We start from the raw sequence: 56702 nt of genomic DNA, 5'->3' as shown, positions 1-56702 counted from the left end.
CGACGATGCGCGCGAACAGCCGCCGCTTGTACGGCAGGGCCGAGCCGCCGCCATTGCGGGTGACCTTCGGGACCGGGCAGCCGAAGTTCAAGTCCACATGGTCGGCGAGGTCTTCGGCGACGATCATCCGGACGGCCTCGCCGACCGCCTCGGGGTCGACGGTGTACAGCTGCATCGAGCGGGGCCGCTCCTCGGGGCCGAACTCGATCATCCGCATCGCCTTGGGGTTGCGGCTCGTCAACGAGCGCGCCATGACCATCTCGTTGACGTAGAGGCCTCGCGCCTGCCCGGTCAGCTCGGCCTCGAGCTCCCGGCACACGGTCCGGAACGCGAGGTTGGTCACCCCGGCCATCGGCGCGAGCACCACTGGCGAGGAGAGCGAGAACGGCCCGATGCGCAGCGCCGCGCCGGGGGCTTCGCCCGCTTGCGCGGGACGGGCGCCCGAGGGCGGGTTCAGAACAGCGGTCATCGTTCCAGGATACGGAACTTCCCGACGTGGGAAGTCCGCTCAGGTGAGGACGGGCTCGGGGGCGCGGCCGCGCGCGGCAAGACGCTCCGCGCGCTTCGCGCGGCTCTCGTCGATCTGCTGGAGCTTGTCGGTCATCATCCGCATGTACTCCGCGAGGCGGTCGCGCTCCCACTCGCCGTAGCCGCTGAAGTCGTCGCGCTCGAAGATCCGCCACTGCCGCAGCACCGGCAGCACCACGTCCTCCAAGTGCAGCTTGAGGTCGTAGATCCCGCTCTTGGCGATGATGACGGCGTTGCGGCGGAAGTTCTTCATGCCCGCGCCCGGCATCTGGAACATGGTGAGGATGTCCGTGATGGCCTTCATCGTCTGGTTCGGGGCGACCTGCAGCGCCTGCTCGACCAGGTTGCGGTAGAAGATCATGTGCAGGTTCTCGTCGGCGGAGATGCGCTGGAGCAGCTTGTCCGCGATCGGCTCTTTGCAGGCCTTGCCGGTGTTGCGGTGCGAGACGCGGGTAGCGAGCTCCTGGAAGGTCACGTACGAGACAGTGTGCAACAGGTCCTGCGCGGCCATCGGCGGGTTGAACCCGGCGACGGTGCTCGCGACGCGGGCCTGCTCCAGCTCGATCGGGTCGACGGCGCGGGTGGTGAGCAGGTAGTCGCGGATCGCGATGGAGTGCCGGTTCTCCTCGGCGGTCCACCGGCCGACCCACGTGCCCCAGGCGCTGTCCTGCGAGAACGCGTCCGCGATGTCGCGGTGGTACGCGGGGAGGTTGTCCTCGGTGACGAGGTTGGTCAGCATCGCGACGCGCGCGGGCTCGTCCAGCTTGGACTGGCCGACCTCCCAGTCCTCGCCGCTGAGCAGCTTGAAGTTCTTGCCCTCGCTCCACGGGATGTAGTCGTGCGGGTTCCAGTCCTTGGTCATGGCCAAGTGCCGGTGCACGTTCTCCTCTGCCGTCTCGTACAGCTCGTGCAAGAGCTCCTTGTCAGACAGTTCCCGTTGCTTCATGCTCTTCAGTCTCCGCTTTCTTGCGTTGCTTGCGCTCGTTCTCGTTCCCAATGGCGATGCTACGCAGCTCATCGGCCTGTATCAAGATTCCTCGGCGCCGGGGGCGCCCAGCAGTGCGATGAACGGCCATCGTAGCGCATCTGTCCACGACCTACAGGTAAGGGTAGGCTTACTTAATTTCTCTGTCAAGGGCTCATGCCTGCTATTTTCCACCCCGAAAATAACGATTAGGCCTCGCGCAACGCCCGCAGCGCGGTCTCCGAGTCGAACCCCGCCGCCTGGAAGAGGTCGAAAATGGTCGACTCCAACTGCGCGAACACCACCTCCGCGCTCAAGGCCACGCCGGAGAGCATGGTCGGGTCCAGCCTGGCGGCGCAGGCTTCGAGCGCGGCGAGCGCCTCGTCCTTGAGCGCCTGGTCGGGCCACTTGACCAGCCACAGGAGCCGCACCTTCGCCATCGCGTCCGCCGTCGCCCCGATGGCGCCGACCAGCCCCGCCCCCATCTTCCCGCCGCTGTTCACCAGGATCCACGCCCGCCTGGCGAGCACGCGCAGGTCGCGAATGATCCGGTCGACGTGGTCGGCCGAGACGCCGACCTCGTGCACCCGGTCCCGGTACGTCCAGAACAACGGCGAGATCCGGACGATCTCGTCCCCGGCCCGCACGTACGTCTGCAACGCGTCGATCTGCGGCTGGCTCGCCCGAGCGGTGGCCAGGACCTCCTCGAGGCGCGCCGCGTCCCTCGCGGCGAGCCCCTCCGCCACGCCGCGCAGCACCTCCTCGCCCGTGGCCAAGGCGGCGGCCGCCGCCTGATGCGCCCGGAAGAAGGGGTGCGCGGGCAAGAGGGCGGAGATGAGGATCCCGATCACCCCGCCGATGAAGGCGTCCACCAGCCGCGAGGGGCCTGCGATGCTCGCCCCGGCGGCCGAAGCCGGGAACAGGACCACCAGCAACGAGGACGAAGCCGCCTGCATCGGGAAGATCAGCCCCTTGTCGATGAACGTGGCCGCGACCATCGCTGCGGCGACGAAGAACGAGATCTGCCACCAGCCGTGCCCGATGAGCCGCACCAACAGGTCGCCGATGGCGATGCCGAGCATCACCCCGCACACCAGCTCCACCGCGCGCCGCCACCGGCTGCCGAGCGAGACTCCGAGCGAGATCACCGCCGCGATCGGGGCGAAGAACGGGCTCACGTGCCCGACCAGGTTCTTCGCGACGAACCACGCGAGCCCCGCGCCGACGGAGCACTGCAAGATCGGCAGCGCGGTGGACTGCAACCGCCCCAGCCCCGCCACGAACCCCGCGCGCAGGGCGGCGGCACGCCGAACCGCCCAGTTCGGGCCCCGTGCTTCTTCTGCCACAGAAATACTGTATCGGCGCCAGGCCCGAACCGGGCGGTTCGCGACGCGAGCGATGAGCCACATCATTGCCATCGTGTCATGAGAGAAGATGAGAAATCGTCCTTTATAGCTGTTCAGAGCTAGTCTGGCATTTTGCGGCTCTGTCATATACGATACAAACTCATAGCTTTGTTTCTTATGATGTAGACAACACCGATGGAAGGGCTGTTATGACCGACATCTCCGTGAACCCCGACGCGCAGCACGCCTGCCCCGGCCTCGCCGACTCGGACCTGGTCGTCGCCGACGTGAAGGTCGGGAACAACAAGTACCACGCGGGGACCCGGATCCCGGACCGCCCGAACGACGACAGCCTGCGCCCGAAAGACCGCGCCCAGCACACGGTGCCGCCGCACTCCCTGCTGTGGAAGTACATGGGCGACCCGTTCGTCCTCGGCGCGGTGGGGCAGCGCCTGCCCATCATGGAGAACATGTGGCCCCAACTCGGGCAGGGCGTCTCCGACCACTCCGTGCTCGTGGCCAAAGGCGACTTCCGGTCGTTGCGCGAGCGCGCCGCCAACAGCCTGAAGGCGATCAGCGGCGTCGTCTACGCCACCCCCGAGGAGGCCACGACCTACGGGATCCAGGTCCGCAACTTCCACAAGTCCATCAAGGGGGAGATGCCCAACGGCCGCCGTTACCACGCCATCGACGCCGAGACCTTCTACTGGGCGCACGTCACCTTCTTCGAGGCGATCTACCGGGCAGGCGAGCTCGGGGTGATCGACCTCTCCTGGGAGGAGAAGGAGCAGATCTTCGAGGAGAGCAAGTTCTGGTTCTCCCTCTACGGGGTGGACGACCGGGCCCAGCCCAAGACATATGCGGACTTCGAGGCCTACTTCGCCGACGTGAAGGCGAACCAGCTGATCGACATGGGCATCGCCCAGTACACGGCGGGCTCGGCGAAGACCGCCGACTATATGATCCGCGCGGCCCCGCCCAAGGTGCGCAAGTACGTGCGGCTTGCCGCGCCCGCCATCGCGGCCGGGCTGCGGTTGAGCAGCATGGGCCACCTGGAGCCGGAACTGCTGGAGCGGCTGCGGCTGACCGAGTACTGGACGGCCAAGGACCAGCGCCGCTACCGCCGCTTCCTGAAACTCTTGCGAGTCATGCGGACGCTCAGCCAACGGCTGCATCTGCCGCTCCGGTTCCGCTATATGCCGTTCGCCGCGCAGGCCTTCGAGCGCGAGGGCGTCAACCCCGACGACATCACGCTCGAATCGGCCCGCCGCGCCCTGGCCGAGGCCAGGGCCGCCCGGCCCGCCAAGCCCGCCCCCGCGAACAGCGCCGCGCCGCCCGAAGCCATCCCCTCGCAGATCGCCCCGGCGGGCGCGACCTGCGCGAAATGCGAACGCCAGCTGGAGGACTGCGTGGAATGCCAAGCGACCGGCCTGGTCGAGGGCGAGCCCTGCGACGTCTGCGACGGCGCCCAAAAGGGCTGCCCGGTGCACCACGCGCAGTGGCGCACCCCAGCAGTGGCCTGACGCCGCGCCAGGCGCGTGCCCGAGCTAGTACCCGACCGTGAACCGCGCCTTGTGGTGCGCGGGCCGCTCGATCTCGTCCACGAAGGCGATCGCGTAGTCCGCCCCGGAGATCCTGGACTCGCCCGTCTCGTCGACCAACAGCACGTCGTCGCCGAGGCGGAAGGCTCCCGTGCGCTCCCCCGGGGTCCACGACCCGAAGTTCGCGGCCGGGCTCAGGTAGAACCAATCGGCGCCCGTCTGCGCCGCCTGGAGGAAGTCGAGGGCTCGCCCGTGCTCCTCCGCTATCGGCCGCACCTCCTCCGGGAAGTCCCCGTCCAGCAGCGTCGGGCCGCCCGGGGCCACCCGGAGGCTGCCCGCGCCGCCGACCACGCCGAGCCGGGCCCCGCCCTGCTCCGCGGCCTTCAGCAGCACCGCCAACGACTCGGCGAGCTCGGGCCCAGAGCCCGGCGCGGCAGTCGGCAACGCGCTCACGACCACATCGGCCCCGGCGACGGTCTCGGCGACGAACCGCTCGTCCAAGGCGCTGCCCTGCGCCGCCGCGAGCCGGTCCCGGAGTTGGATCTTGTCGACGAGGCGCGCGACGCCCGTGACCTCATGCCCCCGGCCCAAGAGCTCGTCCACAATATGGCCGCCCGCGTAGCCGGTCGCGCCGAACACAACAACTTTTGCCATGGCCTGCTCCTTCTGAAATCCAAATCTCGGCGAGATGTTCGCGTGCATGAGGGAACCTTCGTGCCCGAACAATTATTCCGGAATTCGGATCGCCCCGATCAATGGCTCCCGCCCCAGGGGCCAACACCGACGACCTTCTCCACCTCGATATGAGTGACGAAGCCCGCCTCGGGGCCTGCGTCGGTGAACACCGCGCCCGAGTCGCCAGTGGCGGCCCTGACCGCCTCGTTCACCACATCGGCCGCGCCGCCCTCGGTGATGCGAGCCTTGCCGTGAAGGACGACGTACTCCCGCCAGCCGTCCCGGCTCGTGCCCGGCTCGATCGATAGGGAGACCCGGCCGTCCCTGCGGATATTCCGCACCTTCTGGTGCTCCGCAAGATGGGCGATCAGGATCTCGTTCCCCCGCAGGATCGGATTGACCAGCGAGACTTGCGGGCTGCCGTCCGCATTGAGAGTCACGAGATGGGAGTACGGGGACTTGGCGAGCACCGCTCGGACCGATTCGGGTATATCAAAAGGCATAACTGCTGCAACAGGCGGCGGCGCCCGCATATTCCGTTTTCAGCGGGATGATTCCATCTCCGCGACGACGCTTCACAGACGGACGCCCGCCAGCTCCACCTGGTCGAGAAGCGTTCGCGCCACGAGCGCCGGGTCGTCGGCCATGGGGACGTGGCCGAGCCCCGGGGCCATCGTGACGACGGCATGGGGAAAGACGCTCCGCACCTGCTTCGCCTGGTACCACGGCAGCATGAAATCGCGCCTGCACCACAGCACGCGCACCGGGACGTCCTCGCGCACCGGCTGGGTGAAGGCCATCTCGCCTGCGACCCGGTCCAAGAGCTCGTTGCGCGCGATGCTGCGCACATCCGCCGCAGCCTGAGCGGGCGGCACCCGCCAGGGCTTGGCGTAGAACGCGAAGTTCGCGATCGACCGGATCACGACATTGCCCATGAGCCGGTCCGCGAACGGCTCCAACCGGCGGGCCGCGAACCGCAGCACGCGGAAGGCCGCCAGCGTGCGCCGGATATCCCACTCGCCGACGAAGAAACCGGCGGGGGCGATCCCGACCGCCGAACGCACGGCGCCCCTGGCCGCCATCTCCAAAGCCAGACCGCCGCCCAGCGAGTTGCCCGCGATGTGGACCGCGCCGTCTTCGGGGGCGACCTCACGCACGAAACGCTCGACCTCGTCGGCGAGCCACATGAACACGTTGTCGCCCGTGTCGTCCGGGAGCTGCGGCGAGAGCCCGTGTCCCGGCAGATCCACTGTGACGACCCGGCACGAGCGCGCGAGCTCGTCCACCACGGCGTCCCACGCGTGCTGCTGGTGCACGATCCCATGGACCAGCACAAGCGTTGGGCCGCTGCCTCGAATCGTCCGCGCCAACTCCATAACAGCCATATTAGCCGGAGATCGACAAGGAGTGTGGCCCACATCGCATACGAGGTTGCAGGGCTGGTCGGACTCGAACCGGTGGGGGCCCTGTGCCGTGCGAGAGCGCTGTGCCGTGTGAGAGCGCTGGGCGGACAGGGTTTTTGTGGAGCCAATCGGACTCGAACCGACAACCTTCGCCTTGCAAAAGCGCTGCGCTACCAATTGCGCCATGGCCCCTTGAGCGTGCCCAGCTTAGCAGTCGAACCGACAAACTCCGCCTTGCACAGAGCTTGTCGGCACTCCCAACAGTGCCGTCGCCCCTTGAGACAGCTGATTTTATCAGCAGAAAATGCGTGGGCCTACCTGGACTTGAACCAGGGACCTCTTCGTTATCAGCGAAGCGCTCTAACCACCTGAGCTATAGGCCCGAATGCCGCCTTGGCGACCGTGACACTTTACCGTATCCGCCCGTGTTTCCACAATTCACTTCTGACCAGCGGAAGCGCAGCCCTACTCGGGGTCGGCGAGGGTGATCTCGACGCCGCCGATGAGGTCGACGCAGAGGTTGAAGATGAACGCCGCAACCGTCGCCAACGCGGTGACCAGCACGACGTTGACGACGCCGATCAGCGCGGAGAAGCCGAAGACCATGCCCGCGCTGACGATGTCGGCGCTTTGGTCCGCGCCGCTGGAGAAGTCGCCGAGGCCGGAGTTGATCTTCCCCATCACGCCGATCGCCTCAAGCAGCGCGTAGAGGACCGCGACGCCGATCATCCATGCGACGAACAGCACGACCATGACGGCGCCGGTGACCTTCAGAACCGTCCACGGGTCCACCCAGCGCACCTGCACCTGGGCCCGCAAAGGACCGCTCGGCTGCGTCCGGACCGCGGCAGCCTTCGGCTTCTCGGCGACCGCAGGGGACACGACGGGCTTCGGGGCGCCAGCCGCGGAGCTGGGCCGCCTCGCGTCGGCGAGCCGGGCGGTCACCGCCGACACCGAATCCGCTGCCAGGGAAATCCGTTCCGTCGGTTTGCGCGCCGGAGCGGTGATCTTCGGGAGCGCCGTGGTCGCGGGCTCCGGCGGGTTCGGGTTGCTCATGGAATGTTGACCCTATCAAACAATCTATTCTCCGGCAGCCGCGGAGTCTTCGTCGTTGCGGGCGACCGCGATGAGCCGGTCCCCTTCTGCGAGGTTCATGAGCCGCACGCCCTTGGTCTGGCGGCCGGCCCGGCGCACTTGGCGCGCGTCCGTGCGGATCACGCCGCCGCCCTGGGTGATGGCGTACAGCTCGGTGTCGTCGTCCACGATCACCGCGCCGACCAGCCCGCCGCGCCTGCGGTCGTACTGGACGGTGAGCACGCCCTTGCCGCCTCGGCCCTGGACCGGGTACTCGCCGAGGTCCGTGCGCTTGGCGTACCCGCCCGACGTGGCGACGAGGAGGTACGCCCCGTCGCGGACCACGTTCATCGCGAGCAGCTTGTCGTCCTCGTTGAACCGCATGCCGAGCACGCCGGAGGTCGCGCGGCCCATCGGGCGCAGCTGCTCGTCGTTCGCGTGGAACCGGATCGACTGCCCGTGCTCGGAGACGAGCAGCAGGTCGTCGTCCGCCGAGCAGAGCGCGGCGCCGACGAGCTCGTCGTCGTCCTTGAGGTTGACCGCGACGATGCCGCCGGAGCGGTTGGAGTCGAACTCCGTCAGGCGCGACTTCTTGGTCAAGCCCCGCTTGGTCGCCAGCACGAGGTACGGCGCGTCCTCGTAGGTGCGCAGGTGGATGACCTGGGCGATCTTCTCCTCGGTCTGCAGCGCCAAGAGGTTCGCCACATGCTGGCCGCGAGCCGCGCGGTTCATGTCGGGCAGCTCGTACGCCTTGATCCGGTAGACCCGGCCCCTGGTGGTGAAGAACAGGATCCAGTCGTGCGTGGAGCAGACGAAGAAGTGCGAGACGATGTCGTCCTGCTTGAGCACCGCGCCCTGCACGCCCTTGCCGCCGCGCTTCTGGCTGCGGTACAGCTCGGTCTTGGTGCGCTTGGCGTAGCCGGTCTCGGTGATCGTGACGACCACGTCCTCCTGCGCGATGAGGTCCTCGTCGCGCACGTCGCCCTCGGCGGCGATGATCCGGGTCCGCCGGTCGTCGCCGTGCCGGTCCACGATCTCTTTGAGCTCGTCGTGGACGATGGCGCGCTGGCGCTCGGGCCTCGCGAGGATGTCGCGGTAGTCGGCGATGGCCTCTTCGATCTCGGCGAGCTCGTCGACGATCTTCTGCCGCTCCAGCGCCGCGAGGCGGCGCAGCTGCATGGCGAGGATCGCGTCGGCCTGGATCTCGTCGACGTCGAGGAGCCCCATCAGGCCGCTGCGGGCGACGTCGACGGTCTGCGAGGCCCGGATCAGGGCGATGACCTCGTCGAGCGCGTCGAGCGCCTTGACCAGGCCGCGCAGGATGTGGGCGCGCTCCTCCGCCTTGCGCAGGCGGTACTCGGTGCGCCGGACGATGACTTCGATCTGGTGCGCGATGTAGAGCCGGATGAGCTGGTCCAGGCGCAGCGTGCGCGGCACCCCGTCGACGATGGCGAGCATGTTCGCGCCGAAGTTCGTCTGCAGCTGGGAGTGCTTGTAGAGGTTGTTGAGCACCACGCGGGCGACGGCGTCGCGCTTGAGCGTGACCACGATCCGCATGCCGATGCGGTCGGAGGACTCGTCGTCGATCTGCGAGATGCCCGCGATCTTGCCGTCGCGGACCTGCTCGGCGATCGACAGGATCATGTTGTCCGGGTTGACCTGGTACGGCAGCTCGGTGATGACCAGGATGGTGCGCCCGCCCGAGTCCTCCTCGATCTCCACGACGCCGCGCATGCGGATCGAGCCGCGCCCGGTGGTGTACATGTCGGAGATGCCGTCCGTGCCGACGATGAGGCCCGCGGTCGGGAAGTCCGGGCCCTTGACGATCTCCTTGAGCGCGTCGAGCGTGGTCGCCTCGTCCGCGTCGTGGTGCTCCAACGCCCAGAAGACCGCGTCCGCGACCTCGCGCAGGTTGTGCGGCGGGATGTTGGTGGCCATGCCGACCGCGATGCCGCCGGAGCCGTTGAGCAGCAGGTTCGGGATGCGCGAGGGCAGGACCGAGGGCTCCTCGGTCTTGCCGTCGTAGTTCGGGACGAAGTCGACGGTCTCCTCGTCGATGTCGCGGACCATCTCCATGGCGAGGGGCGCGAGGCGCGCCTCGGTGTACCGCATGGCGGCGGCGCCGTCGTTGCCGCGTGAGCCGAAGTTGCCCTGCCCGTCGATGAGCGGGTAGCGCAGCGACCAGGGCTGGGCCATGCGGACCAACGCGTCGTAGATCGCGGTGTCGCCGTGCGGGTGGTAGTTGCCCATGGCCTCGGCGACCGGGCGTGCGGACTTCACATAGCCTCGGTCGGGGCGGAAGCCCTGGTCCTGCATGGCGTGCAGGATGCGCCGGTGCACGGGCTTGAGGCCGTCGCGCACGTCCGGCAGGGCGCGGCTCACGATGACGCTCATCGCGTAGTCGATGAAGCTGCGTTGCATCTCCTGCTGCAGGTCGACCGGCTCGATGCGGTCGCGCGCAGGCGGGGTGTCGGTTGGTTCGGTCATCGGGTAAAGCTCCTAGGGGAAGTCGGCGAGATCAGACGTCGAGGAAGCGAACGTCTTTGGCGTTGCGCGCGATGAACCCTCTTCGCGCGGGCACGTCCTCGCCCATGAGGATCGAGAAAATCTCGTCGGCGGCAGCCGCGTCGTCCATCGTGACCAGGCGCAAGGTCCGGGTGTCCGGGTCCATGGTGGTCTCCCAGAGCTCTTTGGCGTTCATCTCGCCAAGACCCTTGTAGCGCTGCACGCCGTCGTCTTTGTTGATCTTCTTCCCGCCTGCGAGCCCTGCCTCGATCAGCGCGTCGCGCTCGCGGTCGGAGTAGGCGTACTCCGGCTCCGTGCGCTGCCACTTGAGCTTGTAGAGCGGCGGGGCGGCGAGGTAGACGTGGCCGTGCTCCACGAGCGGGCGCATGAACCGGAAGAGCAGCGTCAGGAGCAGCGTCGAGATGTGCTGGCCGTCCACGTCCGCGTCGGCCATGAGCACGATCTTGTGGTAGCGCAGCTTCGCGAGGTCGAACTCGTCGTGGATGCCCGTGCCGAAGGCGGTGATGATCGACTGGACCTCGGTGTTCTTGAGCACCCGGTCGATCCGCGCCTTCTCGACGTTGATGATCTTGCCCCGGATCGGCAGGATGGCCTGGAACTCCGAGTTGCGCCCGCTCTTGGCCGAGCCGCCCGCGGAGTCGCCCTCCACGATGTAGACCTCGGACTTGCTGGGGTCCTTCGAGCGGCAGTCGGCGAGCTTGCCGGGCAGGCCGCCGATGTCGGTCGCGGTCTTGCGGCGCACCGTCTCACGGGCGCTGCGGGCCGCCTCGCGGGCGAGGTAGGCCTGCTGGGCCTTGGTGACGATGAGCTTCGCCTCGGCCGGGTTGGCCTCGAACCAGTGGGTCAGCTCCTCGTTGCAGACCTTCTGCACGAACGAGCGGATCTCGGTGTTGCCGAGCTTGGTCTTGGTCTGGCCCTCGAACTGCGGCTCGCCGAGCTTGACCGAGATGACCGCCGAGAGGCCCTCGCGCACGTCGCCGCCCTCGAGGTTCTTGTCCTTCTCTTTCAAGAGCTTCTTGTCACGGGCGTATTTGTTGACCGTCGAGGTCAACGAGGACCGGAACCCCTCTTCGTGGGTGCCGCCCTCATGCGTGTTGATCGTGTTCGCGAAGGTGTAGACCGACTCGGTGTAGCCCGAGTTCCACTGCATCGCGATCTCCACCTCGTGGCCCTCGCCCTTGCCCTCGAAGCTGACGATCGAGGTGTGGATCGGGGTCTTGGTGCGGTTGATGTGCGCGACGTAGTCGTGCAGCCCGCCGGGGTAGTGGTACTCGCGGCGCTTGACCGCAGGCTCTTTGGACTGGGCCTCCTCCTCGGAGCGCGCCAGCTCGGCGGTGTCGACGTCCTCGCCGTCCTCCGCCGCGTCGACCACCCCGACGCGCAGGTCGGTGAGGGTGATGATCAGGCCCTTGTTGAGGAAGGCCATCTCCTGCAGCCGCCGGGCGATCGTGTCGAAGTCGTAGCGGGTGGTCTCGAAGATCTTCGGGTCCGCCCAGAACCGGACCGTCGTGCCGGTGCGCTTGACCGGGCTGCCCTTCACCAGAGGCCCGGGCTTGGCGTTGTCGTACGTCTGGGTCCAGTGGTGCCCGTCCACGTCGATCTCGACTTCGAGCTTGTACGAGAGCGCGTTGACGACGGAGATGCCGACGCCGTGCAGGCCGCCGGAGACCGCGTACGAGTCGGAGTCGAACTTGCCGCCCGCGTGCAGCACGGTGAGGACGACCTCCACCGTCGGCGGGCCGGAGGCGTGCGGCGCGACCGGGATGCCCCGGCCGTCGTCGATGACCTCGATCCCGCCGTCGGCCAGCAGGGTGACGTCGACGCGGGTCGCGTACCCGGCCATGGCCTCGTCCACCGAGTTGTCCACGACCTCCTGGACAAGGTGGTGCAGACCGCGCTCGCCGGTGGAGCCGATGTACATGCCCGGACGCTTGCGGACGGCTTCGAGCCCCTCAAGAATGGTGATGGAGCTCGCCCCGTACGAGGACTTGTCGGCGTTCTTCTTCTCGCTCATTATCTCTCTATAGTACCCCTAAGGGCCCCAGAAACCATGCGCACTGCCACCTCGCACCGCCGTGAGTCGCGTAACGGGCCCTCCTTGGAGTCCCGTGGCCGAAAAAGGGTTCTCAGGCCGAACGGCTCGCTAGGCGGCTCGTACGGGGATTTTCCCTGCTCATCAGCCCCTCCCGCACCGCCTCGGCGACATACTGGGCGAGCCGCACCGGGACCGCGTTGCCGATCATCTGCTCGGCGGCCGTCTTGGTCGCCCCGAACCAGAAATCGGCGGGGAAAGTCTGCACCATGGCCCGCTCCGCCGTGGTGAGCGGGCGCAGCTCGGCGGCCACCGGCGCGGTGTCGCCCGGATGGCCGGGGTAGCCCGAGGGCACCGGCCGGTTCACGCCCCGCACCGTCGGCGAGGGCTCGTCGACCGAGAACACCGCCCGACGCGCGTAGCTGCGCGGATGGCGGTAGTAGTGCTCGAAGTCCAGCGCGCTCCCGAAATAGTCGCGCAGCGTCATCGGCTCCGCCGCGAGGCCCTCCGCCAGCGCCCGCATCGCCCGGTCCGTGCCCTCCTGGTCGAGGAAGCCGATGGTGAACAGCCGTTTCCTGGTTTGCGGCACCCCGCAGCGCGACGCGTCGAGGACGACGCGGTCCACCGTGTACCCCCGCGACTCGAAAATCCCCACCGCCCGGCGCAACGCGGCAGACTTCGCCGCGCGCCCGACGTTCTCCATCACGAAGAACCTCGGCATGAACGCGACGACCAGCTCCGCGAACTTCTCGGTGAGATCTGCCCGGTCCGCCTCGACGCGCCGTCCCGCCGACGAGAAGTCCTGGCACGGCGGGCCGCCGACGATCCCGTCCACCCCGCTGGTCCACTCGCTCAGCACTGCCTTGGCGAGCTCCACGTCGCCGAGGTCGAGCTCGATCGCCGGATGCCGGAAATTCCGCCGGTGCACCGCGAGGGCCTCGGGCCAGTTGTCGACGGCGGCCACGACCTCGAAACCCGCCTCCTCGAAGCCGAGCGACAGCCCGCCGCAACCCGCGAAGAGGTCGAGCAGCCGAGGCTTCGGCCCGAAATCGCGCAGAGTCATGCCGGGACAGTAACAGCGCGCGAAGGCAAGATCCGGGATTTCGTCCCCGGGCGCCGTTGGCGGGACGATCTGCTTGTTGCAGCGGGCGCGGCCAGTCAAAGCACAGAGGGCCGCCCGCTTCGCGAGGACGGGCGCCGCGCGCCGCCGCCGGGGCGGGGCGGGGGCGGGGGCGGGGGCGGGGGCGGAAAACCTTCGCCCGACAGTCCGAGGGCTCTCAGATCGATGTGAAGAAAACCCCCGAAGAGTTGCAAGGCGTCCTCGCTGTGCTGGAGGATCGAATCCGCGCGGATCAGAAGGAGCGCGCGCCACGGGTCGACGCGGCCGCGCGATCGGACTAAGGTGAGCCAGCCCGGCGCGCAAACCGGGAACAAGGCGAGCATGTGAGGAGCACCCGGTGGGCGAGACGACCCCGAAGGGGAAGCAGGCCGGGCACGGCGTCCTGGCCCGCCTGTTCCAGGGGTCGCTGGTCCAGGGGCTGCTGCTCCTCGGGACCGCCGCCGTCGCAATCGTCGCAGTGCTCTCGGCGCTGGTCGCCCTGCTGAACTTCAGCGCCAAGGGCTCGGCTGGCGGCGCGAACGTCGTGCTGCTCGGGACCACGGACGCCGGGAAAGACAGCTGGAACACGTTCGTCGCCGAGGCGAAGAAGCAGGGCCTGGACATCACCACGGTCAACTTCACCAACTACCAGCAGCCCAACGACGCGCTCGCCCAAGGGCAGATCAACGCGAACCTCTTCCAGCACCTGCGGTTCCTCGCGGAGTACAACGTGGCGCACAACGCGCACCTGACCCCGGCGGCCGCCACGTTCATCGTCCCGCTCGGCCTGTACTCGCATAAGCACAAGACGCTCGCCGAGATCCCCCGAGGCGGTCAGATCGCGGTGCCGAACGACCCATCCAACCAGGGCCGCGCCCTGTTCGTCCTGCGCGCGGCCGGGCTCGTCAAACTCGTCGGGGACCATCTGACCCCGACCGCGAACGATGTGGACAAGGCCGCCTCCAAAGTCGGCGTGGTCCCCGTCGACCCGGCGCAGACGGCACGCTCGCTCGACTCCGTCGACGGCGCCGTGGTCAACAACAACTACCTCAGCGACTCGGGGATCGACCCGACGACCGCGCTCGCCAAAGACGACCCGAACGACCCGAACTCCGCGCAGTACATCAACGTCATCGTCGCGCGGCCCGAGGACAAGGACAACCCCATCTACCAGAAGCTCGCGGACATCTACCACTCCAAGCCGGTCAACGACGCGTACAACACGGAGTCCAAAGGAACCCAGGTGGCGGTGACCAAGCCCGCCGCCGAGCTGCAGGCGATCCTCGCGCAGATCGAGGCGAAGGTCAGGGCCGGGCAGTGAGCGAAGACCAGAGCGCCCACGCCGAGGCCCGGGGCAGCGGGATCGTCTTCGACAACGTCAGCAAGGTCTTCCGGGTCGGAAACCGCGAGGTCGTCGCCGTCGACGAGGTGAGCCTGGACATCCCCGCCGGGGAAATCTTCGCCATGATCGGCTATTCCGGCGCGGGGAAGTCCACGCTGGTGCGGATGATCAACGGGCTTGAGAAGCCCAGCTCGGGGCGGGTGCTGGTGCACGGGGTCGAAGTCTCGTCATTGCCGGAGCGCGGGCTGCGCGCCGTGCGCGCCGACGTCGGCATGGTCTTCCAGCAGTTCAACCTGTTCCGGTCGCGGACCGTGGCGGGGAACGTCGCCTATCCGCTCAAAGTCGCGGGGTGGCCCGCCGCGAAACGCAAGGCCCGCGTCGCCGAACTGCTGGACTTCGTCGGGCTCGCCGCCAAGGCCAAGCACTACCCCGACCAGCTCTCCGGCGGCCAGAAACAGCGCGTCGGCATCGCGCGGGCCCTCGCCAGCGGCCCCTCGGTCCTGCTCGCCGACGAGGCGACGAGCGCGCTGGACCCGGAGACGACCGAGGACGTGCTGCGCCTGTTGCGCTCGGTCAACACGGAGCTCGGGGTGACCATCGTGGCGATCACCCACTCGATGTCCGTCGTGCGGGCCATCGCCGACCGCGTCGCCGTGCTGGCGCACGGCAAAGTGGTGGAGGCGGGGACCGTCTTCGACATCTTCGCGAACCCGCAGAGCGAGATCAGCCGCAATTTCGTCGGCGCAGTGCTCCGGCACGCCCCGGCGGACCAGGACCTCGCCCGGCTCGCCGGGCGGCATCCGGGGACGATCGTCTCTGTCGACATCCGGGACGACGTGCGCATCGGCCCGCTGCTCGCCGAGGCGGCCAAGGACGGGGTCCTGTTCGAGTTCGTCCACGGCGGGGTCTCCAGCCTGCAATCACAAACTTTCGGAAATATCAGTCTCGAATTAAACGGGCCTGCGGACAAGGTTTCCGGGCTCGTCGACCGGTTCAAAACCGTCACAAAGGCCACCGTGGTGAAGGAGGCCTCGTCGTGATCGACCACCTCATCGGCTGGTTCGGAGCCGACGCGAGCTGGCACCGGCTCGGCCCCCAGCTCGGCGAAGCCTTCGGCGACACGTTGTGGATGGTGCTCGTCACCGTCGTCTTCGGCGGCGCACTCGGGCTGATCCTCGGCGTCGTCCTCTACAGCTCCCGGCCCGGCGGGCTGGTCGCGAACCGCTTCGCCCACGTCGTGCTCAACGTGGCCGTCAACCTCGTCCGGCCGATCCCCTTCGTGCTCCTCGTCGCCGCGCTCGGCCCGGTCACCCTGGCCGCCATCCACAAGACCATCGGCATCCAGGCCGCCATCTTCGTCATGGTGGTGTCCGCCTCCTTCGCCATCGCCAGGATTGTGGAGCAAAACCTCGTCACCATCGACCCCGGCGTCATCGAGGCGGCCCGCGCCGTCGGCGCGGGCCCGCTGCGGATCATCACGACCCTGCTGATCCCCGAGGCCCTCGGCCCGCTCATCCTCGGGTACACCTTCGTGCTGGTCGGGATCGTGGACATGTCCGCGATGGCGGGCGTGGTCGGCGGCGGCGGGGTCGGCGACTTCGCCATCACGTACGGCTACAACCGCTTCCGCTGGGACGTCACCCTCGTGTCCGTGCTGCTGATCATCCTCTTCGTGCAGCTGGCCCAATTCCTGGGGAACTACCTGGCCCGCAAGGCCCTGCGGCGGTAGGAATTGGGCTCGCCCGCAGCAGCGAGCCACGAGGAGCCGCCCATGAGCACCGCCTGGGGAACTACCTGGCCCGCAAGGCCCTGCGGCGGTAGCCTGGCCCCACGCGGCATAGTGATAGCATGTGTCCTCCAGCGAAATTGCGATTGGAGTCACATGGGAAAGGCCGCACGCCCTCGGACCGCCGGAGCCCCGCACGGAAGGGGCCGACGGCTCGCGGGCCTCGGCTTGGCGGGCGGCCTCGTCGCGGCCAGCATGCTCGTCACGACGCGGCCTGTCGCCGAGGCGGCCCCCGGGACCGCCACAGGCCCGGCCCACATGAACCCGACGTCGTGGAACCCCACCGACGACAACGAGCCCTTCGAGTCCAGCGGCCCGTTCGCCTTCGACTCCCGCCTGCCCGAGGCTTCGCGCACCGGGCCCTCCTCCATGCGCAGCGGGATCGGCAGCATCGCGGAAGCCTGCCGCCGCGTGCTGAACACCTGGGGCCCCATCGAGCCCGCGTACCTCACCTGGCGGGTGAAGGTCGAGAGCACTGACGACTACTTCGCCGCCGAGCCCGAGGTCGACAAGCTCTCCTTCTACCTCAACGTGGCGCACGGCGCGGTGACCAGGGGGCTCGCCGAAGTCCCCGGCTACGCGGCAGGGGCCGACCCGCTGCGGAAATACGACATGCACGTCGTGATCCTGCACGAGATGATCGACACCGGCGGCGGCATCGCGCCGCTCTTCCCCGACGTCGGCATCCCATGGGAGCGCTGGGACGCCGCCTGGGACAACCTGTCCCAAGCCCACGACGAGCTCCTCAGGGTCTGCCCCTACAGCTAGAGGGCTGATTTCGGGGCGGCCATGCCACAAGCGGCTCCCCGGACATTCACAACCGATTCACAGACTTCTTTCACCCAACTCCCTGGCTCGTCGCAGAGAATAAGCAGTATGACTGCAACGTTGGCATCCAACTCGGCGACCCGGACTTCGTCCATCCTCATTGTCGACGACGAGCCGAACATCGCCTACCTGCTCCGCGAATGCCTCTTGGCCCAAGGCTTCAACGTCAAAGAGGCGCACAACCCGACCGACGCGTTGGCGGTGGTGACCAAGGAGCCGCCAGACGCGATGATCCTCGATGTCATGCTGCCCGGCATGGACGGCTACACCCTCCTCCGCCGCGTGCGGGAGATGGGCACGGAATGCCCCGTCCTCTTCCTCACCGCCAGGGACTCGCTGGAGGACAAGCTGACCGGGCTGACGATCGGCGGCGACGACTACGTCACGAAGCCGTTCAGCCTCGAAGAGGTCGTCGCCCGGCTGCGCGTGATCCTGCGCCGGGCGGGCAAGAGCGACGGCGCGCGGGAATCCCCCACGCTCGTGTTCGAGGACATCGAGCTCAACGAGGAGACCCACGAGGTCTGGAAGTCGGGCAAGCTCGTCTCCCTGTCCCCCACCGAGTTCACCCTGCTGCGCTATTTCATGGTGAACGCGAGGATCGTGCTGTCCAAGCGCCAGATCCTCGAGCACGTGTGGCATTACGACTTCGGCGGCGACATGAACGTGGTCGAGTCCTACGTGTCGTACCTGCGGCGCAAGGTCGACACCGGCGAGAAGAAGATGCTCCAGACGCTCCGGGGCGTCGGATACGTGCTGCGCGAGCCACGGTGAGCGAGGCTCCGGCCGACTCTCTGGGCGACCTGGCGGACGAGCCCCCCGCAAGCAGGAGCCGCCGTCTGGGCGGCGGGCAGCGCAGAGTGCCGTTGTGGCTGCTCCTGGTCTCGCTGATGCTGGTCCTCGTGGGGACCGGGGTGCTGGTGAGCGACGCGATCGTCACCGTCAGCTTCCAACGCTCGGTGATGAACCGCATCGACCAGGACATCACCGGCGTCGCCCAACGGATCGCGGAGCGGCCGGTGAAACCGCCGATCCCGCCGGGGAAGCCCATCCCGTCGTTCGGCTATCCGAGCGCCCCCGCCGACGCTTCCGCCGACCCCTCTGCCGACTCTCCCGCAGGCCCCAGCCCCAGCCAGGCCGCGCCGCCGACGCTGCGCACCGCCGTGCCCCAGGAGCCGCCGCACCCGAACAGCCAGCAGTCCACGGACGGCGCCCCCGAGCCCTCCGTCGCGCCCATCACCTTGGAGGGCGCGTCGACGTCGCGGTACTACATCCGCGTGGGCGACCGAGTGTTCGGACGCTTCCGCGGCGCGGACGGCGCGGTCGTCTCGCCGAAGATCCCGAACGACCTGTGGGAGCTGCGCACGCCGCAGACGGTGCCCTCCGGGGAGAACCCGCAGGTGCATTGGCGCGCGGTGTGGATCCCCAGCCTGCACGGCGACATCGTCGTGGCCACCGAGCTCAGCGACGTCGACGGCAACCTCTCCTCGCTCCTGACGTTGCAGCTCGCCATCGGCACCGGCGTCCTGCTCGTCCTCGGGCTCGCCGGATACTTCCTCGTGCGCTGGAGCCTGCGCCCGCTCGTCGAGGTCGAGCGCACCGCCAATGAGATCGCCGCAGGCGACTTGGAGCGCCGCGTCCCCGACTACGGGGAGCGCACCGAGGTCGGCAGGCTCTCCAAAGCCCTGAACTCCATGCTGGCGCAGATCCAGCAGGCGTTCGCCACGACGCAAGCCTCCGAGGAGAAAGCCAAGAGCTCCGAGCGCAGGATGCGCCAGTTCGTCGCCGACGCGAGCCACGAGCTGCGCACCCCGCTCACCGCGATCAGGGGGTTCGCGGAGCTGCACCGCAAAGGCATCGGGGCCTCCACCACGATCGCTATGTCCCGGATCGAGAGCGAGGCGATCCGGATGGGCAAACTCGTGGAGGACCTGCTCTCCCTCGCCCGCACCGACGCCGACGCGCAGCGCCAGGTCGAGCCTGTTCCGGTGGACATGTTCCAGCTGATGACCGACGCGGTGCACGACGCGAAGGCCATCGCGCCCGAGCGGGCCGTCGAGTTCCAGTTCCAGCCCTCCGGCGGGCCCCCCGTCGTGCTCGGCGACGAGTCGTCGCTGCGCCAAGTGCTCTCGAACCTCATGGGCAACGCCCTTTTGCACACCAGCGAGGACGCGACCGTCACGCTCTGGCTCGGCGGGGACGCGCAAGACGTGCTCCTCGAAGTGCGCGACACCGGGCCCGGCCTGTCCCCCGAGGACGCGGAGCGCATCTTCGAGCGGTTCTACCGCGTCGACCCCTCGCGGGCGCGCTCGAGCGGCGGCTCCGGGCTGGGCCTCGCCATCGTCGACGCCATCGTCCGCGCCCATGACGGCCAGGCCTCGGTCACCAGCGAGCTTGGCAGAGGCACGACGCTGCGCGTCCGGCTGCCCCGGCTGACCGCCGACCCCGACGAGGACGAGCTCTACCTCGCGGAGGAGTGACCGCACGCCCGACGATCACCGCCCGTCGGCGGCCTCTTCCGCCTCTCGGGAGACATGGGGCCGCAGATCCTCCCGCTGCACGGGGTCTCCGTCGATCGTCAAGACGCTGCTGTTGCTCCCATGGTCCGCCGGATCGTTGGCGCCGCCGGTGCCCGCAGAGCCCGCGTTGTCGGCGGCGAAGGCGTGCGCCGAGACGGCCCCCGCGACCCACACGCCCGCCGCTTGGAGCAGGGCGAACATCACTGCAGAGATAAGCGTCGGTTTGCGCATGCCGCCTCTTCTCGTCGTTGGCATTTCTATAAGGATGGATCATCCAACATATGTGTTGTCCGATTTATTCCACGTGATTTGTTCCATGCGCGGCGAACGGCCCGCCGAGGTCAGCCCAGCTGCGGCACGACCCGCTCCGCGACGAGCGCCAAGTGGTCGAGGTCGGCCAAATCGAGAGTCTGCAGGTAAAAGCGGTCGCTCCCGAGCTCTGCGACTTTGCCGAGCTTGTCGACGACCTCGTCGACGACGCCCGCGAGCGGGCTGTTCGCGCGCAGCTCCTCGACCTCCCGGCCGATCGCGGCCGCGCGGCGGGCCACCTCCGCCTCGTCCCGGCCCACACAGATCACGAACGCGTTGGAGAACACCATCGAGGCCGGGTCCCGGCCGATCGCCTCGCACGCGGCCCGAACCCGGCCGATCTGGACGCGCGTCTGGTCCGCCGAGGCGAACGGCACGTTGAACTCGCACGCGTGCCGCGCGGCCAGCTGGGGCGTGCGCTTGGCCCCCGTGCCGCCGATCACGATCGGCGGGTGCGGCGACTGCGCGGGCTTGGGCAGGGCGGGCGAGTCGACAAAAGTGTAATGCTCGCCCCGGTGCTCGAACCGCTCCCCGACCGGGGTCTTCCACAGCCCGGTGATCGCCTCCAACTGCTCGGCGAAACGGTCGAACCGCTCCTTCGTCTCCGGGAACGGGACGCCGTACGCGGCGTGCTCCTCGGCGTACCAGCCCGCGCCGAGCCCGAACTCCACCCGTCCGCCGCTCATCTGGTCCACTTGCGCGACCGTGACCGCGAGCGCGCCGGGATGGCGGAACGTCGCCGAGGTCACCAGCGTGCCCAGCCTGATCCGCGAGGTCTCGCGGGCGAGGCCCGCCAGCGTGATCCACGCGTCCGTCGGGCCGGGCAGGCCCTCTTTATTCATCGCGAGATAGTGGTCGGACCGGAAAAACGCGTTGTAGCCGAAGTCCTCGGCGGCCTTGGCCACGCGGAGCAAGTCGTCATAGTCGGCGCCCTGCTGGGGCTCGACGAACACGCGGAAGTCCATGCCGCGAGTCTATCGCGGCACGGCGGCGAAACGGTCCGGCTCCGGGGCGGGCGAGCGCCGGGAGACCCTCAGGCGGGCCTCCCGGTTCGGCCTCGTCGCGATCCCTTTGGTCACAGCCCACAGTCCTCCGCGGAAGCGGGGCGGCCCGATGTCCACATGGGCGAGCACGACGCCGAGCGCGACGAGAAGCTCGTAACTCGCGAACGAGGCCCCTGGGCATCGGCGGTTCCCGCCTCCGAAGGGGGCGAAGGCGAAATGGCTCGGGTGCGCCCCGATGAAGCGTTCGGGCTGGAAGCGACCGGGCTGGGGCCAGGAAGCCGGGTCGGCGTGCAGCGCTGGCAGCGCCACGCCGATCAGCGCGCCCTCGGGCAACGCCTGTCCGAAGAACTGGGCAGGGGCGCTGAGCCGCCGCAAGACGAGCGGCACGCTCGGATGCAGGCGCAGCGTCTCCTGGCAGACAGCGTTGAGATACGGGAGGCGGGCGAAATCGTCCGGTTCCGCCGCAGGGCCGAGCTGGGAGAGCTCGGCAGAGAGCTTTGTCCGGACCCGTTCGTCGCGGGCGAGCTCGATCAAGGCCCACGACAAGGCCGCCGCCGTGGTCTCGTGCCCGGCCACGACCATCGTGCGCAGCTCGTCCAACAGATCCTCGTGCCGCAACGGGGAGCCGTCCTCGTAGGTGGCGCGCAGCAGGAGGCCCAGGATGTCCGAGCCCTCCCCGCCGTCCTCGGCTTGGCGACGGCGCTCGATCCGTTCCTCAAGGAGGCGGTCGAACTCCGCCTTGGCGGCGAGGAAGCGCCGCCAAGGGGGGAACAGCCCGCGCCGCAAGGCCGGGCTCAGCATGAGCGGCGCGGTATAGCTCAACAGCAGCTCCCGCATCGCGTCGGCCAAGCCGTCTCCCCCGCTCCCGCCGAACACAGCTTGCTCGATGACGCGCGTGGTAACCGCGAAGGAGAAGGCGTTGGCCTTGAGCGTGGCCGCCGAGCCGTGCGGGCCTTCCAGCTCTGCCACAACCGCGTCGCGGACGCCCTGCTCGTAGGCGCGCATCCGACTGCCGTGCAATGCGGGCATGACAGCCCGGCGCTCCTTGCGGTGCCGCTCCCCGGACAGCATGAGGAGCGAGCCTTGGCCGATCAGGGGGGCGATGAGTTCGGGCTGCGGGCTCTCCAAGAGGCCTGGCGGCGCCTGAAGCACTTCGCGCGCCCCGGATTCGACTCCGGTGAAGAGCACGCTGCCGATTTGGGGAAACCAGACGGCGAACGGCTCCGAGCCGCGCGCTCGCCAGCGCAGATAGCCAAGCGGATGGACGCCTGCGAACATCAAGTGCGCAGGCGAGAGAACACGGGCGAGGAAGGCCGACTGCCGCACGCTCGCCAAGCATAGACATGTTTCAGTGTTTCGTCCTGCCGGAATGCGGGCCGTTCGGCACCGCCCCTCTCGGGCGCGAGCCGAGACCGCGCCAGCCCTCCCCTCGGCTTCGAGCCGCGCGGGCCCCTCACTCGTTGTGCTCCCTCTCGGGCTCGAACCGAGGACCTGCGGATTAAAAGTCCGTAGCTCTACCGACTGAGCTAAAGGAGCAGGTGCGCCTGAGCGCGAGGAAACAGAATACCGCATAAGCCCGGGCCCGCGCCAGCGGCTTCCCGCCGGTTTCGCCCAGGGGGAGCCGAAGCCGTGGACGGCAGCAGCGCCTAGGAGGCTTCGTCCGACGAGGCCGTCTCCGACTGTTCCGCCTCCGGCTGGCCCGTGCCTGCCCGGCCTCCGCCCACCAGGCGCGTGCCCGACTGCGCGGGCGCGCGGGCAGCCGCCTTGTCGATATGGCAGTCCCACGCGGGCGCCCCCGCATGGGCCTTCGCGTCGGCGATGGCCTCCTCCTCCGTGGCGCCTTCGCCGTCGCTCGTGTAGGTCTCGAAGCCCAGCGCCCGGCCGTCCGGGCCGAAATGGTCGACATCCCAAATGCAGTACGCGTGCACCGTTCCGTCCGCGGACGCGGGCGCCGCGCCGACCAAGCCCAACCCTGCCGCGCCAGCCGCCAACGCCACGCATCCCGCCGTCAACCTCATGGGAGTCCCTCCTTCTCGACCCGCGCCGCCGAGCCGCCGCGCAGTGACGCACATCCTAACGCACATCCATGGTCCGAGATGTCTCTGTCCCGCACCCGTCCAACCAGCGGGCTTCGCCACGTGTTCATCTCAAGATGGGCGGCACGCTATGTCGCGGCAGCGAAGGGGACACCTGCTCACAGGAAAATAGAGCTATGGCTGAGGAGCAGAAGTCTCCCCCCGACGAGGGGAGCGCACCCCGCTCGACGGAGCTCGTCGTCTCGCTGTCCGGCATCCGCGACGCCACGCTCGACCAGGTGCGCGCCCTCGCCGAGCGGCTCGACGCGCAAGGAGTCCCGCTGTCGCTGCTCGTCGCGCCGAAGCTGCCGGGGAAGTACAAGCTCGCCAAAGACCTCGCAACGGCGGACTGGCTGCGCGAGCGCCGCAGCCACGGCGACGCGATCGTGCTGCACGGCTACGACCAGGCGGCCACAAAACGGCGCAAGGCCGAGTTCGCGGCCCTGCCCGAGTACGAGGCCCGGCTGCGGCTCACCGCCGCCGACCGGATGATGGACCACCTCGGGCTCCGCACCAGGCTCTTCGCCCCTCCCGAGTGGGCCGCCTCCCCAGGGGCGCAGGCCGTGCTGCCCGGCTTGGGCTTCTCCCAGCTCATCCGCGCCGACTCGGTGCTGGACATCGCGACCCACACCGTCCGGCCCGCCCGGCTTTTCGCGCCAAGGCCCCGATACGAGTCCTGGCAGCGCCGCATGGTCGCCTTCTGGGCGTGGCGCAGCGACCGCCGGGGCGAGCTCGCCCAGCTCGCGATCTCCGGGAAGCACCTGGACTCCGACAGCGTGCGGGGGCTGTTCTTCGAAGCGCTCGACCTGGCGCTGGAGCGCAGCCTCCGGCCAGTGCGCTACGGGGCTTCCCCCGGCGAGCCGTCTCGGCTGACCTCGCTGATCACCGGCGCCGCCTGAGCGGGCTTCGCGAGAGCGAATTACCGTTTCGTGGAACAGATCACATCCTCGACGCTCTATGCTCATCGTATGCGACACATTTGGACTCGATTAGACCTAGTGAAGCAGAGCGGCTCCACTCCTCGAGAAACCGAATTCACTGTTCTTGACATCGAAACGACAGCATTCTCGCCACCAGGCCGCGTCATTGAGGTAGGCGCGGTACGCCTGCGTGGAGACGGACATGTTGTCGGCGAATTTTCTACCCTCGTCCACCCTGGGCATGGAGTGGATCTCGGAGCAACATGGGTGCATAAGATCTTCCCACAACATATCCAGGGAGCCCCGGTGATGCGTGAAGTCATCGGCGATTTGCTTGCTTTCATGGACGGTAGCGTTCTCGTCGCCCACAACGCCAACTTCGAAGAACGCTTTCTCCGCCATGAATTCGATCTGCTTGGAGTGTCCGTCCAAGGACAGTACTCACTATGCACTTTAGAGCTATCGCGCATGTATTTCCCGCAGTTACCCAACCACAAGCTCCCTACTGTCGCCGAATCGTTCCGCCTGCCGAACAAACCAGACCACAGCGCCCTAGAAGACGCTCGCGTTTGCGCTCAACTGCTGGCCACTTTCCTGAGCCACCCTTATTCTCTGACACTTTCCAAAGCCCCCCGGATTGCCGCACTACCCACCAGGCCAACTGCTTTGCGCCCTCTTCAGCCCCGCGTAAGCGGGCTTAGCAAAGGAAACGAGGGCTGGCTTTCCTCGCTTATGCGCCGACTCCCCATGAGCACTCCCGGGACAGTGCTACCCGATGTGGCGCAGCGTTACTCCGAACTTCTGTCCGATGCCCTCGCCGATGGACGGATTGTAGGCGACGAGGCGAAACAGCTTGGCCAGTTCGCTAGCCAATCCGGTATGTCACGAGCCGACGTTCAAACCGTCCATATCTCCATACTTGATGGAATGCGTACCATCGCGGAAGCGGACAATTTCATCGACGAGTCTGAGCACCACCAACTGGTCCACACTGCAAAACTTCTGGGCTTTCCAGATCACTTCAATGACCTCGCGAACCGGTCCTCGCCGCCAGAACTCGTCAACGACAAAGAGAAACCCCTACCGGTAGGACGGAAAGGCAACACTCGCCAAGGCCCCTGGGGAGACCGCAGAGTACTTTTTCTCACCGTCGGCGAGAGAACCGTCCTGCTCCAAGAAATGCTCGTAGAACGCGGGGCACAAATCGCCAAGATTCTGACGGACACTGTGACGCATATCGTGGCTGACTCGTCCAGCACGGACTCCCGAATCGACCGGGCACACCAGCGCGGCCTCCCTGTGCTCACTCTTCTAGAACTGCAAGGCTGGTTCCTTGAAACCACGCTAGCAACGGAAAATCCTCCACCCCCTACCAAGTCTGTCCAACAGTCTTCTCCGCCTCAGAAGACATCGACCGCTGCCAGCATCCCCTCGCCTCTGACAGCGCCCGTGACGCCGGCAGAGCACACCCCGCCGCCCGCCATCGAATACTGGCCGTCTCCTGCGGTTCCGCACATTCACGAGATCTGGCATTATCCGCAGCCAGCCAAGCGGGCTCCTGAGGTAACCGCACATCGCGCCTCTCGCATGCCTTGGGTCTGGTCCATTCTCGCAGCGTTCCCTCTTCTCCTCGGCGGATTCTGCTGTCTGGGCGGATTCGGAGCCTTCCTCAAGCACGACACAACTGGAGCGATCGTTGTAACGATCCTTGGGACCTTGTTCATCGCACTTGCCGTCGCACTGGTTTTTCTCGCGATCCGAAGTGCCCGCGGCAAGACGCAACCACCGCACCGCCCGTAATATGTCGTCCGTGCGCGCGGACTCGATGCTAGGCCCCCTCCGCTGAGCCCCCTCGTGCGCGAGTGCTGCGCCCTGCTGCTGTTGCTCGCGATGCTGGCTTTCGCGCTGTGGCCGGTGCGCAACCGCGTGCTCGCCGTCGCAGGACCGGTCGCGCTCGGCGGCGCGGCGGCGGGCCTGATCCCCGCCCACGCCACGCTGGACCAGGCGCGCGAGATCCTGCCGGTCCTGCTCTTCCTCGCCACTGTTCTGGCGCTGGCCTGGCTCTGCGAGGTCGAAGGCCTCTTCGCCGCAGCAGGCTCGCTGCTGGCCCGAAAGAGCTCGAATGGTTCCACGCTGCTCGCCATGGTGTTCCTGCTCGCGTCCGCGACCACAGCCGTCCTCAGCCTCGACGCGACCGTCGTCCTGTTGACCCCCGTGGTGTTCGCCGCGGCCACGCAGCTGAGGACCCGCGCCGAGCCGTCCCTCTACGCCTGCGCCCATCTGTCCAACACCGCGTCGCTGCTGCTGCCGGTCGCGAATCTCACCAACCTGCTGGCGTTCGCCGCGCTCGGGCTCTCGTTCACGACGTTCACGCTCGTCATGGCCGTCCCATGCGTCCTCGCCGTCCTCGTCGAGCTCCTCGTGTTCCGCTGGTTCTTCTCGTCGGAGCTCCACGAGGCCCACGAGCCCCCGGGGCCGCCCGAGCCGCAGAAACCCGCCCCCCTGTTCACGCTCGTGGTCCTCGGCGCGACATTGGCCGGGTTCGCGGTCGCAGGGCTGGTCGGGGCGAGCCCCGCCTGGGCTTCGCTCGCGGGCGTCGTCGTCCTCGGCGCACGGGCGCTGCGCCGGGGCGAGACCACCGTCGCCGTCGTGCTGCGTTCGGCGCAGCCGCAATTCCTCGTGTTCGTCCTCGCGCTCGCAGTGGTGGTCCGCGCCGTCGTCGACAACGGCCTCGGCGCGATCGTGACGAGGCTCCTGCCGACCGGTTCGAGCCTGCCCGCCCTGCTGGCTTTCGCGTTCGTGGGCGCGGCGCTGTCGAATCTGGTGAACAACCTCCCCGCGCTCCTCATCTTGCTGCCCGCCGTCCACAGCCAGCCGCCCGCCGTCGTCTTCGCGGTGCTCATCGGGGTCAATCTCGGCCCGAACCTCACCTATGTCGGCTCGCTCGCGACACTGCTGTGGCGCGGGGTGCTGCTCGACCGGGGCGTGCGCCCGCAGCTCGGCCGCTACACCCGGCTCGGCCTGGCCACCACCCCGGCGACCCTGCTCGTCGCGGTCGTCGCGCTGTGGCTGGAGTCGAGGTGGTTCGCCGGATTGCGGCTCGCCGGATGAGGGGGACCGCTATGCCCGCTGCTCGTGCAGGAGGAGGTCCTCGAAGGTGAGCGACCCCGTCGGGGAGTCGCCCCGGCCAAGGAGGTAGAGCCGCTTGACGGCGACCAAGATTCCCTCCGCGATGATGTCCCGACCGCTCGGCTCGGAGAGGAAAGCCCGGTCGGCGGGGTTGCTGAGGTAGCCGATGTTGATCTGCACGCACGGCATTTTGGTGGTGCGCAGGATCGGCCAGGTCCGTCCGTGGGTGCGGCAGTCCCGCAGCGGCGTCCGCGCGACGAGCTCGCGTTGGATCAGTTCGGCGAGCTGGCGCCCGACCGCCGAGTCGTAGCCGAGCGCGTTGCCGAAGTGGAAGCACGCGACGCCGTTCGCGACCGGGCTCTCATGCGTGGCGCACCGCAAGGCGAGCACGATGTCCGCCGCGTACGAGTTCGCGGTCTGCGCGCGCTCCTCGTCGCTCGGGCTGTGCGCGTGGGACCGCGAGAAACCGGCCTCCATCCCCGTCGCCACCATACGGCCCTCCAGCCGGGTCGCCAGGTCCCACAGCACGTCCGCCTCGCTGATCGGGCCGTGCGAGCCCATGACCACCAATCCTGGCCCGTCAGCCCCGCAGCCGGGGTCGATGACGATGCGCTTGCCCTCCAGCCTCGGCCCGGACATCCGCATCATTTCGCGTTGATGCAGCTCGTGCGCGGAACCGCCGGTCACCCGCGAGCCGAGGAAGTTCAAGGAACGCAGCGTCGCGGGCCCGCAGATCCCGTCCGGCGTGAGGCCGAACTCGCGCTGGTAGCTCATCAGCCCGTTGTGGGTCTTCGGCCCGAAGTACCCGTCCACGAGGCCCATGTAGAAGCCCAGATCGTGCAGGCGGGCCTGCAGGTCCGCCACGTCGTCGCCGACCATCGGGGCGCTGGGCTGGTAGCTGGTGACCCGCGCGCCGAGCCGGAAGGACGCCTCGCGAAGGCACTGCGAGGTCGCAGGCCCGACGATCCCGTCCACCAACATGCCGCGATGCTGCTGGAACGCGCGGACCGCGAGGTCGAGCTCCGCGTCGAACAGCGCCTCGACCTTGGCCTCCTGCGCCGCGTTGCCCGAAGCGACGGCGCCGAACTCCGTCTGCGCCGAGCTCGCGGAGGCGGGGCTCGCATTGGCAGAGCCGTTCTTGCTCTGCAGGAAGCCCAGCTCCTCGAGGACGGCGCGCACAGCGACCACCTCGGGGCCGATGTCGCCGCGGCGGAGGAACACCATACTCGTCAGGAGCCTTTCGGGTCGAGCGTCTACTGCACAACTGTAAGCATAGGCCCATCGGCATTGCTCAACGAATCCGCTGATCCGCCGGACCGCGACGAAGAAGGTCCTCGGCTGTGATCGATGCGCAACTATCTCATTCGAGTCACCCGAAGGTCAAATGAGCGCCTATCTGCCCGAACCCCCAGGACCGGGGTCCCAGGAGTCCAGGCGGATGGGATGCAAGGCGCACCGAGCCGACGGGTACGGAGGCGGTGTGGGGTACACGAGGCGAGGAGTAACGCCGCAGACCGCCGTCTGGGCCCTGGGAACTAGAGGCCGAGCTCGCGAAGTATGGCGGCCTTCGGCTTGGCCCCGACGATCTGCTTGACCGGCTCGCCGTTCTTGAACAGGATCAGGTTCGGGATCGAGCTGATGTCGTACTTCGTGCTCGTCTTGGGGTTCGCGTCCACGTCGAGCTTGGCCACCACGAGCTTGCCCGACTGCTCTTTCGCGATCTCCTCAAGAACCGGCGCGACCATGCGGCACGGCCCGCACCACGTGGCCCAGAAGTCCACCAGCACCGGCTGCTCGCTCGCCAGGACGTCTTCGGCGAAGGTGCTGTCGGTGACGGTCAGCGTTGCGGATTGGGAATCGGCCATGGTCAGCCGCCTTTCTTGTCGATGGTTGGTCGTCTTGGTCAAACTTGCGCGGAGAGCGCGGGCTCGGAAGCAGGTTCGTGCTCTGCGAGCCACCGCTCCGCGTCGATGGCGGCGACGCAGCCCGAGCCCGCCGCCGTGATGGCTTGGCGGTAATGCCGGTCCACGAGGTCGCCGGCGGCGAACACGCCCGGGAGCGACGTCTTCGAGGAGGGCGCTTCGACTTTGACGTAGCCCGCCTCGTCCTGCTCGACCTGGCCGACGACCAGCTCCGCCCTCGGGTCGTGCCCGATGGCGACGAAGAGGCCGGTCACCGGCAGCTCGGAAGTCTCGCCCGTCGCGGCGTCCACCAGCTCGACCCCGGCGACGGAGTTCGAGCCGAGCACCCGGCCCACCCCGGCGCCGAGCACGAACTTGATCTTCGGGTTCGCTTTGGCGCGCTCCAGCATGATCCGAGAGGCGCGGAACTCGTCGCGCCGGTGCACGACGGTCACCGACTTCGCGAAGCGGGTGAGGAAGGTCGCCTCCTCCATCGCCGAGTCGCCGCCGCCGACGACCGCGATGTCCTGGTCCTTGAAGAAGAATCCGTCGCACGTCGCGCACGAGCTCACGCCCCGGCCGAGCAGCTCCTGCTCCCCCGGCGCGCCGAGGTAGCGCGGCGCCGCGCCCATGGCGAGGATCACCGCGCGGGCGGCATAGATCTCGCCGTCCACGTGCACGAGCTTGCGATCCCCGTCGAGCTCGACCCGCTCGACATCCTTCGTCTCCAGCCGGGCACCGAACCGCTCCGCCTGCGCGCGCATCTCCATCATGAGGTCGGGCCCTTGGATGCCCTCCTGGAAGCCGGGGAAGTTCTCGACCTCGGTCGTGGTCATCAACGACCCGCCGAACTGCGTCCCCTCGAAGACCAGCGGATTCAGCTGCGCCCGAGCCGCGTAGACAGCGGCGGTGTACCCGGCAGGGCCGGACCCGACGATGATGAGGTTCTCGAGCGTCTCTGGCATGCAGCCTCCAACATAGCGCGGACAGGGGTTATTCCCGTCCAGTCTAGTGGAGCGCCGACCATGGCGAAGCCCCCGTCGATCCAGATGGACACATCGCAAGGCGACCGCCTCGAAATCCCCGCCGATCCATCGGGATGGGATGCAAGGCGCACCGCGACGACGTGTGCGTAAATAGCGAGGAACGCGCGCCTGGCGCACGAGGAGCGGTGGGGCACCTCCCGCTTGCGGGGGAGCATGAGCGGCCGACAACGCGGCGAGGCGCCATTTGGGCAGCGGGATCAGTTACGGCTGAGGATTTGTTTCGACAGGGTCGCGGGCACGCCTGCGCTGCATTCGGCTCCGACGACGAGGACCGTCATCTCCGGCGCCCCGCCGCGCGCGGACGGCGTCGGGATCATCATGAAGATGCCCTCCCGGTCGCCCCGCCTGATCCGGCCAACCGCCGCGATCTGCTGGTTCGCCGGGAACCCGTTCGCCGCGAGGCAGCCGCCTCGGACCACGTCGTCGGACAGCGGCCCGAGGTCTCGGATGGAGCTGCGCGAGCCCATCAACGCGCTGAAGTCCTTCCGCTCGATTTTGAAGCGGTTGTCGACGACCGTCGGCTGGATCTCGCCCGTCGGGCCGCTCGAGCCCTGCGTCGCGGGCGCGGGCTCGGCCTGCGACGAGGGCCGCTGCTCGTTCTGCCCCGGCCTCGGCCACGCGACATAGGTGACCAGCGAGAGCACCGCTGCCGCGGCGGCGACGCTCCCGACGCTCGCGGCGGTCGACCACCGGCGGCGGTGCCCGTCTGCCACGCCGCTCAATTTCGCCAGCTCGCGGTCCATCCGGCGCGCCACGAACTCCGGCATCGGCTCCGACGGCGCGGACGACTGGTCGAGTTTGCGCAACTGCTCGCACACCCTGTCGAGCCCGGCCAAGACCGCCTGCGCCGCAGGGTCGGCCGCCGCTCCGGCGCGCACCCGGTCGCGCTCGGCCCCCTCCAACGCGTCCGCGTGCAACAAGGCCAGCGCCTCGAGCGAGAACGGGGAGAGCGGGGAGTCGCTGCTTGAAGAGTGAACGAACGGGCCGTCCTGCCGTCGCTCGGCGTCGAAGCTTCCCGACGGGCGCCCAGCCTCCCACACGCGGTCGTCAGGGCCATCCCCTGGCAAATCGCTTGTCGGCATAGTTCACCTCTTCCTTACCTCAAGGACCGTGCGGTCCATCAACCACACCAGCCCGTCTCCGGACCGGCCGTGTCTTGCGTCGTTGCCTGACACCCGAGGTCAGAGCGCCATTTGGTCCACTCCAGACGGTGTCGCCGAACCGGCTGCCGTCTCGTCGCGGCCATGGCCTCTCCAAGCCTTCAATGGATTAGACGTTTCGAGAGTCTTATTGGTTCCCTTCATTTCGAAGGAATCCGAGCTGCTTCGCAAGTTTGGCCCGAGCCCTGGCGCATCTGCTTTTCACAGTGCCTTGCGGGATGTCGAGCATCCGAGCGACTTCTTCCACAGAATACCCTTCCACGTCCACCGCGACGAGCACCACGCGATGCTCGTAGGGCAGTGTCGCCAACGCGTCCCTGACCGCGAGCGAGAGCGCGGTGTCGCTCGTCGGGTGCTGCCGCAAGGCGCTCCGGTCGAGCTCGTCCTCCTCGGGAAGAGGGATCGCGCTCAGCCTGCTGCGCTGCCTCCGCGCCCGGTCCAGGCAGGCGTTCACCACGATCCGGTGCAACCAGGTGCTCACCGCCGCGTCGCCTCGGAACGACGGCGCGGCCTGATGCGCGGAGAGCATGGCGTCTTGGATGGCCTCGGCGGCCTCCTCCGCGTTGAAGCAGGTCCGCAGCGCCACCGCCCACATCCGGTTGTAGTGCCGCTGGAAAAGCTTCGCGAACGCCCGCTTGTCCCCCGCGACATGCGCTTGGAGGAGCTCCTTGTCGCTCGGCCCTTCGACGCCCTGCGCGGCGGACTGGCTCGACGTCATCGCTCGCTCCCGGACCCGGCCCTCTTCGGCCTTACGCCTGGGAACCGCTGAAGGCCACCTCGTTGATCCGGCTGCGGTACTGCGAGCCGCTCGGGGAGAGGGAAGTCAGCCAAACCAGGACGACGGTCGAGGGCTGCAACTGCGCCGTGTTGCACGTTATGGTCGTGCTCTGCCCGTTGACCTGCCCCGACCCGATCTTCACCAGGTCGTCGAGCTTCTTCACGTCGCCCGCTTTCGTGTTCGGCGATTTGGCCGCGTACACCTCGACCGCCGTGCCGTTCGAGGGGGACGAGATCGTCACCTGCTGGAGCTTCACCGCTTTCTCCAACGTGACGAGCAGGCCGATCCCCGGCTTGAACACCATCTTGGGCCCGTCGTTGTACAGGTCGGTCTGCCAATAGGTGGAGTCGCTGCCGTCGACGGCGTTCTTCGCCTCGCGCGGGTCGTCGAGGCCGGACGGGTCGCCCTTGAAGTCCACGACCTGGGCGTCGGACGCCTTCACCGGGGCCGCAGGGCCTCCCGTTGCGGCTGCGTTGGGCTGGCCGGGGACGAGCGGGCGGCCGCTCGACCCTCCCCCGTTGACGCTGTCCACCAGCGAGTACGCCCCGTATCCCAGCAAAAGCACAATGGCGGCGACCAAAGCGCCCCCGATGATGAGCGTCTTGCGCGAACGGCCCTCGGACCCGAGGGACCCGAGCAGCCGCTCCCGGAGCGACTGCTCGCCGTCCGGCTTGGCCTCCGCGCTCCGGGCCGAGGCGAACGCGGGCGCCGGGCTCGCGGCGGCGGGCGCGGAGGACCGGAGCCCCAAGTCGAGCTGCAGTCCGCTGTCCGAGGCAAGACCGGCCTCCTCGGCCTCGTCCTCCTCCGACAAGGCCCGCTCAAGCAGGTCGCGGAACTGCTCCGCGCTCACCTTGGAGCCAAGGGCGGCGTCTGCCGCGTCCGAAACCGAGGCGGGGACGGCCGGGTTGAGCTCGCGGGCCGGGGACAGCGCGCCGTCGGGGCCCTGTTTCGCCAGCGGCAGGCCGCCTTCGGCGCTCCCGCCGCCCGCGTTCTCCGGCCACTGCCCCGTGAGCAGCGCGTACAGCGTCCCGCCGAGCGCGCGCACGTCGTCCGCCCTGGTCTGGGTCGCGGAGACCGAAGGATAGGCGAGGACCGCCTCGCCGTCGTTGCTGATGCGCACCCGGATCGGGTCGTCGACGCCGAGGAGGGCGCCGTTCTCGTGCGCGGCGGCCGCCGCGTCCGCCAACGCGGTGAGCGCGTTCGCCGAGCCGAGGGCGGAAGGACGGCTGAGGGCCACCTCCCGAAGCGGCGCGCCCGCGACCCACTCGGTGATCACCACGAGATCGCCCTGGTCGTTGGTGATGTCGAAGATCCGGGCGAGTCCCGGGGAAGACAGCTTCGCGAGCACCATCGCGGCCCGCAGCGCCTCGGGCGCCGCGTTGCTCGTGAAGGTGAGCGCCACATGCCGGTTGAGATGGGAGTCCATCGCCTGCCAGAACGTGTGCGCGCCCAACGACCCGCACCGGACCAGCAACCGGTAACGGCCGGAAAGCACCATGGCTCCGGGGATCCGGGTCGGCGGAGCTTGCTCTTGTGACAAGGCTTGCTCTTGGGTCAACAGGACTCCTTGTGGCGTACGTGGTTGTTGAGGCCTGCACACGCCTCAACAGTTCTGTAGGCACACTAGCAGAAACGCTGTGCCAGCAGCGAACCGCGCATATGGCTCCTCGCCTGCTGAGAAGCCCCTTCTGCGCCCTCAGCCCGCTCGGCGCCGCACGGCCTCGACCAAGGTTCGGATCTCGGGGGCGCGCAGCGCGAAAAGCGCCGCGTAAATGACGACGAGCCCCGCCGTCCCGAGGACGGCGAGCAGGGCGAAACTGCCCAAAGAGCCGTGCGCCGCCGCGAACCGGGCGGCAGGCCCGGAGAAGGCCGCGAGCGCGAAGAGCGCCGCGCCGCACGCGCTGACGAGGACCGCGACCACGAGGCTCCGATAGAAAGGCGCGAGGCCGAGCGGGCCGAGCGAGCGCCGAAGCAGCACGAACCCGATCGCCGCGCCGAAAAGATAGCCGAGCCCGTTCGCGACGCCGAGCAGCTCCTGCACTCGGGCCGGGTCGCTGCTGACCGCCGGGGCCAGATACGAGCCCGCGACTTTGACGGCGGTGATCCCGACGACGATCCACGTCGGGGTCCACACCTGCTGCCGCGCGTAGAACACCCGCAGCTGCACCAGCACCACCGCGTACGGGAGGATCGCGAACGCGGACCAGCTGAGCACCGAGCCGAGGGTGTGGGCGTGCGCTTGGTCGAACTTGCCGTAGCCGAAGAGGCTGACCCCGATGAGCGGTCCTGCGGCGGCCATGAGCGCGACGACCGGCACGAGCGCCGCCATCGTGAACCGGTTCGCGCGGGCGAGGTCGGCGACCACCTGCTGGTCGTCGCCCGCCGCGGCGGCCCTGGAGAGCTGCGGGGTCATCATGGTGATGATCGTCACGCCGAACACCCCGTACGGCAGCTGGATCAAGAGCCACGCGTTCTGATAGATCGACGGCCCGCCCTCGTCGACCCGGCCCGCCACCTGGTACGCGACCAGAAGGCCGATCTGGCTGATCACGACGTAGCAGACCATCGCCGCGACCGTGCCGCCGAACTGTTTGAGCCGGGCGTCCACCCCCCACTTCGGGCGCAGCCGCACCCCCGCCCGGCGCAGCGACGGGAGCAACATGGCCGCTTGCACCACCACGCCCGCCGTCGCCCCGAGGCCGAGGACCAGGATCTGCGCCACGGTCAGCGCGTTCGGCTCGCCGGACTCCGGCAGGAAGAGGAAAACCCCGAGGGCGGCGATCACGACGAGGTTGTTGACGACCGGGGCCCAGGCTCCGGGCTGGAAACGGTCCCGCTGGTTCAGCACCGCGCTGCCGAGCGAGAACAGCCCGTAGAAGAAGATCTGCGGCAGGAGCAGCAACAGCAACTGCGCGACGAGGCGGCCGGGGACCTTGCCCCCGCCGTGGTCGAGGAACCTCGGCAAGAGCGCGGGCACGAGCACGAAGCTCGCCGCCGTCGCCACCACGAGCACGGCCAGGGTCAGCCCGATCATGCGCTGGGTGAACGCCGCGCCCCCGTCCTCGTCGGTCGCGGCGGCGCGCACCAGCACGGGGACGAACGCCTGGGTGACCACCGCGCCGAGCACGAGCTCGGTGACCATGTTGGGGATCTGGTTGGCGATGTTGAAGGCGCTGGAGACCGCGGGCGTCAAGATCACGAGCACCAGCACCGCTTTCGCGAAACCCGTGATCCGCGAGAGCAGGGTCGCGAGCGCGACGAGCCCGCCGGTGGCGACCGCCCGGCGCGTGGAGGGCTTGGCGGGCCGGTCCTGGGCGGCGGCCTCGTCGGGACCGGGCGCTCCCGGCTCTGTCTTCGTCGGTTCTGTCATCGGAGTCTGCGTCATTGTCGGTGTCGTCATCTGTCTCTGGATCGGATTCGTCGGGTGCTCAGTCATCGTCGGGCGGCAATGCCGCGTGCCTGCTCTCGACCAGCGCGCGCTCCTTGAACCCGAGCCCGGCCATCTTGCGGTCGTGCTCGTCCGGCTTCAACCGCTCCCCCGGCCTGCCTTTGCCGGTGATCCGCCGCCACAGCCGCAGCGCCACAAGGGCGAGCAGCAATCCGCCAATCAGAGCGGTGATGACCGCGAGCAGCCTGGTGTACTGGCCGGATTGGACCGAGACGGTCACCGGATTGCCCAGTTGCAGCCCGCCGACCGTTTGCAGCTCGATCTCGACCGGCGAGAGCTTGGGCGCCCGCACCCGCACGGGCAGCGACAGCACCCTGCTGCCATGCGCTGGCACGGCTTCGGGGGCGGCGGCGGACACTTCGACGCCCGAGGGGGCTCGGACCACGAATTGGACGCGCAACGCCACCGGCAGCCCGTTGCGGACCACGACGGGCAGCGAGCCCTGCTCGGTGAACAGCGTGTAGGGCTTGCCGGGGTCGACCAGTCGGACCGATCTCGCCGCAGAGCCCAGCGCCGCCTGGAGCTCGTCCATCCGGTTCTGCGCGCCCGCCGCGCTCGGGCCGCCCGCGAGCGCTCGGAGCACTTGCTCGTCCCACCCTTTCGCGTACCGTTCGGCGGTCATCGGGTCTTCCGGCTGGTTCACCACGCCTTTGACGAGATCCCCGATCATCCCGAGCGCCTGGCTCGCGTCGTCGACGAGGCTGCCCGGCATGGGCCTGACCAACGTTTTCGGCTCGGCGACGACAGCCCGCTGTCCCGAGTCGAGCCCTGTCGTCGTGCCGAACGAGCGCGGTCCCTGGGCGGGGCTCCACGAGATCGGCTTCGCGATCCCCGCCTGCAACGCGATCGAAGCCGCGAACACCAAGGCGTCGAAGTCGGCCTGGCTCGGGCTCCATACCACGGGGGGCACGAGCATCTCCAAGCCGCCCGTCGTGGGCAGTTGGCCCGGGTTCGACGACTGCAAAGCGGGCCACAGCACGGCGGCGACCGCGCTCTGGCGCTGCGCCACCGGATCCTCCGGAGGCAGGCCAGGGCCTGGCTTGTTGCCCAGTTCGCCGAGCAGCGCGCTGATCGCGCTGTCGAAATGCACGGCGACGAGGTCGGTGCCGAGGGCCTTGCGCTCCTGCGGGTGCTCGGAGGAACGCGGGGTCAAAACAGTGTGGACCCCCTTCGCGATCAGCATGTCGACCGCCAGTTTGTTGATCCGCGTGTTCGCGGCGACCACCAGGTCGCGGACAGACGCGACGGAAAGGACGCTGTCCACGTAATCCGCCGCCTGGTCGAACGCGGCTTTCTGCAGCTGCGCGTCGTCGGTCTGGGCGAGCGCCGCCAAGTCCGCGTGCGCGAACGGCAGCGCCGTGACGCATTGCGCGGCGAGGACGGACCGCAGCTTGGCCAGCCAGTCCCGCGCGGCCGCAGAGCCCTTGCCGAGCACGAGCGCGCCGCCTGGACCCGGCACCAGATAGTCGCCGGTCATCGCGCTCACCGTGCGCAGCAGGTCGGGGTCGACGGCGACGCACACGGCCTGGCGGAGCGTCCGGCCCGCCGACTCGGCCGAATGGCTCAGCGTGTCCAGCCCCGAGAGCAGCACCCCCAGCCGCCCGTCGGGCAAGAGCTCGCCCGCCAGCTCGTCGTCGGTCAGCCGCACCAGCCCGTCCCCCTCCACCGAGCCGGGGGCCCATCGGGGGTGGTCGGCGAGCGGAAGCACCATGCCCAACCGCGTCGGATGGTCGATTTTCGCGGGCTGCGCGGGCGCGCCGTTCGCAGCGGGCAGGCCGAGCACCGGGAGCAGGAACCGCAAGTCGTCGAGCCTCGCGCGCACGCCCGAGTCCGGCGTCCCGTTCACATTCACCAACATCGGGTAGATCCCCGGGTTGGCGATCTGCAGCGAGTCCCCCGGCCCGCGCAGCGGGAGGGACAGCCGGAACCGGGCTTTGCCGTGCGCGGGGATCCGCTCCGCGACCGGTTGGAACGGCCCTTGCGTGTCGTAGGTCTCCTCCGGCTCGGCGAGGCTGGTCCCGAGCTGCGTCGAGTCGAGGACCGCCGGGGCGCGTTGCAGGCGCGCCTCGACGTCGGCGACCGGCTTGTCGCTGAAATTCTCGATCTCCCCGGACACGGCCACGGCGTTGTCCGCGCTGGTGGTCACCATGCTGAGGCTGGCCGGGTCGAGGGATATGCGCAGGAAGCTCGGGGCCCTGTCCCTGGTCTGCGGCTCCGCTGCCGCCGGAAGGATCGTCCAGACCAGGCACAGCAGCGCGGTCAGGACGTGGACAAGGCCCCGGAATGTCACGAGGAGGGACTCCCGTCGCTGCTCGCCCGCATCCCTTCGATCAAGTTGTTCGCGATCGCCGCGAGTTTTCGCTCGTCCGCGTACGAGAGGCGGGTGGGCAGTTCGGAGAGCGGCACCCAAGCGACCTCGGTGACCTCGACGTCCTCGTCGGAGAGCTCGCCCGACTGGAAGCGCATGAGGTAGTGGTGCACCGTCTTCAACACCCGTTTCCCCTGCCCGTGCAGCCAATAGTCGATGCTGCCGAGCGAGGCGAGGACGGCGCCGTCGATGCCTGTCTCCTCTTTCACCTCGCGCACCGCGGCCTGCTCGGCGGTCTCGCCGGGCTCGATATGCCCCTTTGGCATCGACCAGCGCATCCGTCCGGCCTTGTCCAGCCTGCCGATGAGCGCCGCGCGGAATTCTTCCGGCGGCCCGTCCAGGCCCGCGACCACCAGGCCGCCCGCCGAGGTCTCCCTGTCATGGCGGCGGGGGCGTTGGCTTCGAGGCTTGTGCTTGCGCCGCCGTCGAGGGCGTCCATCGGGCCGGTCGCCGTGCGGCGACTCCTCCGACCCGGCGCTGTCGGTGCTTGTCATAGTGGACGATGGTAGCCGCCAACACCGCTTTCTACAGCCGATACGCCCGCCTTTATGCTCAAATGGTGGCAACAATGAGCTCAGACGACCTGGATCAAGGCGCCGTGCGCCGTGCGCGGCTGCTCGCCCAGGCGCACACCGCGCTGCGCGTGCAGGACGCGCTCTTCGGTGCGCTCGCCGCCCGGTTCGTCGCGGCAGGGCACCAGTTGTACCTGGTCGGCGGCAGTGTGCGGGACGCTGTGCTCGGCAGGCTTGGCGACGACCTCGACTTCACGACGGACGCGCGGCCGGAGCAGACCCAGAAGCTGCTGCGCGGCTGGGCCGAGGACATGTGGGACACCGGGATCGCCTTCGGGACGGTCGGCGCCCTCAAGGACGGCCACAAGCTGGAGATCACCACCTTCCGCACGGACTCCTACGACCAGCGCTCGCGCAACCCGGTCGTGGACTTCGGCACGAGCCTGGACGTCGACCTGGCCCGGCGGGACTTCCGGATGAACGCGATGGCGGTGTCGTTGACGGCGCAGGGCTGCGGCGAGTTCGTCGACCCCCTCGGCGGGTTGGACGACGTCCTCGCCGGGAGGATCGACACCCCGGACAGCCCCGAGATCTCGTTCGGCGACGACCCGTTGCGGATGCTCCGCGCCGCGCGGTTCGCGGCCCAGCTCGGCTTCACCTGGGCGCCCCGCGTCGTCGTCGCGGTCGAGCAGATGGCCGGGGAGATCGCCCGGATCACGCCCGAGCGCATCGGGGCGGAACTGGAGAAGCTCCTTCTCGGGGAGCATGCCGTCGAGGGGGTGGAGCATCTGGTGGACAGCGGCCTCGCCGAACACGTCTTGCCGGAAGTCCCCCAGCTCCAGCTCGCGATCGACACCGCCCACCAGCATAAAGACGTGTACCGCCACTCCTTGGCGGTGCTCGGCAACGCGATGGCGCTCGAACCAGGCGACCCGGACCCGGTGCTGCGGTGGGCTGCGCTCCTGCACGACATCGGCAAGCCCGCCACCCGGCGTTTCGAGAAGGGCGGAGCGGTCAGCTTCCACCACCACGAGGTCGTCGGCGCGAAGCTCGCCCGCAAACGCCTGCGCGCTTTGACCTTCTCCAAGCACATGGTCGAGGACATCGGCAAGCTCGTGTACCTGCACATGCGGTTCTACGGATACGGCGACCAAGCCTGGACGGACTCCGCCGTGCGCCGGTACGCGGTGGACGCGGGCGAGCTGCTGCCCAAGCTGAACCTGCTCGTGCGCGCGGACTGCACGACCCGCAACCAGCGCCGCTCGCGCCAGCTCGCCTCGGCGTACGACCGGTTCGAGCAGCGCATCGCGAAAATCTCCGAGGCCGAGGACCTCGCGAAGGTCCGCCCGGACCTCGACGGCAACGCGATCATGGAGATTCTGGGCATCGGGCCGGGCCGCGAGGTCGGCGAGGCCTGGAGCTTCTTGAAGGAGCTCCGCCTGGAACAGGGCCCGCTCGACCCCGAGGACGCGGAACGCGCGTTGCTCGACTGGTGGTCGAAGCGCTGAAGGCTTCCCCCGTGGTGTCATGATAAAGGGGTGTCCCTTCCCCTGTCGGCGCAGATCGAGTCGGTCCGCGCCGGATCGTTGCTCCTCGCGTCCACCGAGCTGCGCGGAGACCTCTTCCAGCGCACGGTGGTCTACATCCTCGAGCACGACGACCGGGGGACGTTCGGTCTGGTGGTGAACCGCCCGACCAAGGTCCCGGTGTCGGTCGCCGCGGCCGACTGGGAGGACTTCGTCGCGGGCCCGCCGGTCGTCTTCAACGGCGGGCCGGTGCGCAAGGACGGCCTGCTCTGCCTCGGGCTGCCGCGCGAGGGAGCCGTCGAGGCCGAGAACAGCGGCTTCTCCGTGGTCGCCCCGAGCATCGCCGTGGTCAACCTGGAATCCGACGCGCAACTGACCGCCTCGGCCCTCGAACATGTGCGGATCTTCGCGGGCTACTCGGGCTGGGCGGGCGGCCAGCTCGCGAACGAGATCTCGCGAGGGTCCTGGTATGTCGCGCAAGGCCTGCCGCAGGACGTCTTCGCCAGCCCGGACGTCGACCTCTGGGCCGCCGTGATCCGCAGGCACGGGGCCCGCGCGGGCGTGCTCGCCACGCATCCCATCGACACCGAGGTCAACTAGCCTCCTGCCATAGCCGCAGGTCAAGTATTTGAGTTGGCGTCTGCGGCGAAGATGTCCTACGATAGATCGGCTCCCAACGGCAAGCCCCTTTCGTTCAGTGGCCTAGGACTCCGCCCTTTCACGGCGGCAACGCGGGTTCGAATCCCGTAGGGGGTACAACCATCTGATAAGATGGACAATCTCGCTAGCGAGAACATAAGGCCTTGTGGCGCAGTTGGTTAGCGCGCCGCCCTGTCACGGCGGAGGTCGCGGGTTCGAGTCCCGTCAAGGTCGCAAGTATTTGCGGTTATTCTATCGATTTCTAAACGCCTGGCCCCTGGCCAGGCGTTTATTCGTCCGCGGGGCAGGTCGTGCCGGGGGCGGGGAGCTTTCCCGCAACGAGGTAGTCCTCCACCGCCGTGTTCAGGCAGCCGTCGGCCTTCTCCTGGTTGAGGTATTGCGCGTGGCCGGGGTGCTCGGTGGAGAGCAAGAATCCCGTGCGCAGCGCAGTGGTGAAAGGGCCCGCCAGACGGTGCGCGGTGTTCGGGTCGTGCAAGCCCGACACCACGAGGATCGGGGGCGATCCCGTCGCGTCCATCATGCCGGGAGTCGCGGGGTGGGCAGGCTCCGGCCACCCGGCGCACTCCAGCAGCGCCGGTTGGTTCCAGTTCAGCACGTTCGTCCCGAGCAGCGGGTAGCGTTCGGGCCATGCTTCGGCGAACTCCGCAGCCTTCCCCTCGTCCAGACGGGATCCTGGCGCTTGGTCGTCGCAGCCGATGACATGGCGAGACTCCCCGACGACATCCGGCTCATACCACTGCGCGGGCTGTGGGTCTGTCGTTTGGCCGAGCAGATCGCGCAGGTCTTTCACGAGCTGCGGCCAATGCGAGCGGAGATTCAGCTTGTCGTAGAAAGCAGGGACTCGCAGACCGAGCCGCGCCCCCCGGTCTGCCAGATCGGCCAATCGCGTTCGGGCGTCGACAGGCAGTCCGAGCTCTTTGCGCTGTCCCGCCCAGTCCAGGAACTCCGAGAAACCCTCGTCCCGCGCACGCGCCGTCTCCTCCCAGAACTCGGTCATCGGGCGGGTGTTGTCGATCGGGGAGTCGAGCACGGCCGCGCGTAGCGAACGGGGGTGCAGATGCGCGTAGACCGCGCCGAGGAACGCGCCGTAGGAGTAGCCGAGATACGTGATCCGCTCCGCGCCCAAAGCGACCCGGATGGACTCCATGTCCTGCGCTGCCTCGTACGTGGAGTAATGGCCCAGCCGCGCGCCAAGCTGGCGCGCGCACCTCTCGTTGACCGCCCGCCACACCTTCGCCGCCTCGCCAACGGCGCCTGGCTCCCGTAGATCGGCAGGCAGGTCGATCCGCCGTTGCGCGCCCCGCTCCCAACAGCTGACCTGCCCGGAGCATCCGACGCCACGTTGGTCGAAACCGATGTAGTCGAACCGCTCCGAGACTTGTTCCGGAGCTGCCCACGCCGCAAACCCGGCTTCCCACAGCCCGGAGTCTCCCGGGCCGCCGGGACTGATCAGCAGCGGGCCGAGCGAGTCATGCGCTTTCCGCGAACGCACGCGCACGAGGGTGAGGCCGATCTTCTCCCCCTCCGGGCGGTCGTAGTCCACCGGGACTCGCACCACTGAGAATGCGATCGTGAACCGCCGATGGAAATCCTCTCTGCCTTTTTCCGTCGCGGACCACGCTGAACCAAGCTCCCCGTCGAACGACAAGTTCCCGTCGCAAGCGCCCCATGACACCGGCTGCGGGTGGAAGACCGGTTTCTGCGGCAGAGACTGCCGGTCGCATCCCGACACGCACAACGCAACGACGAGGATGCCGACGCACCACTTCCAAGCAAGCCCCATAAGCGGATAGTACTGGAAAGCCGACGAGTACTCAGAAGTCGCAGACTGCGCCGCCGCGAGCCTCTGGCCGCCAGAGCTCTAGCCGTACGTGTCGCGCGGGCCCCTGCCCCGCACGTGGCGCTCGCCTTTGCGCCAACTCGGGGCTTTCGGGCCGGTGATCTTCAGGCCCCGGACGACATTTTTGCCGACATGGTGGGAAAATTTTTCCAGGAGCTGGCTCTGCATCAACCGCAATTGCGTCGCCCACGCCGTCGACTCCGCCTGCACATGGAGCAATCCCTCGCTCAGCTGCACCGGCGTGGCATGCGAGGCGATCTGCTCGCCGACGATCGTCGGCCACGCCGCGAAAATTTTGCCCTGGGCGAGCTTGGCCGACCAGGTCTCTTTTTTCTGCAACTGCCCGCAGAGGTCCGAGAACGTCTGCGGGTCGCGCACGTCCGGGCCGGGACCGCTCCACCGGAAACGCTCCGGCTTGCGTTCGGGCTTCGGCGCCTTCGAGACCCGGGAGCCGAACTCCGCCTGCTTGCTGAACTCGCCGATAAGCCTGCGGGCGAGCTCTTCGGCGGAACGGCCCGCCTCGTCCTCATCCATCGCCGTCCACCTCCTTTGTCTCTGCCGCTCCCGCGATCCGCGAGGATTTCGTCCCCGACGACTCGCCGAGCCGCACCGGGACGACCTGCGCGATCAACCCTTCGGGCACGGTTGCCGGATCTGCCGCCGTGATCAGGGTCTGCTCCGCCCGACGCACCAATCCTGCCACGACCTCGCGGCGCGGGCCGTCCAATTCCGCGAACACGTCGTCGAGGATCAGCACGGGATCGTGCCCCTCGTCGCGCAGCAGCTCGAACGCCGCCACGCGCAGCGCCAACGCGTACGACCAAGCCTCGCCGTGGCTCACGAACGCCCTCGCCAAGCCTCCCGCGATCCTCAGCTCGAGGTCGTCGCGGTGCGGGCCGACCAGGCACTGCCCCCTTCGCAGCTCTTCTTCCCGCATGCCTGCCAACCGCTCGACGATCGATTCCGCGACTTCCTGCTCCGAGATCCCGGCTGCGGGCTCGTCCCCGGACAGCGGCTCGTCCGACTCTTCCGCGCTTCTGCGGTACCGCAGCTCGACATCGTCCGAATTCGGGTCGATCGCCGCATAGCACCGCCCCACAATCGGGCTCAGGACGCGGACCAGGTCCATCCTCGCCACGGTCAGCGCGGCCGCACGGCTCGCGAACTGCTCGTCCCACGCTTCCAGCGTGGCTCGCGCCTCGTCGCTGCGCGAAGCCCCCGGACGGCCTCCATTCAGCGATTTCAACAATGTCGCCCGTTGCCGCAGCACCCGCTCGAAGTCCGCTTTGACCCCGGCCATCCTCGGCTGGCGGACCACCAACGTCTCGTCGAGGAACCGGCGCCGCTCCCCCGGCTCGCCCCGGACCAAGGCCAAATCCTCGGGCGAGAAGAACACCGTCCGCAAAATGCCCGCCACCTCCCGGGTGGGCCGGTTCACCCCGTTCAGCTGCGCCTTGGTCGCCTTGCCTGGCGTGAGCCGCAGCCCAACCGTCAGCTTTCGCCCCTCGTTGAGGACGTCCGCCGAGATCGCTGCCTCCGGGGCGCCGCGCCGCACCATCGCGGCGATCTGCGCCCCCCGATGGCTGGACAAGCTGGAGAGCACGCCGAGCGCTTCGACCAGATTCGTCTTGCCGTACCCGTTGCGGCCGAGGAACAACGTGCTCCCCTCGCCGAGCCGCACCTGCGCGTGCTCCCAGGAGCGGAAGTCTCGGATCTCGAAAGAAGAGACGCGCACGGCTTCAGCCCTGCAACCGCACCGGCATCAACACGTAGACGTGGTCGACGGCTCCGGCGCTGTAGCCCTCCGAGGTCTCCTCCGGCTCTGCTCCGTCCCCCGAGACCAACGCGACCGCGCGGTTCGCCCCGGTGAAGCCGAACTGCGCATGCTCGGCCCGGAACGTGGACAGCCCATCGAGCAAATACCCCGGGTTGAAGACCACCGAGATCGACTCGCCCCAGTGGCTCGCAGGCAGCTCCTCTTCTGCGAAGCCTGCCTCTTCCCCGCCAGCGGAAAGCCGCAGGACGCCCTCCGAGCCCGTGTTCTCGAAGTCCAGCCGGATCTGCGAGCGCCGCGCGGACACGAGCGAGACCCGTCGCACAGCCTCGACCAGCGGGCCGAGCTCCACCCTCGCCACCGCCGTGTAGCGCTTCGGGATCAGCTGCGACACATCCGGCAGCTGCGCGTCGAGGAGCCGTGTGGTGATCCGGAAAGGACCGGTCTGCACCCCGAGCAGGCTCGGCGAGCCAGCGCTCTGGTCCAAGGCGAACTCGACCGGCGCATCGTCGGAGGGGAGCTGGGTCCGGGCGAACTCGCTGAGAATCGCCGCAGGCACGAGCGTGGTGACCGGCTCCTCGCCGAAGCCCTTGCCGTCCCAGGGCAATGTGCGCACGCTGAGCCGGAACCGGTCGGTCGCCGCGAGCTCGATCTCTTTCCCCGTGAACACCAGCCGCAGCCCGGTGAGCGCGGGCAACGTGTCGTCGCGGCTCGCGGCCACGCCGACCTGGCTGATCGCGGCGAAAAGGTCTTTCGCCGTCGCCGTGCCGATCGGCGCGGGGTGTTCGGCGAGGCTTGGGAACTCCTCCACCGGCATCGAGGGGAGGGTGAATTTCGCCGTGCCGCTGCGCACATGCACTTTCGAGCCCTCCGTGGCGATCTTCACCGAAGGAGAGGGCAGGGCTTTGGCGATGTCCGCGAGCAGCCTGCCCGAGACCAGGACCCGGCCCGGACCGCTGATCTGGGCGGGGAGGTGCGCCTGCGCGGTGAGGTCGTAATCCGTCCCGCCGAGGGAGAGCTCCCCGGTCTCGTCGGCGGACAACAACAGTCCTGCGAGCAACGGCATCGCCGGGCGGGCGGGAAGACGGCGGGTGACCCAGGAGACGGAGTCGGCGAAGAGATCTCGGGGCACTTCGAAAGCGAAATCTTCGTCAGACACTCTGCCGTCCTTCAGTCGTGGTGGTGGAAGTCAGCGAGGCTCGGGTCTGGAACGACACCCCGAAAACCTCAGTGATTGCAGCCTACGACGCCCGTCAAGCCAGGAGTGGTTGTGGTTCTGAGCCGATCGTCCTCCGGGCCCTAACACTGTGGGTTTTTATTCTAGAAATTTCTAGTAGCAGTAATAGGCGCTGTGGAAATTGTGGATAAACCGGGCGTCCGCTGTTCAACTGGTGTTTGCATTTGGGGACAGCGGGCGGGCGCCTCGTCGGGTCTGGGCAGAGCTCTGGGGATCGACAGCCCGCTTGTGGATATTTGCTCAGACGTTGTCCACAGCCCTCGAAGGTTATGCACAGGGTAATCCACAGATGTGGAAGACGCCGATATCTGATGCGTCATGAGGTGTGACAAGACTGTTGTGATTACTGATGACTGGTTTCGCCGCGATACTGAGCGAAGCAATGTGCCGCAAATCACGTCTCTACGCGGCGGCGGCGGCCCTCTGGCCGTGACAGAACGCTGGCTGGAGGACGAGGAATACGAGAGATCGAAGGCGCAGAGGAGGGCTGGCCGACGGGTCAGGAGGTTTTGGCCCGCTGTCGGACCCGTGCGGTGAGCTCGTGCACCTGGTCGTACACCTGCCTGCGCTCGGCGAGCTCCTTGCGGACCTTCTTCTCCGCGTACATCACGGTCGTGTGGTCCCTGCCGAAGGCTTGGCCGATCTTCGGCAGCGAGAGGTCGGTGAGCTCCCGGCACAGATACATGGCGATCTGCCTGGCTTGGGCGAGCGGACGGGTCTTCGCCGGGCCGCAGAGCTCCTCGATCGTCGTGTTGAAGTACTCGGCGGTCGCCCCGAGGATCACCGAGACGCTGATCTCCAACGTCGGGCTGTCCGGGACGAGGTCGCGCAAGACCATCTCGGCGAGGGCCGCCGTGAGTTTCTGATGGTTGAGGGAGGCGAAGGCGGTCACCCGGATGAGTGCGCCTTCGAGCTCTCGGATGTTCCGCTCGATTCGGGAGGCGATGAGCTCGGCGACGTCGTCGGGCACCTCCAAGCCGTCGATGTTGGCCTTCTTGCGCAGAATCGCGATCCGGGTCTCCAGCTCGGGCGGCTGAACGTCGGTGATCAGGCCCCACTCGAAGCGGGTGCGCAGCCGGTCTTCGAGGGCGGCGAGCTTCTTCGGGGGCCGGTCCGAGGTGATGACGATCTGCTTGTTCGAGTTGTGCAAGGTGTTGAAGGTGTGGAAGAACTCTTCCTGGATGCCTTCTTTGCCCGCGATGAACTGGATGTCGTCGACCAGGAGCAAGTCCACGTCGCGGTAGCGCTGCTTGAAGGCCACCCTGCGGTCGTCTCGGAGACTGTTGATGAAGTCGTTCGTGAACTCTTCGGTGGAGACGTATTTCACCCGGAAGCCGGAGAAGAGCCGTTGCGTGTAATGGCCGGCCGCGTGCAGCAGGTGGGTTTTGCCCAGCCCGGAGTCGCCCCAGATGAACAAGGGGTTGTAGGCCCTGGCGGGCGCCTCGGACACGGCGAATGTCGCGGCGTGGGCGAAACGGTTGGAAGCGCCGATCACGAAGGTGTCGAAGGTGTACCTGGCGTTGAGGCTCGTGGTGGTGTCGGTCGCAGGAGTGGCGGGGGCGGCGAGCTTGGGCGCCGACTGGTCCGGCGGGACCAGGCCGTTCGTCTCCGCGACCAATGCGGCGGACTCCACCGGCTCGGAGCCTTCCGGATTTTGACTTGCGATGCGCAGATTCAGTTCGATATCCCTGCCGAGGATGTGGCGGAGCGCGGCGGCGATCGGCGCGCGGAGCCCCCGGTCGAAGGCGTCTGCGGCGAAGCTCGACGGCACGGAGATCAGGGCGAAGCCCTCGCCGAGGCTGACCGGTTTCGCGAGGGGGAGCCAAGCGCGCTGCTGTTTCGTGAGCGGGGGGTACCCGAAGGCGTCGGCCGCAGCCTCGGCGGAGAGTTGGGCGAGCACTTCTTCCCAGATAGCGTCGAAATGAGACGTTTCTGTGGACAACTGGATCCTCTTAAGCTTTGGCCGGTGCTGGGTGTCGAACGGAACTGGGCAGGTCAAAGTCGTGCTCGACGGTTTGCAGGCCCTTGACGAGACAGTTACGCACAGACTTATCCCCAGTTGTGAACACAGCAATATAGCGGTCCGCGGCAGGGCTGGCAAGTCGCTGCCGAATCTCCTGTCGTGGCGCCCGCGCCTCCGGCGGCCGATGTGATGCTAACACCTTTAGCGCCCTTCGTATGTTGTAGGTCACTGTACAAGGAATGCTTTTCGATCTGGCAACGGCGTTGTGGTCGAGGCTCGAAAAAGGTTTCCCGGCACAGTAGCAAGCAATCGCGAAGACCGCCACCCTTCGCTAGAATACCTAGGTCACAACTATTTTTCCGGTGGTCTTGGCTTTTGCGGCGGAGGCGGGCCAGAGGGCAAGGCGCGGAAGATTTCCCATCCGGAGCCAGAGCGGGTATCGTTGTCTCGATGTTCATCGAGGGCTTGCCGGGACTGGTCTGACCAATCGTCGCGGCCGCGGCCAAGTTTCTCCGTGACGCGAGCCCTCGTCGACGACCTAGCGCGGTTTTTGCAGACTCTGCTCTGACGACTCAGCGCAGTCCCGCCGGGGGAGCCCATGACTTGACGAACAGGCCCGGTGTGACCAGGCCCGAAGCGAATGCGAGGAATAAGAGATGGCGAAAGGGAAAAGGACTTTCCAGCCGAACAACCGCCGCCGTGCGAAGGTGAGCGGTTTCCGTGTGCGCATGCGGACCCGTGCGGGTCGCGCCGTGCTCGCCGCGCGCCGCTTGAAGGGCCGGGAGCGCCTTTCCGCCTGACCCCGTCCCTCCAGGCTCGGCCGAGAGGCCGGAGCAAATCGATGAGGTTCTGCGATGTTGCCGCCCCAAAACCGCATGCGCAGCCGGCTTGATTTCACTGAGACGGTGCGTACTGGCCGACGCGCGGGCCGCAGCCATGTCGTGGTCCACCTCCTCGCAGGCGGATGCGGCACAGCCAAGCGACGTGCGGTGGCCGAGCCTGTCTCGCCGATAGTCGGTTTGATTGTCGGGAAACAGGTCGGCGGCTCGGTCGTGCGCAAACGAGTGAGCAGGCGGCTGCGGGCGGCGATGGCGCCGGTCTTGCAGGAGTGCCCGCCGAGCGCCCGTCTGGTCGTCCGGGCTCTGCCCAGCTCGGCCACGGCGGAGGTCTCGGAGTTCGAGAGGCAACTGCGGTCGGCTGTTTTCAAACTTGTCCCCCCAGCCCCGGCGCCGCTGGAGAAGTCGGACCCGCTAGAAAAGGGAAAGCGATAGTGACGACGTCTCTCGGCCGCCGCTTCGAAGCCAGCTGTCGCGCAATGGCAGGCCTGCTTGTCCGAATGATCGGCTGGTACCGGTCGTATATCTCCCCCGCTCGTCCCCCGGCCTGCAGGTTCGCCCCCACCTGCAGCGAATACGCGATAGAGGCGTTGACGGACCGGGGAATTGTCGTAGGCCTCGGCCTCACGGCGTGGCGTCTGCTGCGCTGCGGTCCGTGGAGCGCGGGAGGTTGGGACCCGGTCCCGCCGCGCGCCGTCCACCCGTCACATGTTTATGAAGGAGCGCCTCGCTGATGCTGGACTTCGTCTACTACCCCGTCTCCGGAGTGCTCTGGCTCTGGCACTGGCTCTTCAGCAAAATCCTGGGGCCTGAGTCCGGATTCGGCTGGGCGCTGTCGGTCGTCGCGCTGGTCTGCACCCTGCGAGCCTTGTTGTACGCGCCCGCAATCCGGCAGATCCGATTCATGCGGAAGATGCAAGAGCTGCAGCCGCAGATGAAGGCGATCCAGACCAAGTACGCGAAAGACCGCCAGAGGCAAGCCCTTGAGATGCAGAAACTGCAGCAAGAGCATGGGTTCAACCCGCTTTTGGGCTGTTTGCCGATGTTGCTGCAGATTCCTGTCTTCATCGGCCTCTACCACGTGCTCTCCAGCTTCAACCGCACAGCGGGCGCCTTCTTCTCCGGCGGCGGCAGCATGACCCCGGAGCAGAACCGCAACACCAGCAACTACGTCTTCTCCCCCCACGACGTGCAGAGCTTCCTTGAGTCCAGGTTCTTCGGGGTGCCGCTGTCGAGCTACATCACCGAGCCGGTGGCGAGCTTCAACGCCTTCGTCAAAGCCGGTTCCGCTGTCGAGTTCCAGCGGTGGCAGATCGCCGCGGTGGCGATCCCGTTGATGGTCATCGCCTCGATCGCGACCCACATGAACTCCCGAGCCTCCCTCTCCCGCCAGCCGGTCGAGGTGTCCGAGCAGCCGCAAGCGGCGATGATGCGGATCATGTCGCTGTGGATCTTCCCGCTCGGCGTTCTTATCTTCGGATGGGCGAGCCCGATCGCGCTCCTCCTATACTGGGTGAGCAACAACGCCTGGACCTATGGCCAGCAGCATCTCGTCTTCCGCAAGATCGACCGCGAGGACGAGGAGAAAAAACGGCAGGTCGTCGAGCGGCGGGCCGCAAACGCTCCGAAGCCTGGAGCGAAGCCCCTGCGGAAAAAGTCGGACGACCGAGCGTTGAAGGAAGCCGAGGGCGAGTGATCGCGGCCTTGGCCATCACGCACAGACGCATATTCTTCAAGAAAGGTGGAATGAACATATGACCGATACAGAGCTCGAAATCACCCAGAACGTGCCGGAGACGCCGGAGGAGGAGCCGGACGCGGAAAACCTGCTCGTCGAAGAGGGCGAGATCGCCGGAGACTACCTCGAGCAATTGCTCGACGTGCTCGACTACGACGGGGACCTCGACCTCGACGTGGTCGGCGGACGCGCGGCGGTCAGCTTGGAGGGGGGCAAGGACCTCCAGAAGCTGGTCGGCAAGCAGGGCGAAGTGCTCGACGCGCTGCAGACCCTGACCCGTCTGGCTGTCCAGCAGCAGACGGGCCAGCGCAGCTGGCTCATGCTCGACGTCGCGAAATGGCGCGCGCAGCGGAAAGACGACCTCCACGAAGTGGGCCTCAAGGCGGCGGCAGACGCGGTGAGCAGCGGCCAGCGAGTGGCGCTCACGCCGATGTCGCCCTTCGAGCGCAAGATCGTCCACGACGCGGTGACGACTGTTCCGGGCGCGAAGAGCGAGAGCGAAGGCGAAGAGCCGAACCGCTATGTCGTCGTGCTGCCCGACTCCGCCCCCGCGACGAGCTGATTCCGGGTCGGCAAGGGACCAGGCCCCTATGACATCGTGCCCTGCTCACGGCGCCGCCCGACCGGGACGGTACCGTGAGCAGGTTGGCGTTGAAGCGAGGTGACGATGACGGATCTTCCTTCCGAGGAGACGTTGGCAGCGGTCTTTGGCGATCGCGCGCACTTGGCTGTGGCGTACGCGGAATGGCTCGCGGACACCGGAGTCGCGGCAGGGCTGATCGGCCCGAGGGAGGCGGAGCGGCTCTGGGAGCGGCATATCTTGAACTCCGCCGCTGTCGCCGAATTGATTCCGAACGGCTCGCATGCGGCGGACCTCGGGAGCGGAGCGGGCTTGCCGGGGATCCCGGTCGTGATCGCGCGTCCCGATATCCGGATGACGTTGATCGAGCCGTTGGCGAGACGGGTGGACCCGGTGCAGAAATTTTTGGAGGACGTCGGCCTCGACGTCGGAGTGGTGCGAGCTCGCGCGGAGAGCTCGGAGGCGCGGGAGCTGCTGGCCCCGATCCCGGTGGTGCTCTCGCGCGCGGTGGCCGCATTGGATACACTCGCACGGTGGTCGAATCCACTTCTCCCGGTAGGCGGCCAACTGCTGGCGGTCAAAGGACGGACCGCGCAAGACGAGCTGTCCAGGACCGCTCGGGCATTGCGGAACGAGGGGTTCGGCGAGGGCGAGATCAAAATCTGCGGCATGGGCCAAGGGGGCGGCGGCCCCAGAATCGAGGCGACTGTGGTGGTCTTGCGGAAGCTGTCCGGCCCAGCCGGGGCGGGCGGACGGAGGCGCTCGCGTGACTGAGCCAGAGGTTTCTCCCCCGCTCGCAGGGCTCGCGGGCGGCGTCCCCACTCCGCCGGACGTTTCACGTGAAACATTGGCTGTAGGCGACCCGGCGGGAGGCGCCCCCGGTGAAACATCGTTCGAGGACTGGGCGGACACGCCGTTGGCCGCCGCTTCGAGGCAGGCGGCTTCCTTGCGGCATGCGACAGCGCCGCCCCTCCCCCGCCCGCCCAACGGCTGCCGGGTCATCGCGGTGGCGAACCAGAAGGGCGGGGTCGGCAAGACCACAACGACGGTGAACGTCGCGGCCGCGCTCGCGATGCAGGGCTTGTCCGTGCTGGTGGTCGATCTCGATCCGCAGGGCAATGCGAGCACCGCGCTCGGCGTCGACCATCAAGCAGGGACGCCGTCGAGCTACCAGCTGCTCCTCGGGGAAATGGCGCTCGACCAAGTCGTTGTCCAAAGCAGGAACCATCAGGGGCTCTCCGTGGTGCCCGCGACTATCGATCTGGCCGGAGCGGAGATCGAATTGGTCTCGCTGACTTCCCGCGAGCATCGTCTCGCACAGGAGATCCGAGGCAAGTTCGCGCAATACGACTACGTGTTCGTCGATTGCCCACCTTCGTTGGGACTGCTCACGGTCAACGCGCTGGTGGCAGCGCGGGAAGTGCTCATCCCGATCCAGTGCGAGTACTACGCCCTTGAGGGGTTGGCGCAGTTGCTCGGCAATATCGAGCTCATCCGCTCCGGCTTGAATCCCGAGCTTCTTGTGAGCACGGTCCTGCTCACGATGTACGACAAACGCACGAGGCTCGCGGACGACGTGTCCACCGAAGTCCGGGCCCATTTCGGGGATTCGGTGCTTGAGACGGTGATCCCCCGCAACGTCAAGGTGGCCGAGGCTCCGGGCTACGGGCAGTCGGTGCTCGATTACGACCCGGGGTCGCAAGGCGCCCAGTGCTATTTCGAGGCCGCCAGGGAAATCGCGCTTCGAGCGCATCGCGAGGAGAGGTGACATGGCGAATCAGCGAAAAGGCGGATTGGGCAAGGGACTGGCGGCGCTGATCCCCGCCGGGCCAGGCTCTGGCCCTCGGCTCGGGGACTCTGCCGCGGACGTGTTGATCCCGCCAGGGCGTGGCGCAGGTGCTGGCGACGGCAGGCTGGCCTCGTACCAGGAGATCCCGGTCGAGCTGATCGAGCCGAATCCGCAGCAGCCCCGCCATGTGTTCGACGAGGAGGCGCTCAGCGAGCTGACGCATTCGATTCGGGAGTTCGGGCTGCTCCAACCGGTGGTTGTCCGCCCTGTCGTTGGCGGCACCTTCCAGCTTGTGGTCGGTGAGCGCAGGTTGCGTGCGACGAAGGCGGCGGGCCTGGGCAAGATTCCTGCGATCATCAAGCACACCGCCGACGACGTGCTGCTGCGTGACGCGCTTTTGGAGAACATCCACCGGGCGCAGCTGAACCCGCTGGAAGAAGCAGCTGCGTACCAGCAGCTGCTGGAGGATTTCGGCGCGACGCATGAGCAATTGGCGGAGCGGCTCGGCCGGTCCCGTTCCCTCGTCTCCAACACGTTGCGTCTTCTGCGGCTCCCGGTCGGCGTGCAACGCAAGGTTGCGGCGGGTGTGCTGTCGGCAGGCCACGCGAGGGCGTTGCTCGGCTTGGACGGCCACACGGAAGAGCAAGAGGACTTGGCTTCCCGGATCATCGCGGAAGGACTGTCGGTGCGCGCGGCGGAAGAGGCCGTCACGTTGTCGAGCCATAAGACTCGGTCGAAGCCGAAAGGGCGGTCGAAGCCAGCTCAGCCCGCTGAGCTCGAGGAGGTCGCCGACCGGCTCGCGCTCGCGCTGGACACGACGGTCCATGTCGGCTTGACCGCGAAGAAGGGCCGTATTGTGATCGAGTTCGGCTCGGTCTCGGACCTCGAACGTCTCGCGGACCAGATCGCGCCCGTGTCCTCCCCCGGTCGCTCTGCCAGGGAGCGCTGAATGAGCCGAGAGCTGTACGAACAGCAGATCCGGATCGTGCCTCTGACCCTGGAACGTTCGTCCCTTTTGCCGAAGCACGCGCAACAGTGCCTGTTCTGGGAGTTCGATTCGCAGATCGGCAGCCAGATCGGCGGCGGCCCCGACGCGCGCTTCGAGAAGGAGGCGTGGCTCTCCTCGGTGCTTCTGCAGTGGGGCACCTGTGGCCAGCTTGCCATTGCGGGAGAGGACGAGGGAGCGCGCGGTGTGGGCCAGATCTGCTACGCCCCCCCGAGCATGGTCTCGCGCGCGGGGGAGTTTCCGACGGCTCCGGTGAGCCCCGACGCTGTTTTGGTCACGTACGCGGGTGTGGACGACGGGCACGACTTCGAGGACGTGGCGCAGCGGCTCTTGCTCGCGAGCATCGCGGACCTCGCCCGACGCGGCGTGCGAGCCGTCGAAGCGTTTGGCCGGGAAGAGGCGGCGGACGCGGATGGGGCGACCAGGCGATGTGTGAATCAGACCGATTTCTTTAAAAACGCCGGTTTCACCGTTGCCGCAGAGCACCACCATTATCCGCGATTGCGCCTCGAACTTGGCGGGACGGGCTTGCTTTGGCGTGCGAGCGTCGAAGAAGCCCTCGCGAAACTTGTGGAGGATGCCCGCATGAGGCCGCTTTTGGTGGGCTCGCCGAGCTGATCCGAGCGGGACGCTCTGTCACGGGACGTTCCTCCCCTGCTCGCAGGGCTCGTGGCCGGCGCCCCACCCCGCCGGACGTTTCTCCCCCGCCGGACGTTTCACGTGAAACATTGGCTATAGGTCGCCCGGCGGGAGGTGCCCCAGTGAAACATTGGCTAGAGGTCGCCCGGCGGGAGGCGCCCCCAGTGAAACATTTGCTACAGGTGGCCCGGCGGGAGGCGTCCCCAGCGAGACATGGCACCAGGGTTTCGCAGCGGGAGGCGCCTGCTTTGAGATCGGTGGGCTAACCGCTAGGCTGGACAGCAGTTATCGTGAAGTGGAGGACGAGGATGACGTACCCGCCATCTCCCTATGGGGGCTATCCCGGCCAGAACGAACCGGGGCAATTCGGCCAACCGCAACAGCAACCATACGGCCAACCGCAGCAGCCGTATGGCCAGCCACAGCAGTACATAGCGCCGCAGCAGCAGTACTACAACGCGGAGGCGCAGCAGTACTACGGCCCGCAGGGGCAGTGGCCGCCCATGGAGCCTCCGCGCAAGAAGTCGAAACGGTCGTTGGTGATTGTCTTGGCGGTGGTCCTGGTGGTCCTCGTCGCCAGCGGGGTTTCCGCTTGGGCGTTTTGGCCGGAGTCGGGGAGGGGCGTCCAGCAGGGCCCGTCCGGGGCTGCGGGCGGCGGCCAGTCGCGGCCGAAGGCGAGCCTGCACGGGCGGAGCAAGGAAGACCTCCTCAAGGCCTTGCCGGGATTGCAGGATATGCCCACAGGATGGCGGGAGGAGCCGCAAGGCAGCGGCGCGGTCGGCGACATCGCCCCCGAGGAATGCGTGAGGGTGCTGCCGAAAGGCGCGCTGAAGAATCTCATCAACCGGTACTACGCGAACCCGGACGACCACTACAAGTCGGGGATCGAGGCCTATCTTTTCGAATGGACCGCTGAGCCCCAGCTCGACAAGATGAAAGACTACGTCAGCCGGTGCGCGAACTACACCAGGACGGTCAGCGGCGGGGGGAGCGCCCCAGACACGGTGTACAACCTCAGCGTGACCGAGGTGGGCGCGCCGAAGGTTCCCGCCGACGCGACGTTCGCTTATGAAGAAGGGGGCACGCTCACCCCTGTCGAAGACGGGCAGGATCCGGCATTGTCCCCGGACCGCTACTACTTGGCGAGCCTGCGGGGAGTGAACTTGATCGTCTTCTGCCGCAACAGCGCCGTGACGAAGGACAAATGCGAAGAGGTCTTCGTGCGCACCACGACCCAGCTCGCCAACATCGATTGACGTAGGAGCGAGAGCGACGCTCTCATGAGGGTCGGGCACGCGAGGGTCGGGCGCAGGAAGATCGGACACAGGAAGATCGAACACAGGGCCATGACGGCTCGCGGGGGCTCTCTCGGGCGTGTTTCGGGGGTATGCCGATGCCTCGGCGGCCATTTTCGTCGCTCTCCGGCGATTTGAGAGCGTTTTCGCTGGTCAGAGAGGTGGGTTTGGCGCCGCTGGCGAACAGGGCCGACGAATAGGGCTGGCGGACACAATAGTGGCACGACGAAGTGGCGAGACGAGCCCTAAACCATTCGTTCGTATGGGTCAGCTTCCTCGGTAGGTGCTATAGCCGTACGGGGACAGGAGCAGCGGCACATGGTAATGCCGATCGTCTGTCACGCTGAACTCGACGGAGACCTTGGGATAAAACCCGGCCTGGCCCTGGGACCGGAAATATTCGGCGGTGTGGAAGACGGCGGTGTACGTCCCGGGGACGAGGGCTGTGTCCCAGTCCTTGATCCGGCCGTCCTCGTCGGTCGCCGCCTCGGCCACAATGAGGCCCCGCGCGTCGCGAAGCTCGACCCTCACCCCTGACGCGGGGGTTCCTGTCGAGGTGTCGAGGACGTGGGTGGACAGGGTCGGCATTCGCTCAGACCGAAGCAGGGGCCTTGGAGAGCGTGAGGATCTCCTCGTCGACAAGGCGGGTCAACCGCAGACGGTTGATCTTCGCGAGCTCGTCGACCATGATGGCGCGCTCGGCTTCCGGGGTGTGCGTGAGCCGCCCTTTGAGCACGTCCAGCAGTTCCGCAGCAGACCGGCCCTCGGCCGCGACAAGGAAGAGGTAGCCGAACTGGTCCTCGTATTGCTGGTTGAGCTCCGCGAACTCTGCGAACGTCGAGTCGTCGATGGTGTCGGCGAAGCGCGATTGTTCCCTGGCGGAGCGCGGCCCGGCGTTCTTCGCGCCGATTCGGGGATGGTTGATCACAGACTCGTCGAGCTCGATCTCGGAGACGTCTTTGAGGAAGTAGTCGGAGGAGGCCAAGAGGGCGCCGAGGTCCGCGTAGGGGCGATGGTCGGTGATGTCGTTGCGCCACTTCGGCGATTGGCAGACATCCATCAAAATACGGAGCAGGGCTGGTTTGTTCAGCTCGTTGAATCGGGTAAGACCTGCGTCTGCGGTCATCGCATGCTCCTTTGTGCTTTGAGTGGCTTCAGCCGTCACTCGCTCTTTCTCCCAATAGTTTCTCATCTCTGCCCGCAGAAGTTAACTCGGAGTAGCTAGAGCGGAGCAGATCAAATCAGACCGTGACATTCGGGTTGACAAAGGTCAGGGCGTTGTACAATTCTCTGGGCAAAGGTTGGGAGCTTGGTTTTCGGCGGGGCGGAGCGGCGCGCTAGACGGCGGCGGCGGCGTCGAGCTGTTGGTGCTTTGGTTGTTGTTGGGGGATGGTGATGGTGAGGCGGGCGCCGCCTTGGGGGCTGGTGGTGAGTTTGGCGTGGCCGTGGTGGATGGCTGCTTGTTGGGCGATGAGGGCCATGCCGAGGCCTGAGCCGGGTCCTTTGGCG

The 56702-nt window shown here is 67.7% G+C and carries 52 protein-coding genes and 5 tRNA genes (1 of these 57 running past the window's edge); 24 read left to right on the top strand and 33 right to left on the bottom strand.

The window, feature by feature from the left end; translation table 11 throughout:
• The 3 genes from dusB to ACRC20_RS11235 form a co-directional block, all read right to left on the bottom strand.
• Positions 1 to 469 carry the start of a tRNA dihydrouridine synthase DusB gene (gene dusB / locus ACRC20_RS11245; RefSeq protein ID WP_438686466.1) on the bottom strand. 734 nt of this gene lie to the left of the window's left edge, so only the first 469 of its 1203 coding nucleotides appear in the window; the start codon lies at positions 467 to 469; the stop codon falls past the left edge of the window.
• Positions 470 to 508: 39 nt separating this feature from the next.
• Complete coding sequence (locus ACRC20_RS11240; protein WP_438686465.1) at positions 509 to 1474, bottom strand: acyl-ACP desaturase; 966 nt, start codon at positions 1472 to 1474, stop codon at positions 509 to 511.
• Positions 1475 to 1701: 227 nt separating this feature from the next.
• A complete protein-coding gene (locus tag ACRC20_RS11235; protein ID WP_438686464.1) occupies positions 1702 to 2838 on the bottom strand; it encodes an FUSC family protein in 1137 nt (378 codons plus the stop codon).
• A 209-nt stretch (positions 2839 to 3047) separates the two neighbouring features.
• Between ACRC20_RS11235 and ACRC20_RS11230 the strand changes: the two genes are divergently transcribed.
• Complete coding sequence (locus ACRC20_RS11230) at positions 3048 to 4361, top strand: oxygenase MpaB family protein (RefSeq protein WP_438686463.1); 1314 nt, start codon at positions 3048 to 3050, stop codon at positions 4359 to 4361.
• 24 nt (positions 4362 to 4385) lie between these two features.
• On the opposite strand, the gene ACRC20_RS11225 is transcribed toward ACRC20_RS11230, so the two are convergent.
• The 9 genes from ACRC20_RS11225 to ACRC20_RS11185 all read right to left on the bottom strand — a co-directional run bounded on the left by ACRC20_RS11225 (position 4386) and on the right by ACRC20_RS11185 (position 13152).
• The gene (locus ACRC20_RS11225) at positions 4386 to 5033 is read right to left on the bottom strand and encodes an NAD(P)-dependent oxidoreductase (RefSeq protein ID WP_438686462.1); all 648 of its coding nucleotides are present in this window, start codon (positions 5031 to 5033) and stop codon (positions 4386 to 4388) included.
• Positions 5034 to 5131: 98 nt separating this feature from the next.
• Complete coding sequence (locus tag ACRC20_RS11220; RefSeq protein WP_438686461.1) at positions 5132 to 5557, bottom strand: PPOX class F420-dependent oxidoreductase; 426 nt, start codon at positions 5555 to 5557, stop codon at positions 5132 to 5134.
• Positions 5558 to 5629: 72 nt separating this feature from the next.
• A complete protein-coding gene (locus tag ACRC20_RS11215; RefSeq protein ID WP_438686460.1) occupies positions 5630 to 6430 on the bottom strand; it encodes an alpha/beta fold hydrolase in 801 nt (266 codons plus the stop codon).
• Between the two features lie 146 nt (positions 6431 to 6576).
• Positions 6577 to 6649: transfer RNA gene (locus ACRC20_RS11210), tRNA-Ala, on the bottom strand.
• Between the two features lie 117 nt (positions 6650 to 6766).
• Positions 6767 to 6840: transfer RNA gene (locus ACRC20_RS11205), tRNA-Ile, on the bottom strand.
• A gap of 82 nt (positions 6841 to 6922) precedes the next feature.
• Positions 6923 to 7513, bottom strand: a complete 591-nt coding sequence (locus tag ACRC20_RS11200) for a DUF3566 domain-containing protein (protein ID WP_438686459.1) — start codon at positions 7511 to 7513, stop codon at positions 6923 to 6925.
• Between the two features lie 24 nt (positions 7514 to 7537).
• Positions 7538 to 10018: a DNA gyrase subunit A gene (gyrA, locus tag ACRC20_RS11195; RefSeq protein ID WP_438686458.1), complete on the bottom strand. Its 2481-nt coding sequence runs from the start codon at positions 10016 to 10018 to the stop codon at positions 7538 to 7540.
• 31 nt (positions 10019 to 10049) lie between these two features.
• On the bottom strand, positions 10050 to 12071 hold the full coding sequence (gene gyrB, locus ACRC20_RS11190; protein WP_438686457.1) for a DNA topoisomerase (ATP-hydrolyzing) subunit B: 2022 nt from the start codon (positions 12069 to 12071) through the stop codon (positions 10050 to 10052).
• Between the two features lie 112 nt (positions 12072 to 12183).
• On the bottom strand, positions 12184 to 13152 hold the full coding sequence (locus ACRC20_RS11185; RefSeq protein ID WP_438686456.1) for a DNA cytosine methyltransferase: 969 nt from the start codon (positions 13150 to 13152) through the stop codon (positions 12184 to 12186).
• Positions 13153 to 13630: 478 nt separating this feature from the next.
• On the opposite strand from ACRC20_RS11185, the gene ACRC20_RS11180 reads away from it, so the two are divergent.
• The 6 genes from ACRC20_RS11180 to ACRC20_RS11155 all read left to right on the top strand — a co-directional run bounded on the left by ACRC20_RS11180 (position 13631) and on the right by ACRC20_RS11155 (position 19621).
• A complete protein-coding gene (locus ACRC20_RS11180) occupies positions 13631 to 14509 on the top strand; it encodes a MetQ/NlpA family ABC transporter substrate-binding protein (RefSeq protein WP_438686476.1) in 879 nt (292 codons plus the stop codon).
• A complete protein-coding gene (locus ACRC20_RS11175; RefSeq protein ID WP_438686455.1) occupies positions 14506 to 15570 on the top strand; it encodes a methionine ABC transporter ATP-binding protein in 1065 nt (354 codons plus the stop codon). The genes ACRC20_RS11180 and ACRC20_RS11175 overlap by 4 nt, the downstream gene beginning before the upstream one ends.
• A complete protein-coding gene (locus ACRC20_RS11170; protein ID WP_438686454.1) occupies positions 15567 to 16259 on the top strand; it encodes a methionine ABC transporter permease in 693 nt (230 codons plus the stop codon). The genes ACRC20_RS11175 and ACRC20_RS11170 overlap by 4 nt, the downstream gene beginning before the upstream one ends.
• Before the next feature lie 153 nt (positions 16260 to 16412).
• Entirely contained in the window at positions 16413 to 17084 is a 672-nt protein-coding gene (locus ACRC20_RS11165; RefSeq protein WP_438686453.1) for a hypothetical protein, read from the top strand.
• Positions 17085 to 17192: 108 nt separating this feature from the next.
• The gene (locus ACRC20_RS11160; RefSeq protein ID WP_438686452.1) at positions 17193 to 17915 is read left to right on the top strand and encodes a response regulator transcription factor; all 723 of its coding nucleotides are present in this window, start codon (positions 17193 to 17195) and stop codon (positions 17913 to 17915) included.
• Positions 17912 to 19621 carry a sensor histidine kinase gene (locus tag ACRC20_RS11155; protein WP_438686451.1) on the top strand — a complete coding sequence of 570 codons (1710 nt, stop codon included), beginning with the start codon at positions 17912 to 17914 and terminating at the stop codon, positions 19619 to 19621. The genes ACRC20_RS11160 and ACRC20_RS11155 overlap by 4 nt, the downstream gene beginning before the upstream one ends.
• Before the next feature lie 15 nt (positions 19622 to 19636).
• On the opposite strand, the gene ACRC20_RS11150 is transcribed toward ACRC20_RS11155, so the two are convergent.
• From ACRC20_RS11150 to ACRC20_RS11130, 5 genes are all read right to left on the bottom strand, one after another.
• Positions 19637 to 19891, bottom strand: a complete 255-nt coding sequence (locus ACRC20_RS11150; RefSeq protein ID WP_438686450.1) for a hypothetical protein — start codon at positions 19889 to 19891, stop codon at positions 19637 to 19639.
• Positions 19892 to 20001: 110 nt separating this feature from the next.
• Positions 20002 to 20934, bottom strand: a complete 933-nt coding sequence (locus ACRC20_RS11145) for an LLM class F420-dependent oxidoreductase (protein WP_438686449.1) — start codon at positions 20932 to 20934, stop codon at positions 20002 to 20004.
• 9 nt (positions 20935 to 20943) lie between these two features.
• Positions 20944 to 22299 (bottom strand): cytochrome P450, encoded by a 1356-nt coding sequence (locus ACRC20_RS11140; RefSeq protein ID WP_438686448.1) that lies wholly within the window; start codon positions 22297 to 22299, stop codon positions 20944 to 20946.
• A gap of 137 nt (positions 22300 to 22436) precedes the next feature.
• Positions 22437 to 22509: transfer RNA gene (locus ACRC20_RS11135), tRNA-Lys, on the bottom strand.
• Positions 22510 to 22619: 110 nt separating this feature from the next.
• Positions 22620 to 22991 carry a hypothetical protein gene (locus ACRC20_RS11130; protein ID WP_438686447.1) on the bottom strand — a complete coding sequence of 124 codons (372 nt, stop codon included), beginning with the start codon at positions 22989 to 22991 and terminating at the stop codon, positions 22620 to 22622.
• A gap of 194 nt (positions 22992 to 23185) precedes the next feature.
• On the opposite strand from ACRC20_RS11130, the gene ACRC20_RS11125 reads away from it, so the two are divergent.
• The 3 genes from ACRC20_RS11125 (at position 23186) to ACRC20_RS11115 (ending at position 27079) form a co-directional block, all read left to right on the top strand.
• Positions 23186 to 23947 (top strand): DUF2334 domain-containing protein, encoded by a 762-nt coding sequence (locus ACRC20_RS11125; RefSeq protein WP_438686446.1) that lies wholly within the window; start codon positions 23186 to 23188, stop codon positions 23945 to 23947.
• A gap of 99 nt (positions 23948 to 24046) precedes the next feature.
• Positions 24047 to 25768: an exonuclease domain-containing protein gene (locus ACRC20_RS11120; protein ID WP_438686445.1), complete on the top strand. Its 1722-nt coding sequence runs from the start codon at positions 24047 to 24049 to the stop codon at positions 25766 to 25768.
• Positions 25769 to 25822: 54 nt separating this feature from the next.
• Positions 25823 to 27079 carry an ArsB/NhaD family transporter gene (locus ACRC20_RS11115; protein ID WP_438686444.1) on the top strand — a complete coding sequence of 419 codons (1257 nt, stop codon included), beginning with the start codon at positions 25823 to 25825 and terminating at the stop codon, positions 27077 to 27079.
• A 9-nt stretch (positions 27080 to 27088) separates the two neighbouring features.
• On the opposite strand, the gene ACRC20_RS11110 is transcribed toward ACRC20_RS11115, so the two are convergent.
• The 9 genes from ACRC20_RS11110 to ACRC20_RS11070 all read right to left on the bottom strand — a co-directional run bounded on the left by ACRC20_RS11110 (position 27089) and on the right by ACRC20_RS11070 (position 38292).
• Positions 27089 to 28321, bottom strand: coding sequence for an N-acetylmuramoyl-L-alanine amidase (locus ACRC20_RS11110; RefSeq protein ID WP_438686443.1), 1233 nt, complete (start codon positions 28319 to 28321; stop codon positions 27089 to 27091).
• Between the two features lie 311 nt (positions 28322 to 28632).
• On the bottom strand, positions 28633 to 28962 hold the full coding sequence (trxA, locus tag ACRC20_RS11105) for a thioredoxin (RefSeq protein ID WP_438686442.1): 330 nt from the start codon (positions 28960 to 28962) through the stop codon (positions 28633 to 28635).
• A gap of 38 nt (positions 28963 to 29000) precedes the next feature.
• Entirely contained in the window at positions 29001 to 29963 is a 963-nt protein-coding gene (gene trxB, locus ACRC20_RS11100) for a thioredoxin-disulfide reductase (protein ID WP_438686441.1), read from the bottom strand.
• Positions 29964 to 30241: 278 nt separating this feature from the next.
• Positions 30242 to 31126 carry a hypothetical protein gene (locus ACRC20_RS11095; protein ID WP_438686440.1) on the bottom strand — a complete coding sequence of 295 codons (885 nt, stop codon included), beginning with the start codon at positions 31124 to 31126 and terminating at the stop codon, positions 30242 to 30244.
• Between the two features lie 205 nt (positions 31127 to 31331).
• Positions 31332 to 31922, bottom strand: coding sequence for an RNA polymerase sigma factor SigM (sigM, locus tag ACRC20_RS11090; RefSeq protein WP_438686439.1), 591 nt, complete (start codon positions 31920 to 31922; stop codon positions 31332 to 31334).
• A 31-nt stretch (positions 31923 to 31953) separates the two neighbouring features.
• Positions 31954 to 33540, bottom strand: coding sequence for a protein kinase family protein (locus ACRC20_RS11085; RefSeq protein WP_438686438.1), 1587 nt, complete (start codon positions 33538 to 33540; stop codon positions 31954 to 31956).
• Positions 33541 to 33678: 138 nt separating this feature from the next.
• Positions 33679 to 35352, bottom strand: a complete 1674-nt coding sequence (murJ, locus tag ACRC20_RS11080) for a murein biosynthesis integral membrane protein MurJ (RefSeq protein WP_438686437.1) — start codon at positions 35350 to 35352, stop codon at positions 33679 to 33681.
• A gap of 58 nt (positions 35353 to 35410) precedes the next feature.
• Complete coding sequence (locus ACRC20_RS11075) at positions 35411 to 37720, bottom strand: DUF6049 family protein (protein ID WP_438686436.1); 2310 nt, start codon at positions 37718 to 37720, stop codon at positions 35411 to 35413.
• Entirely contained in the window at positions 37717 to 38292 is a 576-nt protein-coding gene (locus ACRC20_RS11070) for an NUDIX hydrolase (RefSeq protein ID WP_438686435.1), read from the bottom strand. Before ACRC20_RS11070 ends, ACRC20_RS11075 begins: the two co-directional genes overlap by 4 nt.
• A 74-nt stretch (positions 38293 to 38366) precedes the next feature.
• Between ACRC20_RS11070 and ACRC20_RS11065 the strand changes: the two genes are divergently transcribed.
• The 4 genes from ACRC20_RS11065 to ACRC20_RS11050 all read left to right on the top strand — a co-directional run bounded on the left by ACRC20_RS11065 (position 38367) and on the right by ACRC20_RS11050 (position 40709).
• Complete coding sequence (locus ACRC20_RS11065) at positions 38367 to 39818, top strand: CCA tRNA nucleotidyltransferase (RefSeq protein WP_438686434.1); 1452 nt, start codon at positions 38367 to 38369, stop codon at positions 39816 to 39818.
• A gap of 30 nt (positions 39819 to 39848) precedes the next feature.
• Positions 39849 to 40436, top strand: a complete 588-nt coding sequence (locus ACRC20_RS11060; RefSeq protein WP_438686433.1) for a YqgE/AlgH family protein — start codon at positions 39849 to 39851, stop codon at positions 40434 to 40436.
• A gap of 83 nt (positions 40437 to 40519) precedes the next feature.
• A tRNA-Glu gene (locus tag ACRC20_RS11055) sits at positions 40520 to 40592 on the top strand.
• Positions 40593 to 40635: 43 nt separating this feature from the next.
• Positions 40636 to 40709, top strand: a tRNA-Asp gene (locus tag ACRC20_RS11050).
• Between the two features lie 55 nt (positions 40710 to 40764).
• Here ACRC20_RS11050 and ACRC20_RS11045 read toward each other — a convergent pair.
• From ACRC20_RS11045 to dnaA, 5 genes are all read right to left on the bottom strand, one after another.
• Positions 40765 to 42279, bottom strand: a complete 1515-nt coding sequence (locus ACRC20_RS11045) for an alpha/beta fold hydrolase (RefSeq protein ID WP_438686432.1) — start codon at positions 42277 to 42279, stop codon at positions 40765 to 40767.
• A gap of 78 nt (positions 42280 to 42357) precedes the next feature.
• On the bottom strand, positions 42358 to 42870 hold the full coding sequence (locus ACRC20_RS11040) for a DciA family protein (RefSeq protein WP_438686431.1): 513 nt from the start codon (positions 42868 to 42870) through the stop codon (positions 42358 to 42360).
• Positions 42863 to 44071, bottom strand: coding sequence for a DNA replication/repair protein RecF (recF, locus tag ACRC20_RS11035; RefSeq protein ID WP_438686430.1), 1209 nt, complete (start codon positions 44069 to 44071; stop codon positions 42863 to 42865). The genes ACRC20_RS11040 and recF overlap by 8 nt, the downstream gene beginning before the upstream one ends.
• Before the next feature lie 4 nt (positions 44072 to 44075).
• Complete coding sequence (dnaN, locus tag ACRC20_RS11030; protein WP_438686429.1) at positions 44076 to 45269, bottom strand: DNA polymerase III subunit beta; 1194 nt, start codon at positions 45267 to 45269, stop codon at positions 44076 to 44078.
• A 577-nt stretch (positions 45270 to 45846) separates the two neighbouring features.
• Positions 45847 to 47289, bottom strand: coding sequence for a chromosomal replication initiator protein DnaA (gene dnaA, locus ACRC20_RS11025; RefSeq protein ID WP_438686428.1), 1443 nt, complete (start codon positions 47287 to 47289; stop codon positions 45847 to 45849).
• A 677-nt stretch (positions 47290 to 47966) separates the two neighbouring features.
• Between dnaA and rpmH the strand changes: the two genes are divergently transcribed.
• The 10 genes from rpmH (at position 47967) to ACRC20_RS10975 (ending at position 55154) form a co-directional block, all read left to right on the top strand.
• On the top strand, positions 47967 to 48110 hold the full coding sequence (gene rpmH / locus ACRC20_RS11020; RefSeq protein ID WP_007472406.1) for a 50S ribosomal protein L34: 144 nt from the start codon (positions 47967 to 47969) through the stop codon (positions 48108 to 48110).
• A 54-nt stretch (positions 48111 to 48164) separates the two neighbouring features.
• On the top strand, positions 48165 to 48581 hold the full coding sequence (gene rnpA, locus ACRC20_RS11015) for a ribonuclease P protein component (protein ID WP_438686427.1): 417 nt from the start codon (positions 48165 to 48167) through the stop codon (positions 48579 to 48581).
• A 44-nt stretch (positions 48582 to 48625) separates the two neighbouring features.
• Positions 48626 to 48880: a membrane protein insertion efficiency factor YidD gene (gene yidD, locus ACRC20_RS11010; protein WP_438686426.1), complete on the top strand. Its 255-nt coding sequence runs from the start codon at positions 48626 to 48628 to the stop codon at positions 48878 to 48880.
• Positions 48880 to 49842 carry a membrane protein insertase YidC gene (gene yidC / locus ACRC20_RS11005; RefSeq protein WP_438686425.1) on the top strand — a complete coding sequence of 321 codons (963 nt, stop codon included), beginning with the start codon at positions 48880 to 48882 and terminating at the stop codon, positions 49840 to 49842. The genes yidD and yidC overlap by 1 nt, the downstream gene beginning before the upstream one ends.
• Positions 49843 to 49900: 58 nt before the next feature.
• A complete protein-coding gene (locus tag ACRC20_RS11000) occupies positions 49901 to 50446 on the top strand; it encodes a protein jag (protein ID WP_438686424.1) in 546 nt (181 codons plus the stop codon).
• Positions 50447 to 50551: 105 nt separating this feature from the next.
• Entirely contained in the window at positions 50552 to 51238 is a 687-nt protein-coding gene (gene rsmG, locus ACRC20_RS10995; protein ID WP_438686423.1) for a 16S rRNA (guanine(527)-N(7))-methyltransferase RsmG, read from the top strand.
• The gene (locus ACRC20_RS10990; protein WP_438686422.1) at positions 51231 to 52232 is read left to right on the top strand and encodes a ParA family protein; all 1002 of its coding nucleotides are present in this window, start codon (positions 51231 to 51233) and stop codon (positions 52230 to 52232) included. The genes rsmG and ACRC20_RS10990 overlap by 8 nt, the downstream gene beginning before the upstream one ends.
• A 1-nt stretch (position 52233) precedes the next feature.
• On the top strand, positions 52234 to 53202 hold the full coding sequence (locus tag ACRC20_RS10985; protein ID WP_438686421.1) for a ParB/RepB/Spo0J family partition protein: 969 nt from the start codon (positions 52234 to 52236) through the stop codon (positions 53200 to 53202).
• Complete coding sequence (locus tag ACRC20_RS10980; RefSeq protein WP_438686420.1) at positions 53203 to 53877, top strand: hypothetical protein; 675 nt, start codon at positions 53203 to 53205, stop codon at positions 53875 to 53877.
• Between the two features lie 329 nt (positions 53878 to 54206).
• Positions 54207 to 55154 (top strand): hypothetical protein, encoded by a 948-nt coding sequence (locus ACRC20_RS10975; protein ID WP_438686419.1) that lies wholly within the window; start codon positions 54207 to 54209, stop codon positions 55152 to 55154.
• Positions 55155 to 55460: 306 nt separating this feature from the next.
• On the opposite strand, the gene uraH is transcribed toward ACRC20_RS10975, so the two are convergent.
• Positions 55461 to 55781 (bottom strand): hydroxyisourate hydrolase, encoded by a 321-nt coding sequence (gene uraH / locus ACRC20_RS10970; protein WP_438686418.1) that lies wholly within the window; start codon positions 55779 to 55781, stop codon positions 55461 to 55463.
• A 4-nt stretch (positions 55782 to 55785) separates the two neighbouring features.
• Complete coding sequence (locus ACRC20_RS10965; RefSeq protein WP_438686417.1) at positions 55786 to 56319, bottom strand: 2-oxo-4-hydroxy-4-carboxy-5-ureidoimidazoline decarboxylase; 534 nt, start codon at positions 56317 to 56319, stop codon at positions 55786 to 55788.
• Between the last annotated feature and the right edge of the window lie 383 nt (positions 56320 to 56702).

This window comes from Segniliparus sp. (genome assembly GCF_051660745.1).
In the GTDB taxonomy this organism is placed as follows: Bacteria; Actinomycetota; Actinomycetes; order Mycobacteriales; family Mycobacteriaceae; genus Segniliparus.
Note: the sequence above shows the minus strand (reverse complement) of the source record. Positions and strands in the feature narration are given on the sequence as shown.

Excerpts from the sequence above, each read along its gene's own strand:
- ACRC20_RS11240 (WP_438686465.1), bottom strand. The coding sequence starts at position 1,474 with ATGAAGCAACGGGAACTGTCTGACAAGGAGCTCTTGCACGAGCTGTAC.
- ACRC20_RS11230 (WP_438686463.1), top strand. The coding sequence starts at position 3,048 with ATGACCGACATCTCCGTGAACCCCGACGCGCAGCACGCCTGCCCCGGC.
- ACRC20_RS11225 (WP_438686462.1), bottom strand. The coding sequence starts at position 5,033 with ATGGCAAAAGTTGTTGTGTTCGGCGCGACCGGCTACGCGGGCGGCCAT.
- ACRC20_RS11220 (WP_438686461.1), bottom strand. The coding sequence starts at position 5,557 with ATGCCTTTTGATATACCCGAATCGGTCCGAGCGGTGCTCGCCAAGTCC.
- ACRC20_RS11215 (WP_438686460.1), bottom strand. The coding sequence starts at position 6,430 with ATGGAGTTGGCGCGGACGATTCGAGGCAGCGGCCCAACGCTTGTGCTG.
- ACRC20_RS11200 (WP_438686459.1), bottom strand. The coding sequence starts at position 7,513 with ATGAGCAACCCGAACCCGCCGGAGCCCGCGACCACGGCGCTCCCGAAG.
- gyrA (WP_438686458.1), bottom strand. The coding sequence starts at position 10,018 with ATGACCGAACCAACCGACACCCCGCCTGCGCGCGACCGCATCGAGCCG.
- gyrB (WP_438686457.1), bottom strand. The coding sequence starts at position 12,071 with ATGAGCGAGAAGAAGAACGCCGACAAGTCCTCGTACGGGGCGAGCTCC.
- ACRC20_RS11185 (WP_438686456.1), bottom strand. The coding sequence starts at position 13,152 with ATGACTCTGCGCGATTTCGGGCCGAAGCCTCGGCTGCTCGACCTCTTC.
- ACRC20_RS11165 (WP_438686453.1), top strand. The coding sequence starts at position 16,413 with ATGGGAAAGGCCGCACGCCCTCGGACCGCCGGAGCCCCGCACGGAAGG.
- ACRC20_RS11160 (WP_438686452.1), top strand. The coding sequence starts at position 17,193 with ATGACTGCAACGTTGGCATCCAACTCGGCGACCCGGACTTCGTCCATC.
- ACRC20_RS11150 (WP_438686450.1), bottom strand. The coding sequence starts at position 19,891 with ATGCGCAAACCGACGCTTATCTCTGCAGTGATGTTCGCCCTGCTCCAA.
- ACRC20_RS11145 (WP_438686449.1), bottom strand. The coding sequence starts at position 20,934 with ATGGACTTCCGCGTGTTCGTCGAGCCCCAGCAGGGCGCCGACTATGAC.
- ACRC20_RS11130 (WP_438686447.1), bottom strand. The coding sequence starts at position 22,991 with ATGAGGTTGACGGCGGGATGCGTGGCGTTGGCGGCTGGCGCGGCAGGG.
- ACRC20_RS11125 (WP_438686446.1), top strand. The coding sequence starts at position 23,186 with ATGGCTGAGGAGCAGAAGTCTCCCCCCGACGAGGGGAGCGCACCCCGC.
- ACRC20_RS11110 (WP_438686443.1), bottom strand. The coding sequence starts at position 28,321 with ATGGTGTTCCTCCGCCGCGGCGACATCGGCCCCGAGGTGGTCGCTGTG.
- trxA (WP_438686442.1), bottom strand. The coding sequence starts at position 28,962 with ATGGCCGATTCCCAATCCGCAACGCTGACCGTCACCGACAGCACCTTC.
- trxB (WP_438686441.1), bottom strand. The coding sequence starts at position 29,963 with ATGCCAGAGACGCTCGAGAACCTCATCATCGTCGGGTCCGGCCCTGCC.
- ACRC20_RS11095 (WP_438686440.1), bottom strand. The coding sequence starts at position 31,126 with ATGCCGACAAGCGATTTGCCAGGGGATGGCCCTGACGACCGCGTGTGG.
- sigM (WP_438686439.1), bottom strand. The coding sequence starts at position 31,922 with ATGACGTCGAGCCAGTCCGCCGCGCAGGGCGTCGAAGGGCCGAGCGAC.
- murJ (WP_438686437.1), bottom strand. The coding sequence starts at position 35,352 with ATGACAGAACCGACGAAGACAGAGCCGGGAGCGCCCGGTCCCGACGAG.
- ACRC20_RS11070 (WP_438686435.1), bottom strand. The coding sequence starts at position 38,292 with ATGACAAGCACCGACAGCGCCGGGTCGGAGGAGTCGCCGCACGGCGAC.
- ACRC20_RS11065 (WP_438686434.1), top strand. The coding sequence starts at position 38,367 with ATGAGCTCAGACGACCTGGATCAAGGCGCCGTGCGCCGTGCGCGGCTG.
- ACRC20_RS11045 (WP_438686432.1), bottom strand. The coding sequence starts at position 42,279 with ATGGGGCTTGCTTGGAAGTGGTGCGTCGGCATCCTCGTCGTTGCGTTG.
- ACRC20_RS11040 (WP_438686431.1), bottom strand. The coding sequence starts at position 42,870 with ATGGATGAGGACGAGGCGGGCCGTTCCGCCGAAGAGCTCGCCCGCAGG.
- rpmH (WP_007472406.1), top strand. The coding sequence starts at position 47,967 with ATGGCGAAAGGGAAAAGGACTTTCCAGCCGAACAACCGCCGCCGTGCG.
- rnpA (WP_438686427.1), top strand. The coding sequence starts at position 48,165 with ATGTTGCCGCCCCAAAACCGCATGCGCAGCCGGCTTGATTTCACTGAG.
- yidD (WP_438686426.1), top strand. The coding sequence starts at position 48,626 with ATGGCAGGCCTGCTTGTCCGAATGATCGGCTGGTACCGGTCGTATATC.
- yidC (WP_438686425.1), top strand. The coding sequence starts at position 48,880 with ATGCTGGACTTCGTCTACTACCCCGTCTCCGGAGTGCTCTGGCTCTGG.
- ACRC20_RS11000 (WP_438686424.1), top strand. The coding sequence starts at position 49,901 with ATGACCGATACAGAGCTCGAAATCACCCAGAACGTGCCGGAGACGCCG.
- rsmG (WP_438686423.1), top strand. The coding sequence starts at position 50,552 with ATGACGGATCTTCCTTCCGAGGAGACGTTGGCAGCGGTCTTTGGCGAT.
- ACRC20_RS10985 (WP_438686421.1), top strand. The coding sequence starts at position 52,234 with ATGGCGAATCAGCGAAAAGGCGGATTGGGCAAGGGACTGGCGGCGCTG.
- ACRC20_RS10980 (WP_438686420.1), top strand. The coding sequence starts at position 53,203 with ATGAGCCGAGAGCTGTACGAACAGCAGATCCGGATCGTGCCTCTGACC.
- ACRC20_RS10975 (WP_438686419.1), top strand. The coding sequence starts at position 54,207 with ATGACGTACCCGCCATCTCCCTATGGGGGCTATCCCGGCCAGAACGAA.
- uraH (WP_438686418.1), bottom strand. The coding sequence starts at position 55,781 with ATGCCGACCCTGTCCACCCACGTCCTCGACACCTCGACAGGAACCCCC.
- ACRC20_RS10965 (WP_438686417.1), bottom strand. The coding sequence starts at position 56,319 with ATGACCGCAGACGCAGGTCTTACCCGATTCAACGAGCTGAACAAACCA.